This is a genomic window from Blautia sp. OF03-15BH (genome assembly GCF_003463065.1).
Lineage (GTDB): Bacteria > Bacillota > Clostridia > Lachnospirales > Lachnospiraceae > Limivivens.
The window spans coordinates 288358-346028 of record NZ_QSCM01000001.1; the positions used below are offsets into that span (position 1 = coordinate 288358).

Annotated in this window: 57 protein-coding genes and 1 pseudogene (2 of these 58 only partly in view); 9 read left to right on the plus strand and 49 right to left on the minus strand. The window is 49.2% G+C overall.

Annotation, left to right across the window (positions count from 1 at the left end; translation table 11 throughout):
* From DXA57_RS01320 to DXA57_RS01355, 8 genes are all read right to left on the minus strand, one after another.
* Positions 1 to 478 carry the 5' portion of a DUF4097 family beta strand repeat-containing protein gene (locus tag DXA57_RS01320; protein WP_117764102.1) on the minus strand. Its footprint begins 293 nt before the window's first position, so only the first 478 of its 771 coding nucleotides appear in the window; its start codon is at positions 476 to 478; its stop codon lies beyond the left edge, outside the window.
* A complete protein-coding gene (locus DXA57_RS01325) occupies positions 475 to 1158 on the minus strand; it encodes a DUF1700 domain-containing protein (protein WP_117764103.1) in 684 nt (227 codons plus the stop codon). Before DXA57_RS01325 ends, DXA57_RS01320 begins: the two co-directional genes overlap by 4 nt.
* Complete coding sequence (locus DXA57_RS01330) at positions 1155 to 1478, minus strand: PadR family transcriptional regulator (protein ID WP_117764104.1); 324 nt, start codon at positions 1476 to 1478, stop codon at positions 1155 to 1157. Before DXA57_RS01330 ends, DXA57_RS01325 begins: the two co-directional genes overlap by 4 nt.
* Before the next feature lie 381 nt (positions 1479 to 1859).
* Entirely contained in the window at positions 1860 to 3140 is a 1281-nt protein-coding gene (hemL, locus tag DXA57_RS01335; protein ID WP_117764105.1) for a glutamate-1-semialdehyde 2,1-aminomutase, read from the minus strand.
* Positions 3140 to 4123, minus strand: coding sequence for a porphobilinogen synthase (gene hemB, locus DXA57_RS01340; RefSeq protein WP_199612649.1), 984 nt, complete (start codon positions 4121 to 4123; stop codon positions 3140 to 3142). The genes hemL and hemB overlap by 1 nt, the downstream gene beginning before the upstream one ends.
* A gap of 16 nt (positions 4124 to 4139) precedes the next feature.
* A complete protein-coding gene (cobA, locus tag DXA57_RS17660; protein WP_117764106.1) occupies positions 4140 to 6545 on the minus strand; it encodes a uroporphyrinogen-III C-methyltransferase in 2406 nt (801 codons plus the stop codon).
* Positions 6532 to 7773, minus strand: a complete 1242-nt coding sequence (hemA, locus tag DXA57_RS01350; RefSeq protein WP_117764107.1) for a glutamyl-tRNA reductase — start codon at positions 7771 to 7773, stop codon at positions 6532 to 6534. Before hemA ends, cobA begins: the two co-directional genes overlap by 14 nt.
* 150 nt (positions 7774 to 7923) lie before the next feature.
* The gene (locus tag DXA57_RS01355; protein WP_117764108.1) at positions 7924 to 8715 is read right to left on the minus strand and encodes a tRNA threonylcarbamoyladenosine dehydratase; all 792 of its coding nucleotides are present in this window, start codon (positions 8713 to 8715) and stop codon (positions 7924 to 7926) included.
* Positions 8716 to 8944: 229 nt separating this feature from the next.
* On the opposite strand from DXA57_RS01355, the gene DXA57_RS01360 reads away from it, so the two are divergent.
* A complete protein-coding gene (locus DXA57_RS01360; protein ID WP_117764109.1) occupies positions 8945 to 9730 on the plus strand; it encodes a sirohydrochlorin cobaltochelatase in 786 nt (261 codons plus the stop codon).
* Positions 9731 to 9879: 149 nt separating this feature from the next.
* Here DXA57_RS01360 and DXA57_RS17420 read toward each other — a convergent pair whose 3' ends face one another.
* The 14 genes from DXA57_RS17420 to DXA57_RS01425 form a co-directional block, all read right to left on the minus strand.
* Positions 9880 to 9978 carry a putative holin-like toxin gene (locus DXA57_RS17420; protein WP_320877298.1) on the minus strand — a complete coding sequence of 33 codons (99 nt, stop codon included), beginning with the start codon at positions 9976 to 9978 and terminating at the stop codon, positions 9880 to 9882.
* A 127-nt stretch (positions 9979 to 10105) separates the two neighbouring features.
* Entirely contained in the window at positions 10106 to 10747 is a 642-nt protein-coding gene (locus DXA57_RS01365) for a precorrin-8X methylmutase (protein WP_117764110.1), read from the minus strand.
* Positions 10748 to 10750: 3 nt separating this feature from the next.
* Positions 10751 to 12292 carry a cobyric acid synthase gene (locus DXA57_RS01370; RefSeq protein WP_117764391.1) on the minus strand — a complete coding sequence of 514 codons (1542 nt, stop codon included), beginning with the start codon at positions 12290 to 12292 and terminating at the stop codon, positions 10751 to 10753.
* Between the two features lie 53 nt (positions 12293 to 12345).
* Complete coding sequence (gene cobD / locus DXA57_RS01375; protein WP_117764111.1) at positions 12346 to 13386, minus strand: threonine-phosphate decarboxylase CobD; 1041 nt, start codon at positions 13384 to 13386, stop codon at positions 12346 to 12348.
* A gap of 35 nt (positions 13387 to 13421) precedes the next feature.
* Entirely contained in the window at positions 13422 to 14396 is a 975-nt protein-coding gene (gene cbiB, locus DXA57_RS01380; RefSeq protein ID WP_117764112.1) for an adenosylcobinamide-phosphate synthase CbiB, read from the minus strand.
* Positions 14393 to 15844: a cobyrinate a,c-diamide synthase gene (locus DXA57_RS01385; protein ID WP_117764113.1), complete on the minus strand. Its 1452-nt coding sequence runs from the start codon at positions 15842 to 15844 to the stop codon at positions 14393 to 14395. Before DXA57_RS01385 ends, cbiB begins: the two co-directional genes overlap by 4 nt.
* Positions 15837 to 17828, minus strand: a complete 1992-nt coding sequence (gene cobK, locus DXA57_RS01390; protein WP_117764114.1) for a precorrin-6A reductase — start codon at positions 17826 to 17828, stop codon at positions 15837 to 15839. Before cobK ends, DXA57_RS01385 begins: the two co-directional genes overlap by 8 nt.
* Positions 17812 to 18552 carry a precorrin-3B C(17)-methyltransferase gene (cobJ, locus tag DXA57_RS01395; protein WP_117764115.1) on the minus strand — a complete coding sequence of 247 codons (741 nt, stop codon included), beginning with the start codon at positions 18550 to 18552 and terminating at the stop codon, positions 17812 to 17814. The genes cobK and cobJ overlap by 17 nt, the downstream gene beginning before the upstream one ends.
* Positions 18545 to 19600 (minus strand): cobalt-precorrin 5A hydrolase, encoded by a 1056-nt coding sequence (locus tag DXA57_RS01400; RefSeq protein ID WP_117764116.1) that lies wholly within the window; start codon positions 19598 to 19600, stop codon positions 18545 to 18547. The genes cobJ and DXA57_RS01400 overlap by 8 nt, the downstream gene beginning before the upstream one ends.
* Complete coding sequence (gene cobM / locus DXA57_RS01405; protein ID WP_117764117.1) at positions 19597 to 20355, minus strand: precorrin-4 C(11)-methyltransferase; 759 nt, start codon at positions 20353 to 20355, stop codon at positions 19597 to 19599. Before cobM ends, DXA57_RS01400 begins: the two co-directional genes overlap by 4 nt.
* A complete protein-coding gene (cobI, locus tag DXA57_RS01410) occupies positions 20352 to 21044 on the minus strand; it encodes a precorrin-2 C(20)-methyltransferase (RefSeq protein ID WP_117764118.1) in 693 nt (230 codons plus the stop codon). The genes cobM and cobI overlap by 4 nt, the downstream gene beginning before the upstream one ends.
* Positions 21045 to 21060: 16 nt before the next feature.
* Positions 21061 to 22218, minus strand: a complete 1158-nt coding sequence (gene cbiD / locus DXA57_RS01415; RefSeq protein ID WP_117764119.1) for a cobalt-precorrin-5B (C(1))-methyltransferase CbiD — start codon at positions 22216 to 22218, stop codon at positions 21061 to 21063.
* Positions 22219 to 22373: 155 nt separating this feature from the next.
* Positions 22374 to 22892, minus strand: coding sequence for a EutP/PduV family microcompartment system protein (locus DXA57_RS01420; protein ID WP_117764120.1), 519 nt, complete (start codon positions 22890 to 22892; stop codon positions 22374 to 22376).
* Positions 22892 to 23272, minus strand: coding sequence for a BMC domain-containing protein (locus tag DXA57_RS01425; protein ID WP_117764392.1), 381 nt, complete (start codon positions 23270 to 23272; stop codon positions 22892 to 22894). The genes DXA57_RS01420 and DXA57_RS01425 overlap by 1 nt, the downstream gene beginning before the upstream one ends.
* 224 nt (positions 23273 to 23496) lie before the next feature.
* Here DXA57_RS01425 and DXA57_RS01430 point away from each other — a divergent pair, with 224 nt between their 5' ends.
* The gene (locus DXA57_RS01430) at positions 23497 to 24519 is read left to right on the plus strand and encodes an asparaginase (protein WP_117764121.1); all 1023 of its coding nucleotides are present in this window, start codon (positions 23497 to 23499) and stop codon (positions 24517 to 24519) included.
* Positions 24520 to 24616: 97 nt separating this feature from the next.
* Here the strand turns inward: DXA57_RS01430 and DXA57_RS01435 are convergent, their stop codons facing one another.
* Together DXA57_RS01435 and DXA57_RS17885 are read right to left on the minus strand one after the other, a co-directional pair.
* A complete protein-coding gene (locus DXA57_RS01435) occupies positions 24617 to 25873 on the minus strand; it encodes an RNA-guided endonuclease InsQ/TnpB family protein (protein WP_243005677.1) in 1257 nt (418 codons plus the stop codon).
* Between the two features lie 93 nt (positions 25874 to 25966).
* Positions 25967 to 26053, minus strand: a pseudogene (locus DXA57_RS17885) (IS200/IS605 family transposase); the annotation flags it as partial.
* A 438-nt stretch (positions 26054 to 26491) separates the two neighbouring features.
* On the opposite strand from DXA57_RS17885, the gene tnpC reads away from it, so the two are divergent.
* A complete protein-coding gene (gene tnpC / locus DXA57_RS01445) occupies positions 26492 to 27967 on the plus strand; it encodes an IS66 family transposase (protein WP_117764122.1) in 1476 nt (491 codons plus the stop codon).
* 142 nt (positions 27968 to 28109) lie between these two features.
* Here tnpC and DXA57_RS01450 read toward each other — a convergent pair whose 3' ends face one another.
* From DXA57_RS01450 to DXA57_RS01515, 15 genes are all read right to left on the minus strand, one after another.
* A complete protein-coding gene (locus DXA57_RS01450; protein WP_117764123.1) occupies positions 28110 to 28583 on the minus strand; it encodes an NUDIX hydrolase in 474 nt (157 codons plus the stop codon).
* A gap of 70 nt (positions 28584 to 28653) precedes the next feature.
* Positions 28654 to 29556, minus strand: coding sequence for an RluA family pseudouridine synthase (locus DXA57_RS01455; protein ID WP_117764124.1), 903 nt, complete (start codon positions 29554 to 29556; stop codon positions 28654 to 28656).
* Positions 29557 to 29704: 148 nt separating this feature from the next.
* A complete protein-coding gene (locus DXA57_RS01460; RefSeq protein WP_117764125.1) occupies positions 29705 to 30784 on the minus strand; it encodes an NAD(P)H-dependent flavin oxidoreductase in 1080 nt (359 codons plus the stop codon).
* 272 nt (positions 30785 to 31056) lie between these two features.
* The gene (locus tag DXA57_RS01465; RefSeq protein ID WP_117764126.1) at positions 31057 to 31713 is read right to left on the minus strand and encodes a hypothetical protein; all 657 of its coding nucleotides are present in this window, start codon (positions 31711 to 31713) and stop codon (positions 31057 to 31059) included.
* A complete protein-coding gene (locus tag DXA57_RS01470; protein WP_117764127.1) occupies positions 31710 to 33656 on the minus strand; it encodes a hypothetical protein in 1947 nt (648 codons plus the stop codon). Before DXA57_RS01470 ends, DXA57_RS01465 begins: the two co-directional genes overlap by 4 nt.
* A 39-nt stretch (positions 33657 to 33695) precedes the next feature.
* Positions 33696 to 34343 carry an ABC transporter ATP-binding protein gene (locus DXA57_RS01475; RefSeq protein WP_117764128.1) on the minus strand — a complete coding sequence of 216 codons (648 nt, stop codon included), beginning with the start codon at positions 34341 to 34343 and terminating at the stop codon, positions 33696 to 33698.
* 24 nt (positions 34344 to 34367) lie between these two features.
* A complete protein-coding gene (locus DXA57_RS01480; protein ID WP_117764129.1) occupies positions 34368 to 35099 on the minus strand; it encodes an ABC transporter permease in 732 nt (243 codons plus the stop codon).
* A complete protein-coding gene (locus DXA57_RS01485; protein WP_117764130.1) occupies positions 35096 to 35983 on the minus strand; it encodes a hypothetical protein in 888 nt (295 codons plus the stop codon). Before DXA57_RS01485 ends, DXA57_RS01480 begins: the two co-directional genes overlap by 4 nt.
* Before the next feature lie 2 nt (positions 35984 to 35985).
* Complete coding sequence (locus DXA57_RS01490; RefSeq protein WP_117764131.1) at positions 35986 to 37611, minus strand: DUF6034 family protein; 1626 nt, start codon at positions 37609 to 37611, stop codon at positions 35986 to 35988.
* A 204-nt stretch (positions 37612 to 37815) separates the two neighbouring features.
* Positions 37816 to 39207, minus strand: coding sequence for a sensor histidine kinase (locus tag DXA57_RS01495; protein ID WP_117764132.1), 1392 nt, complete (start codon positions 39205 to 39207; stop codon positions 37816 to 37818).
* Complete coding sequence (locus DXA57_RS01500; protein ID WP_117764133.1) at positions 39204 to 39869, minus strand: response regulator transcription factor; 666 nt, start codon at positions 39867 to 39869, stop codon at positions 39204 to 39206. Before DXA57_RS01500 ends, DXA57_RS01495 begins: the two co-directional genes overlap by 4 nt.
* A 98-nt stretch (positions 39870 to 39967) precedes the next feature.
* The gene (locus DXA57_RS17665; protein ID WP_330423179.1) at positions 39968 to 40591 is read right to left on the minus strand and encodes an MATE family efflux transporter; all 624 of its coding nucleotides are present in this window, start codon (positions 40589 to 40591) and stop codon (positions 39968 to 39970) included.
* 5 nt (positions 40592 to 40596) lie between these two features.
* The gene (locus DXA57_RS17670) at positions 40597 to 41115 is read right to left on the minus strand and encodes an MATE family efflux transporter (protein ID WP_330423169.1); all 519 of its coding nucleotides are present in this window, start codon (positions 41113 to 41115) and stop codon (positions 40597 to 40599) included.
* A gap of 147 nt (positions 41116 to 41262) precedes the next feature.
* Complete coding sequence (locus tag DXA57_RS01510) at positions 41263 to 41598, minus strand: cupin domain-containing protein (protein ID WP_117764134.1); 336 nt, start codon at positions 41596 to 41598, stop codon at positions 41263 to 41265.
* Positions 41599 to 41614: 16 nt separating this feature from the next.
* Positions 41615 to 42856 carry an aminopeptidase P N-terminal domain-containing protein gene (locus tag DXA57_RS01515; RefSeq protein WP_117764135.1) on the minus strand — a complete coding sequence of 414 codons (1242 nt, stop codon included), beginning with the start codon at positions 42854 to 42856 and terminating at the stop codon, positions 41615 to 41617.
* 361 nt (positions 42857 to 43217) lie between these two features.
* Between DXA57_RS01515 and thiW the strand changes: the two genes are divergently transcribed.
* From thiW to DXA57_RS01540, 5 genes are all read left to right on the plus strand, one after another.
* On the plus strand, positions 43218 to 43727 hold the full coding sequence (gene thiW, locus DXA57_RS01520; protein WP_117764136.1) for an energy coupling factor transporter S component ThiW: 510 nt from the start codon (positions 43218 to 43220) through the stop codon (positions 43725 to 43727).
* A 246-nt stretch (positions 43728 to 43973) separates the two neighbouring features.
* Entirely contained in the window at positions 43974 to 45284 is a 1311-nt protein-coding gene (gene thiC / locus DXA57_RS01525) for a phosphomethylpyrimidine synthase ThiC (RefSeq protein WP_117764137.1), read from the plus strand.
* Positions 45285 to 45436: 152 nt separating this feature from the next.
* Positions 45437 to 46573: a glycoside hydrolase family 27 protein gene (locus DXA57_RS01530; protein WP_117764138.1), complete on the plus strand. Its 1137-nt coding sequence runs from the start codon at positions 45437 to 45439 to the stop codon at positions 46571 to 46573.
* Positions 46573 to 46767 (plus strand): hypothetical protein, encoded by a 195-nt coding sequence (locus DXA57_RS01535; RefSeq protein WP_117764139.1) that lies wholly within the window; start codon positions 46573 to 46575, stop codon positions 46765 to 46767. The genes DXA57_RS01530 and DXA57_RS01535 overlap by 1 nt, the downstream gene beginning before the upstream one ends.
* A gap of 181 nt (positions 46768 to 46948) precedes the next feature.
* Positions 46949 to 47464, plus strand: coding sequence for an NUDIX hydrolase (locus DXA57_RS01540; protein ID WP_117764140.1), 516 nt, complete (start codon positions 46949 to 46951; stop codon positions 47462 to 47464).
* Between the two features lie 656 nt (positions 47465 to 48120).
* Here the strand turns inward: DXA57_RS01540 and DXA57_RS01545 are convergent.
* The 10 genes from DXA57_RS01545 to greA form a co-directional block, all read right to left on the minus strand.
* Positions 48121 to 48435 carry a DUF3784 domain-containing protein gene (locus DXA57_RS01545; RefSeq protein ID WP_117764141.1) on the minus strand — a complete coding sequence of 105 codons (315 nt, stop codon included), beginning with the start codon at positions 48433 to 48435 and terminating at the stop codon, positions 48121 to 48123.
* A 37-nt stretch (positions 48436 to 48472) separates the two neighbouring features.
* Complete coding sequence (locus DXA57_RS01550; protein ID WP_117764142.1) at positions 48473 to 48661, minus strand: DUF6019 family protein; 189 nt, start codon at positions 48659 to 48661, stop codon at positions 48473 to 48475.
* Positions 48662 to 48710: 49 nt separating this feature from the next.
* Complete coding sequence (locus tag DXA57_RS01555) at positions 48711 to 49076, minus strand: SdpI family protein (RefSeq protein WP_117764143.1); 366 nt, start codon at positions 49074 to 49076, stop codon at positions 48711 to 48713.
* Positions 49077 to 49435: 359 nt separating this feature from the next.
* Positions 49436 to 50005 carry a chromate transporter gene (locus tag DXA57_RS01565; RefSeq protein ID WP_117764145.1) on the minus strand — a complete coding sequence of 190 codons (570 nt, stop codon included), beginning with the start codon at positions 50003 to 50005 and terminating at the stop codon, positions 49436 to 49438.
* Positions 50002 to 50565 carry a chromate transporter gene (locus DXA57_RS01570; RefSeq protein WP_330423170.1) on the minus strand — a complete coding sequence of 188 codons (564 nt, stop codon included), beginning with the start codon at positions 50563 to 50565 and terminating at the stop codon, positions 50002 to 50004. Before DXA57_RS01570 ends, DXA57_RS01565 begins: the two co-directional genes overlap by 4 nt.
* Positions 50566 to 50598: 33 nt before the next feature.
* The gene (locus tag DXA57_RS01575; protein ID WP_117764147.1) at positions 50599 to 52086 is read right to left on the minus strand and encodes an AAA family ATPase; all 1488 of its coding nucleotides are present in this window, start codon (positions 52084 to 52086) and stop codon (positions 50599 to 50601) included.
* A 140-nt stretch (positions 52087 to 52226) separates the two neighbouring features.
* Positions 52227 to 53192 carry a GTP-binding protein gene (locus tag DXA57_RS01580; protein WP_117764148.1) on the minus strand — a complete coding sequence of 322 codons (966 nt, stop codon included), beginning with the start codon at positions 53190 to 53192 and terminating at the stop codon, positions 52227 to 52229.
* Between the two features lie 34 nt (positions 53193 to 53226).
* Positions 53227 to 54621, minus strand: coding sequence for an NAD(P)/FAD-dependent oxidoreductase (locus tag DXA57_RS01585; protein WP_117764149.1), 1395 nt, complete (start codon positions 54619 to 54621; stop codon positions 53227 to 53229).
* A gap of 83 nt (positions 54622 to 54704) precedes the next feature.
* On the minus strand, positions 54705 to 56195 hold the full coding sequence (locus tag DXA57_RS01590) for an LTA synthase family protein (RefSeq protein WP_158571207.1): 1491 nt from the start codon (positions 56193 to 56195) through the stop codon (positions 54705 to 54707).
* Between the two features lie 25 nt (positions 56196 to 56220).
* On the minus strand, positions 56221 to 56727 hold the full coding sequence (gene greA / locus DXA57_RS01595) for a transcription elongation factor GreA (RefSeq protein ID WP_117764151.1): 507 nt from the start codon (positions 56725 to 56727) through the stop codon (positions 56221 to 56223).
* A 195-nt stretch (positions 56728 to 56922) separates the two neighbouring features.
* On the opposite strand from greA, the gene DXA57_RS01600 reads away from it, so the two are divergent.
* A protein-coding gene (locus DXA57_RS01600; protein ID WP_117764152.1) for an endonuclease/exonuclease/phosphatase family protein crosses the window boundary here: on the plus strand, positions 56923 to 57671 show its 5' portion. Its footprint extends 385 nt past the window's final position; only the first 749 of its 1134 coding nucleotides appear in the window; it begins with the start codon at positions 56923 to 56925; the stop codon falls past the right edge of the window.

Consider the following 57671-nt stretch of genomic DNA (forward strand, 5'->3'; position numbering starts at 1 on the left):
GACCGTTCACTGTGAGCGTTCCGACGCCGACCTGGGCTTTCAGCTTCCTGATGTCCGTTCCTTTCGGCACCTCCAGCACAATGGCCACATCCTTGCTTCTGTCAAAGCTGGAAATATTGATGCCAAAGAAATACTGAGCCTTTTTCGAATTGACTTTCAAGGTCGTTCCATTCTGCTCGCAGAAGAATTTGCCGGTTCCGACGGAGCGGAGCACGAAATCCTTACCGGATCCATAGCAGACCGTGAGCTCGCCCACGCCCATATTGAGATCCAGATTTTCTATGTTCTGAAAATGCTGTTCCTCTCCTTCGGTCACCTTTATCTGATCGCCGGTGACAAACGAATGTTTCTCCGAATCATAGCTCACAGAAAGGTCGCCGACTCTTCCTCCCATGGTGTAAGCGGTCAGGCAGAGCACAATTCCAAGAAGCAGAAAGCCTCCTGACAAAATAAGAGAAATCTTCGTAAATCTTTTCATGCCCTTGCTCCTCCTCTTCTATGAAAAATCTTTCTGCAAAGCCATTTGATCCCCCGCCAGCAGGCCGGAACGCCTCTTCCGATCACCCACATGAGGAGAAGCAACAGCAAAATTCCTACTGCCAGGCAGATAAAGCCGCTGCCGCAGAACATCAGAGCCACGCCGGGTGCCAGAGCAAGCCTCGCAACACCCACAACCAGAAATACGATTCCTGCAAAAAAGCCCGCCGCCATCACCATAGCCACAGACACAGCCAGAAGTGCCACACAGACCAGGGCCGACAGGGCCAGGGCAAACACCGTAACCAGCACCGGAATGCCAATCGGGATTCCGATAAACAGCACCAGACAGACGATTCCGAAGGTCCGCCAGCCGCTGGATTTTTTCGGCTGCTTCTCATAGCTTCCGTAATTTTCCGGAACCGGGCGACTGGAGGTGTTTTTATCGTAAGGGCTGCCGGCATTCTCGTAGCTGTCCGTTCCAAGACCGGTCTTCAGGCCGTTTTTGATCTGCTCGGCGACCTTCTCCGGGCTTTCCAGCTCCCGGATTACCTCCGCTTCCCGGCCTTCGCCCGCATCGTCAAAATATCCCCTGTAAAACTCCAGAGCCGCCTCCCTCTCCTCTGCCGGAATGTCCTGCAAAAGAGCGGCGAGCTTCTCCAGAAACTCCTGTTTTGTCATGGTTTTTTCCTCCCTGTAAAGATACTGGTAATTCTCTCGGAATATTCTTTCCACTCGGTAATATAAAGATTGAGCTGGCGGCGGCCGCTCTCCGTGATCTTATAATACCGGCGGTTCCTTCCTCCGTATTCCATGTCATAGACTTCCAGGCAGCCGTCCTTTAAAAGCCGCCGCAGGACCGGATAAAGGGTAGACTCGGAAACGTCCAGGACTGCCCGGACTTCCTGGGTGATCTTGTACCCGTAGGTTCCTTCCTTCTCCTCCGACACCACAGCCAGGACAATGGCATCCAGAAGTGCTGCACCTGTGTTAAATACCATTTGATCAACTCCTGTGTGATTACTATTTCATGAGCAATACTATATATTATATAATATTGTTTGTCAAGTATGTTTGAAATAAAAAAATACACAGAGCATATAACCCTGTGTATCTTTTGTTATTTCTATTATTTTGATATGAGTGTCAAAAGGTCTTTTGACACTCATTTGATACCCGGATTGCTACGCAGCTTCCGCAATCCTCCAAATATTCGAAATCCGCTGATTTACTGCGTAAATCGCTACTGTCTACGCTCCGCTTCGGTCGGTGCAAAACGAACATCCACTGGATGTTCTGCACCTCATATTTGGCGTGTCCCAAGTTCAAAAGCCTTATCGTGCAAGCACGAACAGTTTTTTGACCTTTTGACACTGGTATCATTATTTTCTCATCATATATGCATGAAACATATCCAGCACACCCGACAATTCTTCTTTCGTCTGAATCGCAGACAGGAAGATTGCCTCGAACTGGGACGGTGCGAAGTGACAGCCGTTTTCCAGCATGTACTTGAAGTACTCCGCGAAGGCTTTCGTATCAGAAGTCTTTGCTGTTGCATAGTTGACTACCGGAGTCTCTGTAAAGAAGAGGGAACCGATGGAACCCACATGGTTGATCTGGTAGTTCTTGCCGCACTCTTCCAGAATATTCTTCATCTCACCGAAGAACCAGTCACTCTTGGCGTTGAGCCCAGTGTAAACCTCCGGATGGTCTTTGAGGTAATTAAGTTGGGCAAGGCCTGCGGACATGGCTACCGGGTTTCCGCTTAAGGTTCCTGCCTGGTAAACCGGACCTGCCGGTGAGATCAGGCTCATGATCTCTCGTTTTCCGCCGTATGCACCCACGGGCATGCCTGCACCGATGATTTTTCCAAAGGTGGTCATATCCGGCTGGATTCCGTAAAAGCCCTGGGCTCCGTCCAGCTGGAGACGAAAACCGGTGATGACCTCATCAAAGATCAGCACCGCACCGTACTTCGTGCAAAGGTCTCTTAAGCCCTGAAGGAACTCTCTTTTCGGCTCCACCACACCCATATTGGCAGCCACGGGCTCCACGATGACAGCGGCGATCTCCTCGGGGAAGGTCTCGAAAAGGGTCTTTACGCTGTCCGCATCGTTATAAACGGCAGACAACGTATCCTTCGTGCAGCCTCCCGGCACGCCTGCGCTGTCCGGAATACCGGCCGTCATGACGCCGGAACCGGCCTGCACCAGCATGGCGTCAGAGTGGCCATGGTAGCAGCCCATGAATTTCACAATCTTGTTTCTTCCGGTGTAGCCTCTGGCCGCCCGGACTGCGCTCATGACAGCCTCGGTTCCGGAGTTTACCATGCGGACCATATCGATGGATGGCACGATGCCGGTGATGAGCTCTGCCATCTCCACCTCTTTTTCCGTGGCGGCGCCGTAGCTTAAGCCTTTCTCGCAGGCCTTGATCACGGCTTCCCGGATCAGAGGATTGTTGTGGCCCAGGATCATCGGTCCCCAGGAATTGATAAAGTCAAGATATTTGTTTCCGTCCACATCGTACATATAAGCGCCGTCGGCGTGGTCGATGAAACGGGGGCAGCCGCCGATGGAGCCAAAAGCCCGGACCGGACTGTTGACGCCGCCGGGAATGAGCTTCACCGCTTTTTCAAAAAGTTCTTCTGATCTTGTCATTATCCAATTCTCCCTTCATCCATGAGACGTGCGATCTCCGGTGCAAAATAGGTCAGATAAATATCTGCTCCGGAACGGTAAACACCGACTGCCATTTCAGAAATGATCCGGTCTTCCTCTATATAGCCAAGGGAAACACCTGCCTTTACCATGGCATACTCACCGCTGACGCTGTAAGCTGCTACCGGGACATTGACGGCATCCCGTACCCGGGTAATCATATCCTGGTAAGCCATGGCCGGTTTTACCATGATGATATCAGCGCCCTCTTCCACATCCATCAGGGCTTCCTTAATGCCCTCACGGCTGTTGTGGAAATCCATCTGGTAGCTCTTCCGGTCGCCGAAGGACGGAGCAGAACCGGCCGCATCACGGAAGGGACCGTAGAAACCGGACGCATATTTTACCGCATAGGACATGATCGGCGCGGTGTAGTGGCCGTTGGCATCCAGCATCTCACGGATGGCACGGACACGACCGTCCATCATATCAGAAGGAGCTACCATATCGGCTCCGGCTTCTACATGGGAAAGGGCTGTTTTTGCCAGAAGCTCCAGTGTCCGGTCATTGTCCACGTCGTGGCCGCAAAGCACACCGCAGTGACCGTGGGAGGTGTATTCACACATGCACACATCGGTGATGAGATACATCTCCGGGAAATCTTTTTTTGCCTGACGAAGGGCTTTCTGGACGATACCTTCCGGATCGTAGGCTCCGCTTCCCACCTCATCCTTGTGATCGGGAATCCCGAAAAACATCACATTTTTTACACCTGCGTCCTGAAGTCTGGAAAGGATCTCTCCCTGAGTGTCCACACTGTAGCGAAACTGACCGGGCATCGTAGGGATCTCCTCGATAATTCCGCTTCCTTCTTTTACAAACATCGGATAGATCAGAGATGCCTTATCCATTCTGGTCTCCCGGACCATTTTTCTTAAAACCTCACTGCCCCGCAGTCTTCTGGGGCGCTTCAACATTTCCATTTTTGCTTCCTCCTTCTTATCTCTCACGGCAGAGCTTTTCCACACAGGCTACCACACTGTCCATAGTTGCCTTCTCTGCCATATAAGTCTCCATGCCAAGGGCATCGGCTGCCGCTTTTGTCTGACGGCCGATGCAGACGGCTTTCACCTTTGAAAAATCGATTCCTTTTACTGCCTGTTCAAAGCCACGCACAGTGGATGCGCTGGTAAATACCGCATAGTCTACGGTCCCGGCATCAAATTCCGCTTTTTCATCCACAGCTCCCGGTGTCTCATACAGCGTGTCATAGGTGGGAATATCATCCACAACAACACCTTTTTTCTGCAGTTCTTCGATCAGCTCCCTGCCTCCGAGAGCTGCCCGCGGGATCAGGAGCTTCTCTGTACCGGAAAGCTTTTCCGCCAGTGCTTTTCCGAGCGCTTCGCCATCAAAGATCTCCGGTATCAGCTCCGGATAAAGACCGTGGCTTTCCAGAACCTTCGCCGTTCCGGAACCAAGAGCCGCGATCTGAAGGTCAGCCAGAGCACGGATATCTTTCTTCTCCGCCCTCAGCTCATCAAAGAAAATACGGACTCCCGAAGGACTGGTAAATACCAGCCACTGGTAGGTATCCAGTTCTTTGATGGCCTTTTGAAGAAGCGCATTATCCGGGATCGGCACCGTACAGATAGCCGGAAGCTCCAGAACCTCTGCGCCTTTTTCCCTGAGTTTCCGGCTCATGGCTGAGACAAGCTCTCTCGGACGGGTGACCAGGATCTTTTTACCTGCCAGCGGAAGCTCCTCATACCAGGCGAATTCCTGTGCAAGATCGCAGACTTTGCCCACAACGATGATAGCCGGCGTTTCTACCCCCTGACGCTCCACCTCTTCTTCCAGCGTAGAGACCGTAGCAACGATCCGTTTCTGACCTGCCAGTGTTCCTTTCTGAAGAATGGCCGCAGGCATAAACGGATCACAGCCATTTTCCAGAAGTCCCTTCATGATATCCGGCAGTGCTTTCACTCCCATAAGAAAGACCAGCGTTCCCTTTGTCCGCACCAGCGCCTCAAAATCGATGTCATATTTTTCATCCTTTTTCTTATGACCGGTGATGATATGTACCGAAGAGCAGAAATCCCGGTGCGTCACAGGGATCCCGTTATAGGCAGGAACCGCAATGGCACTCGTCACACCAGGCACTACTTCACAGGGGATCTTTTCCAGCTTTAAAAGCTCCATTTCTTCGCCACCCCGGCCAAAAAGGAAGGGATCTCCGCCTTTTAAGCGGACCACACGTTTGCCTTTTTTCGCCTCTTCCACCAGGATCCGGTTAATGGTTTCCTGCGGCGCCAGATGATTGCTGGAACGCTTGCCTACATTGATAAGCTCTGCGTCCTTCGGGATCATGGTCAGAACTCCGGAGCCTACCAGTGCATCATAGACCACTACCTCTGCCCTGGAAAGCACTTCCTTGCCTTTCAGGGTAAAAAGCCCCGGATCACCGGGACCTGCTCCGACCAGCCAGACTTTTCCGACAGGCACCTGCTCTTGTTCTTTCCGGTAATCCTGACGAAGCTTGATGGCAAGATCTCTTCCAAGCGCTTCCGCCCGCTCCGGATTTCCTTTTACCGTTCCTTTTTTATAACCGCCGGTTTCCTCATCATAGTAAAGTCCCATAAGGAACAGTTTGCCATTCTGCACCCTTGCATGGGCCGCTACCGGTGAAGAACAGCCGCCGTTTAATGTCCGGACAAAAGCTCGTTCGCAAAGTGCTTCGTAACGGGAGGTCCGGTCATCGTAGCCACTCAGATAGCCATAGCCTTCCTCCTGTCGGCCCTGAACAGCCAGAATTCCCTGTCCTGCCGCCGGGATCACCTCTTCCGGCTCAAAATAACGGGAGATCCGGTTCTCCAGGCCAAGTCTTTTCAGTCCTGCTGCTGCCAGCACCAGTGCTCCATATTCTCCGCTGTCCAGCTTCTGCAGTCTGGTCAGTACATTTCCCCGGACAGATCGAAACTCCGCCTTTGGAAACAGTTCTTTCAGCTGAAGAATCCTTCTTAAACTGGAACAGCCGATCGGTTTTGAAAAATCCGGTTCCCGGACTCCTTCCGGCAGCACCAGTACATCCCTCGGATCCTCTCTTCTTGAGAAAGCCACCAGTGGAAGTGCTTCCGGTACTTCCATCGGCATATCTTTCAGGCTGTGAACCGAAAGATCACTCCGTCCCTCGGAAAGTGCCCGGTCCAGTTCTTTTACAAAAAGTCCTTTTCCGCCCACCTTGTCCAGTGTCCGGTCCAGAATGATATCCCCGGTCGTCTTCATGGTCAGAAGTTCCACCTCCAGATCCGGATGATGGGACTTGATAAAATCCTGCACCATCTGAGACTGGATCACTGCCAGGCGGCTTTCCCGGCTTCCGATGATAATTTTATTCCCCTTCATATGTCTTTTCCAACCCTTCTATACATTCTTCAAACGTCTCCGGACAGACCGTATCCCTTAGACCGAACAACATTTTGTTCACCGATTTTTCCGCCGCCTGTTCCACATTCTTCAAAAGCTCCTCCTGGTGCTCCTTTTCCAGTGGAAGCGTATGAACGATCTTAAGCAGTCTTGCCAGCATATCTTCTGCTGCTTCTTTTTTCAGCTTCTGGATCCTCGGCACCATATCCCGGCATTCATACCAGCTGTCAAATTCTTTCCGTTGCTCTTCAAGGATGACCTCTGCCTTTTTCAAGTTCTCGATGACCTGTTCGCTGCGGACGTCCACATGGAAATCATCAATGTCGTAGAGACGGATATGACGGAGTTTTCCCACCTCCGGATCCACGTCACGAGGTACCGCAAGATCCACCACAACGAGGTCATGCTCCAGATCCACCGGACGGACATTCTCTTCTTTCAGGGTGAAATTGGGGCTCGCTGTGGCACTGACCACCAGATCGCAGGCCGGGAAATACCCCATACGCTCGCTGTAGTCGATCCTGCGGCAGCCTAAGGGAATGTCCACAATACCACTCCGGTACTGACGCACGGTAACGGTCACATCCGCCCCTTCTGACAACAGCGTGGAGGCCGTCAGTTTTCCCATTGCACCGTTTCCGATGACCATACACTTCCTGCCCTTGACAGAAAATCCCTGTTCTTTCAGAGTAGCCAGTGCCTGATGGATCACGGAATGGCTGGCTCCTGTAAGGACCACCTCCGTTTTTACCCGCTTTGCCGCTGTCACTGCCATGCGGAAAAGAACCTCCAGCACATTGTCTGCCGCATAGTTTTCCCTCGCAAGAGCCAGAGCATCCTTTACCTGGGTAATGATCTGATCCTCGCCGAGGATCCGTGATTCCAGACCTGCTGCCAGACGGAACAAGTGGGCAGCTGCCTCTTTTTCTTCCCGGAAACTGAAATATTCCCGGTATTCCGGCCATATTTCTTCCGGAAGCTCCCGCACCCGGCAAAGCAGTTCATAAAGATCTCCTTCGTATCCCTCTTCGGTACTCACATAGAGTTCCATCCGGTTGCAGGTGGAGATCAGAACGCAGCCCCGGATTCCTTTTTCTTCTTTTATAGAAATCAGTGCTTCTGCACTTTTTTTCTTGGTAAATGAAAATACCGTACGGATATCGATCACCGCTTTGGTATGATCGATCCCTATCATCTGTATCGCCATGAGTCTTTTGATTTCCTCATTTCTTATGGATTTCCCGACGGTTTTCCGCCGGTCGGGCAAAATAGCCCGATTTTCGTTCCTATCATACCACAACACTTCCGGAAATTCAAGAAAGCCTGTGCATCTGGCACAGGCTCTCAAAGTACACGATTACTGCTGATTTTCCACGCTTTCTGCTGTCACCCGCACATCTTTGGTCAGATCCCTGATGACCTCTCCGGCAATGATAAGACCTGCTACAGAGGGAACAAAAGCCGTGCTTCCGGGAATGTCCCGGCGCTCCGTACATTTATGTTCGGCTCCCGGCGGGCAGATACAGTTCGTCCGGCAGCTGCTGGCCATATCATTGATAGGTCTCGTGGGAAGCTCATCGGAATAAACGACTTTCAGCTTCCGGACACCTCTTTTTTTCAGTTCCCGGCGCATGACCTTTGCCAGTGGGCAGACCTTGGTCTTGTAAATATCCGCTACCTGAAAACGGCTGGGATCCAGCTTGTTTCCGGCTCCCATAGAGCTGATGACGGGAGTTCCCGCCTCCTGGGCTTTCATGACCAGGGAAATTTTTGCCGTTACCGTATCTACGGCATCCACCACATAATCATACTGTTCAAAATGAAATTCCTCTGCGTTTTCCGGCAGGAAAAAGCATTTATGAACGGTGACATCCACCTTTGGATTGATATCCAGCATTCGTTCTTTCATCACATCCGTCTTATACTGACCCACGGTCTTTCTCGTGGCAATGATCTGACGGTTCAGGTTCGTCAGGCAGACCTTGTCGTCGTCAATGAGATCAAAATGACCCACGCCGCTTCTCACCAGGGCTTCGCAGACATAACCGCCCACTCCTCCGATGCCGAATACTGCCACTCTGGAATTTTCCAGTTTTTCCATAGCTGCTTTCCCGAACAGAAGCTCGGTCCTTGAAAACTGATTTAACATAAAACCTCCGATCGCTCTCTTTTTACAATGGGAACTCAATAATGCAAGGGGTGAAAAGTCAAAAAGCCGTTCATGCCTGCATGATAAGGCTTTTGCCCCCGAATGGTTCTTATCATACATCAGTATCCCTGGATTTTCAATAGAAAATCCCGATACCATCAGAAGCGTTTGACTTTTTCCCATGACGATGATACACTGACAAAAGATTAACAAAGGAGGTTTTCCACTTATGGAGAAACATACGAAAAAAGCGATCCTGGTCGTGAGCTTCGGCACCAGCGTCAACGAAACCCGTGAAAAGACCATTGACCGCATTGAGGCCGATATCCGGAACGCCAATCCGGATGCTGCCATCTACCGTGCCTGGACCAGCAAGATGATCATCCGCAAGTTAAAAGAGCGGGACGGGGTTACGATTCACACGGTAAAAGAAGCGATGGAAGCCATGATCCAGGATGGCATCCGAGAACTGATCGTTCAGCCGACCCATATCATCAACGGTATCGAAAACGATCTGATGAAGGAGGATGTGCTCGCTTACGCCGGTCATTTTGATTCGATCCGTTTCGGCACGCCGCTTCTGACCAGTACCGACGATATCGAGAACGCCATCCATGCTTTCATGGAAGACTGGAAAGGACTCCCGGAAAATGAGGTTCTGGTCCTTATGGGCCACGGCACCACACACTATGCCAACACAGCTTATGCAGCTCTTGATTATACCTTTAAGGATCTTGGCTATTCCAATGTCGTGATCGGTACCGTGGAGGCTTATCCGTCTGTTCCTTCCATTCTCCGAAGCCTCGACGCACTCCACCCGGAAAAGGTCCATCTGGCCCCCTTCATGATCGTAGCCGGTGACCATGCCACCAACGATATGGCCGGCGAAGAAGAAGACTCCTGGAAAAACCAGTTTGAGGCCGCCGGTTATCCCGTGGAATGTCATCTGAAAGGTCTGGGCGAATATCCGGGGATCCGGAAAATCTTTCTGAAGCATATTGAAGAAAGCAAATAAGCATTCTGTAAATTTTACTTGCGTCCTGGTGCAAAATGTGCTATAGTAAATACAAAGTTAAGGGAAGCCAGAGACATACGGCCTACCCTAACGATGAACAATCAAATGCTTTTCAGCATCAGCCGTTCACTATTGGTGGTAGTGGGCGGCTATTTTTTTCTCCCGAAGATTGTATAACACAATCCTATGAGAGCGACAATGAAGATACCTATTTGGATCAGATCCGAATATGTAACGTACATTGGCATCCCTCCTTTCTTTCATCTGGAGGGTTGCCCCTCCGAAGAGGGCAGGCCGCCTTGGGTTGTTCTGACTTCCCATGAATTCAGTATAACATGTACTTTTAATGATTGCAATCCATTAGTTTATTTTTTTTCATCCTCTGTCATCATTGATCATATACAGCAGTGCATTGACGATGCAGGCTGCAATGTTGCTTCCGCCTTTCCGTCCGGCTGCAACGATATAAGGAACGTCAGCGTGCATGATCAGTTCTTTGGACTGGACCACGTTGACGAAGCCTACCGGAACACCGATGATGAGTTCCGGATCCAGTTTCTGATTCTCGATGAGTTCATAAAGACGCACCAGAGCCGTGGGGGCATTTCCGATGGCAAAGATCAACGGTTTCTGAAGAGTCAGTGCCTTGTCCATGCTGGCCGTGGCTCTGGTCGTCCCTTCTGCTTTGGCTTTGGCTGCCACATCCTCATCCGACATGAAACAGCAGACCTCTCCGCCATAGCGGGCCAGTGCCCGTTTATTGATGCCCGCTTTTGCCATCTGGGTATCCGTCACGATCCAGGCACCGTTCCGGATCGCATCTAGGGCTTTTTCCACTGCACCGTCGGAAAAGCGGAGGTTTTTCGCATAATCAAAGTCTGCGCTGGTGTGGATGCAGCGTTTTACGATAAGCTCCGTTCCCGGGATCAGCTGGGTATCGCCAAGCTCCTCGGTGATGATCTCAAAACTTCTTCTTTCAATGTCTCTTGGAAGGACATTTTCCAGTTCTACCTTCATCTCTTATTCCTCCAGTCCCTTTTCCAGAATCTCATAGATCTTATCCATATCCAGATGCGCTCTCAGACCTTCTGCCAGCTTGTCATACTGACTTTCCTTAAAGGCGGTAAAATCAATGGCTGCCACAGAAGACATATCAATGCCTTTCCGCTCGCCCAGAGCCATCACGATGGTCTTCACCACACCCTCTTTATCAAACACACCATGCACATAGGTGCCGTAAATATGATCCTTGCAGGCTCCGTCCAGCTTTACGGCTTCTTCTTTTTCTGCATGCTTATGACTGTCTGCCGCATGGTTCCGGATCTTTGTGGACGCATGACAGCCTTCTTTTCGCGTGGTGGCTCCCATATGGATCTCATAACCTTCGATGGCAACGCCGTTCAGTGACCGCAGCACTCCGGAAAGCCCTTCAAAGCAGCCGCTGACCCGTGTTCTTGTCTTTTCTCCTTCGAAAACCGTATCAATGGGCAACAGTCCCATGCCACGGATCTCGCCTCCGGCTTCCACACCCATGGGATCCTTTAAGCTCTCTCCCAGCATCTGGTATCCGCCGCAGACACCGAAGATCACCGTACCGGCTCCCGCTTTTTTCAGGATCGCTGCCTCCAGGCCGTTCTGACGCATCCAGAGCAGATCCTCCATGGTGTTTTTCGTTCCCGGAAGGATGATCATATCCGGATTTTTCAGTTCCGCCGCATTCTGCACATAGCGCAGAGATACGCCTTCAATTCCCTCAAACGGATTAAAATCCGTAAAATTCGAGATCCTTGGAACCCGGATCACTGCGATGTCAACAAGAGCCGCCTCCTGGCTTCCGTGGAACCGCTCCGTCAGGCTGTCCTCGTCATCCAGCTCCAGCTGCATATAAGGAGCCACACCCACAACGGGAATATGCGCCAGCTCCTCCAGCATCTCAATACCGGGATCCAGAATGGTCTTATCTCCACGGAATTTATTGATGACGAGACCTTTTACCATTTTCTTTTCTTCTTCGGTAAGAAGCATCACCGTCCCTACCAGCTGGGCAAAAACGCCGCCCCGGTCGATGTCGCCCACCAGAAGCACCGGAGCCTTTGCCATTTTGGCCATCCCCATATTGACCAGATCGTCTTTCTTGAGATTGATCTCCGCCGGACTGCCCGCTCCCTCGATAACGATGATATCGTACTCTGCCGCCAGATGATCAAAGGCTTCCTGCACCTTCGGGATCAGCTGCTTTTTAAAAGCGAAATATTCTCTCGCCGGCATATTTCCAAGAACTTCTCCGTTTACGATAACCTGAGAGCCCACATCGTTGGTTGGTTTTAACAGGATGGGATTCATATAGACGCTTGGTTTAATGCCGGCTGCCTCCGCCTGCATCACCTGCGCTCTTCCCATCTCCAGTCCTTCTTCCGTGATAAAGGAATTTAAGGCCATATTCTGGGACTTAAAAGGTGCCACTTTATAGCCGTCCTGTTTAAAGATCCTGCACAAGCCGGCTGCCAGAAGACTTTTCCCGGCATTGGACATGGTGCCCTGGATCATGATTGTCTTTGCCATATTGATTTCCTTTCTGTATCCGTACATCCGCATCTTTGCCGCTTCGGAAGCGCTCAGCGCAGCACCTCTTCGAAGGCCTGCATCAGTGCTTCATTTTCCCGGTGTCCCCGCACGGCAATGCGGAAATAACCCTTTTTCAATCCCCGGTAATTGCTGCAGTCGCGGATCAGGATCGCCCTCTCCAGCAGTCTTTCCGCCAGGTCTTCCGGTCCTTTAAAAAAGATAAAATTGGCTCTTGCCGGAAATACCGTAAGTCCCATTTTCCTCATCTCATGCTCCAGAAAACCTCGTTCCTCACGGATCATGGTCCGTACCTCATCCACATAAAACTCCTCTTCCAGAGCCGCCTCACCTGCCACCTGTGCCAGCGTGGAAACGCTCCAGGGCTGCATGACAGAGCGCATGTTTTTCCGGATGCTTTCGCTTGCCGTCATACAGTATCCAAGCCGCAGTCCCGGCATCGCATAGATCTTGGTAAAGGCATCCAGGATCACCAGATCCGGGTATTGTTCCAGATAAGGCTTCATGGTAAAACATTCCGCCTGATCCAGAAATTGATTGAAACATTCATCAACCACCAGAATGCAGCCGCACGCCTGACACCGTTCTGCCACCGCCAGAAGAAACGGACGATCCACCGTTCCCCCGGTGGGATTGTTCGGATTGCAGAGAAAAACCATATCCAGTTCTTCCGTGATCTTCTGAAGATAATCCTCCTGATAGGCAAAACCGTTTTCTTCCTTCAATTCATAAAAGAATACCTCACAGCCGCAGCCGGAAAGTGCCTGTTCGTACTCTGCAAAGCCGGGTGCCGCCACCAGAGCCTTCTTCGGTCTGCATCCGTTTGCCAGTGCGAAGATCAGCTCTGCCGCTCCGTTTCCGCAGAGGATAAAATCTGCAGGAATCCCTGCTTTTTCAGAGAGCATTGCCCGCAGAGAACGACATTCCACATCCGGATAATGCACCAGCCGTTCCAGAGAAGCACGAATGGCTTCCACGGAACGCCTGGGAAGCCCCAGTGGGCTGATATTGGCAGAATAATCCATCGCGATCTCCCGCGAATAAATATCTCCGCCATGCTTGTGTTTTTCCATTTTTGTCTCCTTTTTTCTGCCCGCTTATTCTGCATTTACATTCTGCCGGACAGTGCCAGTATCAGGATTTTCACCAGTGAAAATATAAGAAGAGACAGGAGCGCCGTTGCATACAGAAGCCGGTTGGCTCTTCTGATATCTTCATATTCCACCGGTCTTAGATCATCTCCGATGGTCGGTTTCTGATAAAGCTTTCCAAAATACCAGGCATCACCTGCCAGCTGGATCCGCAGCGCACCTGCCATAACGGCTTCCGTCTGGGCAGAGTTGGGGCTGGCATGATTCTTTCTGTCACGTCTGAAGATCTTCCAGGCGTTTGCCCGGTCAAAACCGGAAAGGCCGGAGGCCAGGACCATCAGCACACCGGAAAGTCTGGCCGGAAGGAAATTCACCACATCGTCCAGCTTCGCTGCAAAACGGCCGAAATACAGGTATTTGTCATTTTTATATCCCACCATGGAATCCATGGTATTGATGGATTTATAAAACCAGCCAAATACCGGTCCTCCGACAGCCATAAAAAGCATCGGCGCAATGATGCCGTCCGAGGTGTTCTCCGCCACGGTTTCCACAGCAGCTTTTGTCACACCTTTTTCATCCAGAGCTGCCGTATCGCGTCCTACGATCATGGAAACAGCCTGACGGCTCCCCGGAAGATCACCGGCTGCCAGTTTGTCATAAACCTTCATGCTCTCATCCTTCAGGGATTTGGTCGCCAGAAGCCAGTAGCAGAGGATCGTCTCCACCACAAATCTGGCCTGTACACACCAAAAGCTCGCCCCGAAAACAAGCAGAGCCGGAACAGCCGTTGTCACCGCTATCACCAGGACCGCCATCAGGATGCCGCCAAAAAACTCCCCTCTTTCCGTTTTTGGAAAGAGCTTCCGGATCCATTTTTCCAGAAAAGAAATCAGTGCCCCCACCAGCCGGACCGGATGGTAGAGAAAATGCGGATCTCCGATCAGAAGATCCAGTAAAAAGCCCGCCAGAAGGGCTAATAAAGATATCATTGTTTCGTCACTCCCTTCTGTTTTTCTTTCCCCTTCCTCCTCCGGTCAACACAGGCTGACAAAAATTCTGCCGCCAGTGCCGGATTGCTGTAATAATAAAGATGCGGGAAACCAAAAAGCTGGGATTCCGTTCCGTGGATACAGTCCCAGGAACGCTTGCGCAGAGGTTTTTTCGCATGGAAATCCGTTCCGCAGGAGGTGCTGTCAAAATAGTGGAATTCATGCGCCTTCAAAATCCCGGCCTTTTTCCCCAGGAACTCCCTGTCTTCTGTGTTTCCGCTAAGCTCGATGTAACCGAAACGCCCCAGCTTCTCCGTTTTATATGCTTTTCCGTCGATGACATCTGCCATCTTCCAGGCTTTTCCATCCATATCCTCCATGGTCGTATGAAGATACATAAAACCACCGCATTCCGCCAGACAGGGAAAGCCATTTTTTAGAAGTGTCCGGATTTCCTGACGCATGGACACATTGCCGGAAAGCTCCCCGGCATAAAGTTCCGGGTATCCTCCATAAAGAAGCAGCCCGTCGATTCCTTCCGGAAGTGCCGGATCGTGGAGCGGTGAAAAAAAGGTGATTTCTGCTCCCAGTTCCTTCAAAAGGCCAAGATTGTCCTCATAGATAAAGCAAAAAGCTTCATCCTTTGCCACAGCGATCCGCGGTTTTTCCTCATGGAACCCTGCCGCCTGTCCAAAAGCCAGAACTTTTTTCAAAGCCTCCGGAACTCCTTCCTCACTGCACTCCAGTGCTTCCGCCTCTTTCGCCAGTCCGATCAGGCCATCGATGTCCAGAGACTTTTCCAGAATTTCCGCCAGATGATCGAATTTTTCGGACAGCTCCTTCACTTCATCCGGAAGCACCAGCCCCAGATGACGGCTTTCCAGATTCAGTTCCGTGATCTTCGGCACATAACCAAAGACGCGGATACCAAGCTCCTCCTCGATCTGTTTTTTTATCTCCGGATAGAGCATGGGAGACATCCGGTTGAGGATCACCCCTTCGATATGGCTTTCCTTTTTATAAGAGAGAAAGCCTTTGATCTCCGCAAGGGCAGAAAGGCTCATGCCACGGGTATCCACGACGAGCACTGCCGGTGTTCCGGTCACAGCTGCCAGATCATAGGCACTGGCCTTCGTATCGATCCCGCCCAGTCCGTCATAATAACCCATAACGCCTTCTACCACAGAAATATCCGTATCCTCGGCTCCCCGTTTCATCAGATAACGGGTGGTCTCTTCATCCGTAAAAAAGGTATCCAGATTTCTGGATTTTGCTCCCAGCACACGGGAATGAAACATGGGATCGATGTAATCCGGCCCGCATTTAAAAGAAGAAACACGAAGTCCTCTCTTTCTTAATGCCGCCAGGAGCCCGCAGGTGACAAGCGTTTTTCCGCTGCCGCTTTTCGGCGCTGTCAGAAGGAAACGGGGTGTCTGCTTCTCAGTCATCTGTCTCCCCCTTTCCGGTACAGGAGATCACGTAAACAGGGTTCTGCCCCATCATCATATGATATCTTCCGATCTCCTTTGCTTCTCCGATCATGGCTGTTACAATGTCACTGTCTGTCACCGGAAGAACCTTTAACGCTTCCAGTGCTTCTGCCACGGTTTCAAGTGCAATGGCATTAATGACAAAACGTACCGCCGGATTTTTCTCCAGAGCAGTCCTCATGATGGAAAGGAGATTTCCGGAAGAACCACCGATAAATACATGTGTGGGTGCCGGAAGGTCCCTTAAGGCTTCCGGTGCCAGCCCCGGTACAATGGTCAGATTGTCCAATGCAAACTTTCTCCTGTTTTCCTCCAGAAGTTCCACTGCTTCTTCCTTTTTTTCAATCGCCCAGACGGCTCCTTTGAGACACTGTCTTGCCATTTCGATGGAAACGGAACCCGTTCCGGCTCCCACATCCCAGCAGAGAGAGTCCTCCTGAAGACTCAGTTTAGAGAGAGAAATGCTCCGGATCCCCTGCTTTGTCATGGGGACTTTGGCACGAAGAAACATTTCATCGGAAAGACCATGGGTCGTCAGCTTCTCCGGCTCTTCATTTACCAGCAGCACCACAGAGAGCGCATCAAATTCCCGGTCTTTCAGGCTTTCTGCCGTGCCCTCCGTGATCCGCTCTTCCGGATAGGAAAGACGTTCTCCCACATAAAGCTTTATCTGATCCATTCCATAGGAAAGAAGCCTGTCACAGATCTTTGCAATACCGTCTTTTTCCCCTACCAAAGCAAAGACCTTCCGATTCCGTCTGACCGCTCCAATGAGATTCTGCTGCCTTCCATGAACACTCATGAGACAGACATCCTCCCAAGCCATATGCAGCTTTCCAAGGAAATAGACCACAGAGGAAATACCGGAAGAAACCTCGATTGTTTCACCGGCAAAGGCTTCGTAAAGCCGTTTCGCCCCACTGTAAAAACCCACATCTCCGGAAAGAAGGATGGCAACCCTTTCATACTCCGGATGCGCATAGACATAAGAACGGATCTCCTCCGGCCGGTAGGAAGCAAATTTCGGCTTGCCATAACTGTCCGTTTCCTGAAGCATACGCCCGGCACCAATGAGTACATCTGCCTGTCGGATGGCACGCTCCGCCTCCAGGGTCCGGTTCTCCGGATTTCCCATACCGATGCCGATGAGATAGATGGTCCTTCTGGCCGGAATGGAATAACGTTCCATGAGAAGCTTTTTCACTTCCGAAAATGATCTTCCTTCTGTTCCCGGTTCCTTCGGCCGACCGATCAGGATGACTTTGGCTCCCGCTTCCCGTGCAGAAAGAAGTTTTTCCTCAAAGCCTCCCACTTTTCCGGAATCCTTTGTCACCAGATAAGCCGCCTCAAACTGCCGAAGCATAGCCGTATTCAGTTCCCGGCTGAACGGTCCCTGCATACAGATCAGATGTTTTCCCACAAAGCCAAGCGAAGCCGCCATAGCTGCAACCTCCGGCGTGGAAAGCACCCGTGCATAAAGCCTTTTTTCAAAATCCGGAAGGGCCGTAAATGCTTTCAGTTCCTTGCTGCCGGTCGTCAGAAGTACGTTTCCTTCCGTCTGTTTCAGATACTCCACGGCTCCTGCCGTATCTTCCACAAAAATACAGTCCGCCGTATCACTGCTCTCTTCTCTTAACAGGCGGATGTACTCGGTTTCCGTATGCTCACAGGCCTGACGGATATTTTCGGAGACCACCACTGCATACGGATGCGTGGCATCCACCACGGTTCTGATCTCTTCTTCCCGGAAAAAAGCTTCCATCTCAGCCTCTTCCATCCGACCCTGATGGATCTTCAGAAAAGGTCCAGGAGAAAGAAGGGTCTCTCCGTATTCCGTCGCTACGGAAACCTCTACAGGAAATTCTCTTCCGCTTAAAAATTCGGCCAGCTCCCTGCCTTCCGTCGTTCCTGCAAAAATCAGGATCTTACTCTTCTTTTCCATGTCTGTACCCTCTCGGAGTAACCATCTTTCCGTTGATCTCTTTTGTCATGGAATTACCCACAAAAACAGTCGTAAACATATCCACCTGGGTATCCTTAAGTTCCTTCAGCGTCAGGACGCGGTAACACTCTTCCTCCCGGCCGATGTTCCGTACAAGACCGCAGACGGTTTCCGGGGCTTTGTGCTGCAGCATAAGGTCACAGGCCTTCTGAAGATAATCCTTTCTCTTATGGCTGGAAGGATTATAAAGGCAGATCACAAAATCTGCCTCACTTGCCAGAAGCAGTCTTTTTTCAATCTTTTCCCAGGGGGTCAGAAGGTCACTCAGGCTGATAAGGGCAAAATCATGGATCAGGGGTGCTCCCAGGACTGCTGCTCCGCCTGTAGCCGCCGTCACGCCGGGGATCACTTCCACTTCTACCTCCGGATAATCCACACCGATCTCCAGCATCAGGCCGGACATCCCGTAAACACCGGCATCTCCGCTGCAGATCATGGCTACTGTTTTTCCTTTTCGAGCCTCCTCAAAGGCAAGAATGCAACGGTCTACTTCCTTTCTCATAGGAGTGGTGAGGAATTCCTTTCCTGCAAAATGCTCCTTCACCAGATCCACATAAACGGTGTATCCCACAATGGTATCACAGGATGACAGGGCATTGGCCGCCCGCATCGTCATCTGTTCGTATTCTCCCGGGCCGATGCCCACCACATAAATCTTACTCAAATTCAACGCTCCAATCTTTCACAGCCAGGGCAACGGTGACACCGTTTCCTGCTGTTTTTTTCTGTATCAGTTTACCGCCGCCGCTGAGAAGAACAGCGCTTCTCTCGCACACATTATCCACTCCCGCCACCTTTTTTACAAAAGCGGACGGGGTGAAATCTCCTTCTGCTTCTAAAAGAGCTTCCGCGGAATACGTCTGAAAATCCAGTCCGTATTTTTCACAAAAGCCAAGGATTCCTTTTTCTTCCGCTTTCAGATCGATGCTCGCCGCTCCCATCAGACTGTGTACAGACAGATGGTTTCTGGAAAGTACCTCCAGGACCGCCTCTTCAATGGCTGTTTCTTCTTTTTCCTTCCGGCAGCCGATCCCGAGAGCCACACGCTTCGGGATCAGATGCAGCGTACAGGGAAACGGCCGGAACTCTTCGTTCCATGCGATAACGATCCCTGTCTTTCCATCGAAAGGCTCCGTTCCTTTTAAAAGCTCCAGTTCCTCCGGAATTTCACCCAGGATCGGGAAATCCGTCACCAGACCGATCTTTTTCTCATCCAGGATATCGGCAGAAACCTGTTTCGCTGCCTTCATGTCTGAGATCCAAAGCTTTTGCTTTTTGGCAAACACATCCACGGCAAAACGCCCGTTGACGTCCGTGGCCGTAGTAATGACCGGAATGGCGCCCGTCAGATTGGCAAGCGTTCCAGCCAGTTCGTTTGCGCCCCCGATATGACCGGACAGAAGGGAAATGGCAAAGATCCCTTTTTCATCCATGACCACCACGGCAGGATCCTTTCGCTTATCCGCTACAAAAGGGGCAATGCTCCGGACAGCGATCCCTGTGGCTCCGATAAAAAGCAGGGCATCCCGGCTTTCAAACATCCGGCCCGTCCAGTCATGAAGAGAACAGGAAAGAGGCGGAAGGCCACTGCTTTCCGCATATTTTGCCAAAGCTGTACTTTCCACATCGATGCCTTCCCTACGCAAAAGCTCACTCACCGACCGGTTCAGTCTGCTTCCCCGTTCGGTGAAGCTGATGACTGCCAGTTTCATTTACTTGCCTCCCTAAATTCCGTCGTAAAGGCCGGATTGTAAAGCTCGGAACGGTTGTAATGACTGTGTGTCACCACATCACCGATGATCATCAGGGCTGTTTTTGTGATGTTGTTCTTTTTCGCTGTCTCTGCCAGGGTTCCCACCGTGCATACAAAAGCTTTTTCATCCTCCCAGGTAGCCTTGTATACAATAGCCGCCGGTGTGTCCTTTGTATATCCGCCTGCGATCAGGCGCTCGGAAAGCTTCTCCAGCATTCCGGTACTCAAAAATACTACCATGGTCGCATGGTGTGCCGCCAGAGAAGCGATCTCCTCTTTTTCCGGCACCGGTGTCCTTCCTGCCATCCGGGTGATGATCACGCTCTGAGACACATCCGGAAGCGTATACTCCAGATTCAGGGCACTGGCCGCTCCGCAGAAAGAGCTGACGCCCGGACAGTAATCGTATGCGATGCCTTTTTCATCCAGTACATCCATCTGCTCCCGGATCGCACCGTAAAGACAGGGATCTCCGGTGTGAAGACGCACCGTCATAAGACCTTCCTTTTCCGCCTCAAACATCACATCCAGCACTTCCTCCAGCGTCATGACCGCACTGTTATATACCTTGCAGCCTTCCTTTTTTTCGTCCAGAAGCTGCGGATTGACCAGAGAACCGGCGTAAATGATCACATCGGCTTCCTGAAGAAATTTCTGTCCCCGGACAGTGATAAGATCCGGTGCTCCGGAACCTGCTCCTACAAAATGTATCATAAGTTATGCTCCTCCTTTATCACGATCAGTGAATAGTAACCTGCGTTCTCCGGGATTTCATCTGCGGAGGCGTAAATTTTTTCATCCGGCATACCGCAGTTTTCAATCATCACGGCATTTTTTCCGAACCCTTTCACCTGCTCTTTTACGTACTTCATCTGTTTTCCTGCTTTCATCAGCACCTTGGTCCCGGGAAGCTTTAACGCCTCCTCAATCTGATAGGAAGCCGGGATCACATGAAGCGGTTCGCTTCTCTCCACCAGACTCATGTTCATTCTGGCTGCCACCGCACAGAAAGAAGTGATCCCGCTGATGATCTCCACCCGGTAGCCTTTTTCTTCCAGGCGCTGATGGACATACATATACGTAGAATAAACGGTAGGATCTCCCAGCGTAAGGAAGACCACGTTTTTCCCCTGATCCAGCTGATCGGCAATCTTCTCTGCCGCACGGTCATAGTTTTCATTTAAAAGCGCTTTATCCTTTGTCATAGGCATGGTCAGTGCCAGAAGCGTCTTGTCCGCAAGCTCCGGTACTGCCTGCACGGAAATCTGATATGCTACCGTTTCCTCCGGTTTTTCTCCAGGAAGTGCGATCACCTCATTTTCCCGGATCAGCCGCACTGCTTTTAAAGTCAGAAGTTCCGGATCTCCCGGTCCGATCCCCACACCATATAAAGTACCTTTCATTGTATCTCTCCTTCTTTTACTGTTTTTCTTTGTCTTTCCGGAAATGCTTCAGCATTTCCTGTGCTCCGGCCGTTTCTCCCAGAAACCCGTATTCATTGGAGAAAAGAATGGCCTCCGTCGGAAACGCCTCTCCGATCCGATGCTGGAGATAATAGTGGATCCTTGGCAGGATCTCAGCCATCGTTTTTTCCAGAAGTCCTTTTTCCTTTAAAATACCAATAGCTTCCACGGTCGTAATCGTCTCAAGGAGCTGCTTTGCCGTCTCAAGATCCGCCCCGGCCCGGATGGCAGCCGCCGTCATAAGCTCTGCCCTGGAATCCGCACAGCGGGAATGGGTATTCATGATTCCGCCGGAGACTTTGATAAATTTTCCGATATCTGCCACAAAGAGGATTCCACGGATGCCGAGATTCACTGCATAATCCAGTGTTTCTCCCACATAATTGCTGCACTTGACGGAATTTTCCACATCCACATCCGGGTAGCTGCTCACAAAAGCGGCTCCATAGTTTCCCGGTGTGATGAGAAGATAATCCCCGCCGTTTTCTTTTCTCAGACGCATCTCCGCGTGAATGCTGGCGATCAGTGCATCTTCACTCATAGGTACCACAATGCCGCTGGTTCCCAGCACAGAGATCCCTCCCAGGATCCCAAGTCTCGGATTAAAGGTCTTTTTAGCCACCTCTTCCCCGCCGGGGATCGAGATAACTACGTTAAAGCCCTCTGTGTAGCCGAAGGCATCCGCAATGTCCTCCACTGCCTCTGTGATCATGGCTCTTGGTGTCCGGTTGATGGCTGCTGCTCCAACCGGCTGTTCCAGGCCTCTTTTTGTCACACGGCCGACTCCCCTGCCTCCGTCAATGGTCACACCGCTTTCTTTTTTCTTCCGCACAGCAGCGTATACCAGAAGACCATGAGTCGCATCCGGATCATCCCCTCCATCCTTTCGGACGGCACAGGAGACTTCCTCCTCACCCTTATGGATATCCAGAATCTCCAGATGGAGCAGGATCCCTTTGGGCGTCATCAGATCGATGTTTTCTACTGTTTCTCCGGTCAGGAGCATCCGCGCAGCTGCCTTTGCCGCCGCAGCTGCACAGGAACCGGTGGTGTAACCATACCGGAGTTTTTTGTTGTTTTTGATCACATAGTAATCTTCCAGTCCGTTCTTCATAGAACACTCCTGCCTTTCCTTTTGCCGACCTCCGCATTTTGTCTGCAAAAACCGTTTTCATTATATTATGCGGGGGTTTTGCTGTCAACAAGCGGGGCATAAGAAAAAGACCGCCGCAGGGATTTTCCGTCTCCCGCAGCAGCCTTGTCCAGTACTTATTTTTCCATCGCTTCTTTCTTTCCGAACTTGGTGGAGGTCACCTTTCTCGGCTTCTCCGCTTCCTTTTTATCCCAGGGCAGAACATCTCCCGGTTCCTTCAGATATTCCAGGATCTGCCAGATCCCTTCTCCTGTATAAGAGCTTACCCGAAACACGGTCTCACAGCCGCAAAGGCGAAGCCAGCGTTCTGCCTGATCCGGGTCTGCCATCGGTGCATCGATCTGGGTCACGATACCAATGACCGGCCGCATGGATTGGGCCACGATATTGGGTGGAAACAGGGAATAGGGCTCCTCCGCATTGATGACCAGTCCCACCACATCTGCCTCATAAGAGTAAAGAGCCAGTGCATAGCCGAGCCGGTTGGTCTCTGCATATTCTCCCGGCGTATCGATCACCACATCAAAATGATTGACGTACTGTGTCTTGTGGTAATGGAGCGTATCTCCTTTCAGTGCCTGGCGAAGGGTGGTCTTTCCACATTCACTGCGCCCCATAAGAATGATCTTTTTCATCAGGTTCTCGTTACTTCACAGATCGTAAAGCCCAGCTTTTCCTTCAGGTACTGATTGATCTCAATGATGGCGTTCTCCACCTCCGCCACTTTTCCTGTAAAGAGCAGGGTTCCGCTGAAACGGTCAATAAAGCCCATATCGATGTTTGCTTTCTTCATGGCAATGTCGGCTGCGATCACGGAGATCTCTGCCGGACTTAAGCTTAAGATCCCGATGGCCGCCCGGTTGTAGTCCAGTTTGGGGTCCAGTCCCAGTTTCCGGTAAATAACAGGATCAGGACTTGCGATCACATGGGCCAGTGTCACCTGCTTGCCGGGAACCAGTTCCTGAACGATTCTCATCTTCTGTTCACCCTGTGGGATGAAATCTTCTATATTCATCTTTTTTTCTCCCTTCGCTTCCTGCTTTTTCCTTCTGTCATAACGGTTCCGCAGCTTTCCCGGACCGTTATCTTCTGGCATCATAATACCACACAAATCAACGAAAGACAACAGTGTTTTCTTTTTATAATAACTGTGTTATGATGATAACAAGTGCGTGACAAACGCGGATCGTAAACGTCCGTTTCCCGCGATTGTACACATAAACAGGAGGATTTACCACCATGAAAAAGATTCTTTTGATCGCCACCGGCGGAACCATCGCTTCCAAATATACCAGCGAGGGGCTCTGTCCTCAGATTTCTTCGGAAGAACTCCTTTCCTACGTTCCGACCGCCCGGGATTTCTGTGAGATCGACGCAGTCCAGCCTTTCAATCTGGACAGTACCAACATCAATGCTTCCCAGTGGCTGGCACTGGCTTCTCTGATTCAGAAGAAATACGAGTATTACGACGGCTTCGTCATCTGTCATGGCACAGACACGATGGCTTATACCGCCGCGGCTTTATCCTATCTCATCCAGAATAACCGGAAACCGGTGGTCATCACCGGAGCCCAGAAGCCCATCGACCTTCCCATCACCGATGCCCGGGCCAATCTTCTGGACAGCCTTCGTTTTGCCTCTCACGACAGGGCGCACGGAGTCAACATCGTGTTCGGCGGAGAAGTCATTGCCGGAACCAGAGCCAAAAAGGAGCGTTCCAAGAGCTTCAATGCTTTTTCCAGCATCAATTTCCCGCAGATCGCCATTATCCAGGACTCCCGCATCATCTTTTATATCGATGACAAGGATCAGAGCACCACACCGTTGAAATTCTGCCATACCTTGAATGACCGGGTTTTTCTCCTAAAGCTGATCCCGGGCATCAGCGGCAGGATCCTGGAAGCACTCTATGACACCTATGACGCAGTCATCATTGAGGCCTTCGGTGTCGGCGGACTTCCCAATTACGGGGACGACAGTTTTTATGAAATGATCCAGAAGTTTATTTCTTCCGGCAAGATCGTCATCATGGCTACCCAGGTCACCCACGAAGGAAGTGATATGGAGATCTATCAGGTCGGAAAAGTAATGAAGGATCAGTTCAATCTGATCGAATCCTACGATATGACACTGGAAGCCACCGTAGCCAAGACCATGTGGGCACTCGGTCAGACCAGTGATTCCACCGCTTTCCAGGAGCTTTTCTACAGCACCATCAATCATGACCTGCTGTTCTGGGACGAGGCCGGAAGCCACCAGTGAACTACTCGGTAACTAAGTTACCAGAGCATCTGAAATCTGGCGGGATACCGCCTTTTTTCAGGGTGCGTCCATGACACCAATACTGCTTGCCTTTCGGCTATACAGCTACTTTTATGATTTCTGGATTTTTTAGTCCGGTTACGGACAGTTCCTTTTCCTTTCCGGATATGGAAAGATATTTCCGCAGGATATTAAATGCACCCACTGCATCTGCGTTAAATCTTACTCCGCCAGTTATATACATGCCCCGTTCTTTTCGATTGAATGCTTCTGCATATCTTTTTGATACTTCTGGTGATAATGGACTGCACTGGCTGGTATAGCTTTCTTCCTGTTTTATCAATGGAATCCCATACAGTTTCAGTTTATATTCCAGCATGATATACATCTTGTTATAAGGCAGTCCGTGAAGCTTCTGGTTGGTCTTGTGTCCCAGATCTTTTCCTCTACGGATATTCCGGATATCTCCCACAACCACACAGCGGATATCTTCCTTTCTGCAGTATTCCGCAATCCATCTGGTCACTTTGTGAAGGTAATCCTTCACTACATTCTGCTTTTTCCTGTAAAGTCTCTGGATATGTTTCGATGATTTTGGATATTTTATTCCTCTTTCCGACTTCTGTGCATACCATACAGACTGCACTCTGGCAATCTCTTTATGAAAGTATCTTTCCAGAGAAAGATATTTTCTTCCCAGAATAAAAGTCCTGCCATTTCCGGAATCATAACAGGTCATCAGATTATGAAGTCCAGGATCAACAGATAAATAATGTCCATTCTGGGAGAGCTGCTCTGGTTCTTCCATCTCATAAATAACGATAAGGTCACATGTTCCATTTTCCGGGGGATAGATCCGCAATTGTTTTATGTGATCCATGTCTTTGAAAATCTTATTTTCAAGATATAGAAATTTTTCATGGATCCCGTAGGTTTTTTCCATATAGCTTTTCAGATCCTTTGGCAGAGACAGCCGCAGCTGGTCTGAACCTTTCTCATGCCGGATCCCCATCTGCATGTATGTGACTGGTATATTGTCCTGTTTAAAACGGGGCGGATTTGGATCTTTGATCCCTCCGGTCTTTTTCAGGACATAAAAAGATTTCCACGCCTTATCCAGCTGCTTACAGGTCTCCTGCGCTGTCTGTGACGGAAGCTGTCTGTACCACAGATCTCCTTTATGCGCTTTTTTCTGATAATACCAGTCAGGATACTTTTCCAGTCCCAGTTCTTTATAATGATAACGTTCGTAGTTGCAGACATTCCAGAGTTTGGAAGCTGCATAACACATATGCCCTATGATATTGGAATATTCCGGCCGGATCTTTACCGATGTTCTGTGTGACAGCAGCATTCCTCTTTCCCCCTTCAGACAGTCATGCGAACCAGTATCCACAGTCCGCTTTAAATCAATACGACTTGCTCTGATGTTCAATATAACGGCGGATATTTTCCTCCGGTATTTCACTGACCATACCATATAGTAGTTGATATTACACACGCAAGTCCTATAATGCATAAAATTTTCTTTTATATGCATATATATAGTATAACACAAGAGCCAAAAACACGCAATAATTATACAAACATATTTTCGATTATTTACATGTGGGTTACGGAATTAAGAGAAAACTAGTAACTGTTCAGAACCCCTTCGGGTTCGTTGCTAGGTATTGTGCAAAATAGAGAATCGAAAAATCTTTTCTACTCTGATTTGCTGTTACTCTGTGGATAAAAGTGATGAATTTTTATTTGTATATCAATCTTGTGGATATTCCTCAAGCATCTGTCTTTTATCCGCTTCATTTTTGTCTTTTGAGACGATTTTACATATATTTATAAGCATTTACACCTTCAAATTTAATACTTATCCACCGTCATTTTGCCGAATGGATTTTTCGACAGATTCGCTTTTTTACAGCGTTTCCGCTATAATGAAAACATAAAATCCAGCGGAAAGAAGGTGGTTTGAATGCCCGTTAATATCACAGAAGAATTCGTTCATCAGCTTATGGGACAGATTGATTTTCTGACAAAGCAAAACAGCACATTAACAGCTACTGTTGACAGCATGAACCTGACAATTGCCGAGCTGAATCAAACCATCAAGGAACTGAAAGAACAGCTAAACAAAAACTCCAAAAACAGTTCCAAGCCGCCTTCATCTGACGGACTTAAGAAACCTGCGGTAAAAAAGAACCGAAGCTTTCGAGAATCTTCCGGGAAAAAACAGGGTGCCCAGGAAGGACATGATGGAGTTCATCTCTCTGTCATTTCCAATACGGATCATACCAGGGATCATATGCATTCTGACTGTGCCGGATGCCCTTATCGCACAACATGTCTTGATAAGGCTTGTGTAAAAGAAACCCGTCACGAGATTGATGCAGTTGTAACTGTAGACGTCACTGCGCATAATCTCATTGAAGTGCACAAATGCCCTTTGCATGGTGGTGCGAAAACAGGAACATTTCCCGAAAACATAAAAGCAACTGTCCAGTATGGTAAAAATCTTCAGGCGATGGTTGTAGCTTTCAACACGGTTGGCGCAATCAGCATCAACCGTACTCATGAAATCCTGTCCAGTGTGTTTAACATTCCATTAGCAACGGGAACCATTAAAAACATGGTAACCCGCTGTGCAGAATCGCTGAAAGATACTTATGAACAGATCCGTTTGAAAATGATCGCACTTGGACTGATCCATTGTGATGAGACCGGGAGCCGCGTAGATGGAAAAACCTGCTGGGTTCACGTTGCATCCGACCAGGATTATACATATCTGACCATAAATCAGAAACGTGGACAGACAGGCATGGATGCTGCGGATGTGCTGTCACATGTCCACGGGATCATTGTGCATGACTGCTGGGGTTCTTACTGGAAGTATCAGGATGTGACACATGCCATCTGCTGTGTGCATCTTCTCCGGGAACTAAACGGTGTAATTGAAAATCATCCGGAGCAGACATGGGCAGTCAGGTTTAAGAAACTTCTGCTCGATATGAAAAAGGCGCGTGATAAAGCACTTCTTTCCGCTAAGGATGAGGTCAGCTACTATCACCGTCATAAATTTGATATGGAGTATGATTCCATCATCAAAACTGCATATGAGGAAAATCCCCTTCCTGAAACTCCTGCTAAAAAGCGTGGTCGCAAGAAAAAGGGCAAAGTATTAAATTTAATCTGCAGACTGGATAATTACAAGGCATCAGTCTGCCTGTTTATAAAGAATCTCTGTGTACCCTTTGATAATAATCAGGCGGAACGTGATCTTAGAATGATAAAAATAAAAACCAAGGTCTCTGGATGCTTCCGAAGTGAAGAGGGTGCACAGGAATATCTTACAATCATGAGCTATATCGGATCAGCCCGCAAGCATGGAATAAATGCTTTCACAGCTATCCGTGAAGCACTGAACGGAACCCCTGATATCATTTTCAACTAATGGGGTCCTGAACAGTTACGAAAACTATTAATATCAAGTATGAGGATTATTGTACTATTTGTACTATTTGCACTGTGCAGATATGCACACTCCTGCGCTTTCATCTCGGTAATTGAATTGCCGAGGATTCCCGCTTATTGTCCTAAAGTTCCAGTTTTCTGCCGTCCAGAACGGCTTCGGTCAACTGGTCACCGTTTTCATAAACCAGTTTCAGGGAAAAAACCGGATGATCTTCATTCAAAAGCCGAAAGAAGATCTTATCGCCTTCCCAGAGGTTCAGCTTATAAATCTCATCTTTACGAACCCATTCCAGCGTTCCTTCGGGACAATCCGTAAGTTTTCCTTCATAGCCGGTGGCTGTGTAAAGGAAGATACATTCCGATTCCCAGGGTTCACAGATAAAGGTGAGAATGCCTCTGAGACGGTAATCCGTCAGTGTCAGTCCGGTTTCTTCCCTGGCTTCTCTTAAAAGGCAGTCTTCCGGACTTTCGTCTTTTTCAAATTTTCCTCCGATACCGATCCATTTATCTTTGTTGACGTCATTCTTTTTCCTGATGCGGTGAAGCATGAGGTAACTGTCCGAATTTTCTATATAGCAAAGTGTTGTAAGAAGCATATCTAAAATCCTTTCTTATGTAAAAATCAGAGTTTTCCGGGCGTTGTAAAGCGGATTGCGAATGTCCGCTTTACAATGCCGGATCAGATCGCAGATACTCCGTGAAATCCAGTGGCAGCGGTGACTCGATCACCAGTCGTTCCCCTGTGACCGGATGAACCAGCTGCAGGACATGGGCATGCAAAGCTGCCCGCGAAAAATCTTTGCAGTCCTTTCCGTACAGGGGGTCTCCCAGCAACGGATGACCGATCCCTGCCATATGCACCCGGATCTGGTGTGTTCGTCCGGTGGTGATATGGATCCTGAGTAATGCAGCCTCCGGAAATTGTTTTTCCAGTTTCCAGTATGTATGGGCTTCCTTTCCGTTTTCCGGATCCGTTTTCATCCGGATCGGATGACTCCCCGGCACCTGGCTTACAGGGATATGGATCTCCCCTGCGTTTTCCCCGAAGCATCCTTCCGCCAATGCCAGATATTCCTTCTCATACCTTCCCTGTTCCCGCTCTTTGGAAAGACGGGCTGCCGAAAGCTTTGTTTTTGCAAAAAGTACTGCACCGGAGGTGTCCTTATCCAGCCGCCCGATGGATCGCAGAACCGGAGTTTCTCCTCTCTTCTGAAAATATCCCATAAGCTGATTGGCCAGTGTATCCTGATAATGCCCGCCGGAAGGATGCACCAGGATCCCCGCCGGTTTATCTACCACCATGAGATCCTCGTCCTCATAAAGGACGGAAACCATTCCTTCTGCCGGGATCAGCTGGCTGGAGCTTTCTCCCTCCTCTTCCACAAGAATTTCCAGAAGATCTCCCGGTTGAAGTTTCTCCGTCACTCTTCTGCGGCTTCCATTCACCCGGATTCCATTTTCCCGAAACTTCAAAGCACTGATCTGCTTTTTGGAAAACCCAAGCTTCTTCCTCAGAAAATTTTCTATGTCTGTATTTTCTTCAATCCGATAAGTAAGTATACGTTTCATAAAGCTGTGACCAATCCTGCCGCCTCTCGTAAAATATGTCTCCTCTATCGTATCACATTTTCTTTTTCTATCAAAGCCCCTCTGTAAAACAAAAGCGCCCCGCCTGCTGTTTTCCAAAGCAGGTGGAGCGCCTGTGAATCGTATGCGTTTACCATGTTTCTGTCAGTTCTGCCATCAGTTCTTTCACCGTCGTCATTTCCCGGATTCTTCCGGTATTGGCTCCGCAGAAGACCAGTCCGTTTTCCACATCACCCTTTACCGCATCGATCAAAGCCTTTGTGATGCAATAAGGTACCTTCGCCGGATTGCACTTTTCCAGACAATTATAACATTTTTTTACAGGGATCCGTCCTTCCGCCACGGTCTCTGTCAAGTGGTTTCGAAGGGCCCGGCCCGGCATTCCGACCGGACTCTGGATCAGCTGGATTTCTTCCTCTTTTGCCTGAATATAAGCATCTTTATAGAGCTGGGAGGCATCACATTCCTCCGTTGCCACAAAACGGCTGGCGATCTGCACTCCGTCTGCACCAAGAGAAATTGCATGGTCGATATCCTTCCGGTCAAAAATCCCTCCTGCCACAACGACCGGGATTTTCTTTGAGAACTTTTCTTCATATTCTTTCTTACAGCTGATGATCTCCCGGATCTCCCGATCAAAGTCCATTTCTTCCCGATGCTCCAGCTGCTCTCTGGAAAAGCCCAGGTGGCCTCCGGCCTCCGGTCCCTCAATGACCAGAAAATCCGCTGTGCGCTGATAATGATGATCCCACATTTTCAGGATCAGCGCTGCTGCTCTTTTCGATGAAACGATCGGTGCGATCTTTGTCCCGCACTCCTCCGGCACCAGTCCCGGAAGATCCATTGGAAGCCCCGCGCCGCTGATGATCACATCCGCTCCTGCTTCGACTGCTTCCCGCACATGTTCTTTATAGTGTTTCAATGCCACCATGATATTTACGCCCACCAGGCCGTTTCCTTGTGCAAGCTCTTTCGCTTTCCGGATATGTTTTCGGATGGCTCTTAAATTACAGGCTGCCTGATCGCTCTCAAAGCCTTCCTCATCATAACCGATCTGGGCTGTGGAAATAATCCCAATCCCGCCTTCCTTTGCCACTGCTCCAGCGAGGCGGCTGCGGCTTACACCGACCCCCATGCCTCCCTGAATGATCGGAACTGCTGCCGTCCGTTCACCGATCTGTAACCCTTTCAAACCACTTTGCTTCTCCATACTTCTATACCTCCATAACCATCGCGTTTATAGTAAAGCGGATATTTGCGATCCGCTCCCTCTGTCTGCTCATGAACACAGTTGCTTTCTGACTTGCGTTCAAACGATTTCAGTATAGAACAATATTGTTTTCATGTCAACTTTTTCTTTTCTTTATAACTCTTTTATATAGTTTTTATTACTATATTCGTGATATGATGCCAGGGTCCAAAAGTCAAAAAGCCGTTCATGCTTGCATGATAAGGCTTTTGACCTTGGGCCCCACAGCGGAGCTATTCCCTGACCTCTGCTGCCGAAAAGCTTTCTTTTGCCTTCCGGAAATTCGTCTCACCTTTCACTGTGAGAAGAATCTCTTTTATGGAAAATGGCTGGCTGTACTGTTCGGCCAGAGTTTTTGCCTGATCAATAGAAAAACAGATCCGGTCTGCCGGTTCCTTTAAGATCGCTGCCACGCGGCAGGAAAAAGTCTGCTCCGGCCGTTCCGGGAAGGAAGCAGTCAGTATAAGATCCTGATAGCCTTCGAGGAGCTGATTCAATCGCTTTTCTGAGATCCGATGACCATTGCTGTCTGAAAATGCAGAAAGTGCTTCTTTTCCTATAAGAAGCACCGGTGTCCGCCCCAAAGCAGTAGCAGAGACCTGCTCCGCCTGATACTGAAAATCCGCAAGTTCCACGCCAAAAAGCTCCGTGTCCATAGCATACTCTTCCATGCTCAGATGGACAGTCAGCAGGGCAACCGGCGTAACAGACTGAATTCCGGGAAGTTTTTCCGCTTCTTTTAAGAAATCCTCATCATAAGTGATCCCGTTCAGAGGTATCTGCTCCTGAAAGATCTTCTCCTCCCTTGAAAACTTCATGAAAAGAACAACCAGCAGAAACAGTGCGATCGTTCCCAGAAAAACCGGCAAGATCAGCCATACCTTTTTCATCGGCCGGCCTCCTTCAGAAGCTGTATTTTCCGGCGGAGGCTCCTGACAAGTGCCAGAACCAGAAGGAGAAGAAAGGCTGTCACCACAGCAAAGACCGAATACCACCAGGAATTGCCCGTTTCTTTTTCTTCTGAGACATGCAAGGAAAGGATCTGCGCTTTTTTGATCTCTGTCTGATATTCCTTCGTTTCTTCATGAACATTTCCAAGCCCGTCCTCATAAGTCAGCGTCAGCGTTCCACTCACCGGACCATATTTTTCTGCGTCACTGTTTCCCGGATCGTTTCCGATCTCTTCCATGGTCCGGGTGCCCACATAGACTTTCATGACTCCTTCTTCCTCCGTTCCGGCCTCCAGATTTCCCAGAAAAACCTCTTCCGTTGGAAAAAGTCCGGTTCCGGAAAGACAGATTCTGGCGTTGTAGACCTTGGTCCGGCTCAGATTCAGTGCTTTTACCGAAAGTTCTTCCGTATCGGAAGCATAAACAACGGTCGGAAAATCCATGCTCTCCAGTTCCATCCGCACCGGCTGGGTAACGGTAAGCGCCAACGTTTCAGTACCTGTGGAAGCGGTCCCTTTGGAATCCTCATATTCAAATGTAAACGTCAGCGTGTTTTCCGCACTCTCCGCATCTTTTGCCACGGTGAGAAGACTTTCCAGGACAGCATTTTCCCCCGGAGAAACTTTTGTAAAATACCAGGAATTTTTCCCGAGTTTCACACCGTTCCCTGAGGAAGCCGCCGTGATCTTCAGGTTGTACATCTCCTCGGAAGCACTCCTGTTCTGAAAGGAAGCGATCAGATTCTCACTGCTCCCGGCCTCCAACATTTTTCCGGACAGATTGCAGGTATCCAGAAGCATCTTGGGCTGATGGATGATTTTTTCTGTCTCCGGAATTCCGCCTCCACCGCCCTGCTCACCGCCTCCGCCAGCGGGTTCGTCTCCACCGATGACCACCACATCGCTGTCGTCTTTTTCCGGAATTCTGACAAACAGACGATATTCCAGAGTGACCTTTTCTCCTTTTTCTGTATAACCCAGAGCTTTTACTGTGACAGGATACTGTCCCGGCTCCGCTGTGGAAAGGAACTGAAGCTTCACGCGGTAAACATAGGCTTCCGTGCTTTCCGCTGCTCCTTCTTTTTTCTTGAGTGCCTTTCCATCCCGGTCAAAACAGACGGTCTTTTTGTCCACATCCTTCTGGTAATTCTTCATCTCGAAGGGAACCGTGCCCGTGGAGGCAAATTCCAGGCTCACCGTGAGACGATCATTTTTCAGAGGACCATCCGCCGTGAAGGGAACCACCAGAGTGGCAGAACTTACTGTCGTCGTTGGTGCATATCCCTGGGAATAGGTGGCTGTCATGCCGGAGTAGAGATGACGATTATCGATGCCGAGATGGATTTCGCCGGAAGCAGCAGCGGAAGGATTTGTGGATGGTTGTTCCGTAACAGGTTCTGATGATGCTGGTGACGCCGGTTCCGTTGCCGGCTCGGACGGTGCAGGGGCCGGAGATTCCGTTGCCGGTTCTGATGATGCAGGGGCTGGAGGCTCCGTTGCCGGCTCGGACGGTGCAGGGGCCGGAGATTCCGTTGCCGGTTCTGATGATGCAGGGGCCGGAGGCTCCGTTGCCGGCTCGGAAGGTACTGAGACCGGTGGTTCGGTCACCGGCTCCGACGGCACAGGGGACGCTGATTCCGCTGTCGGCTCTGAAGATGCAGGAGCAGATGGTCCGGCATGTGGTTCTGACGCTGTGGAAGCCGCTGCTTCGGCCGCCGGTTCTGTCGGTTCAGCTCCAGAAAGTCCGCCAGCAGAGTCCTCCGCCGCCTGCACGTTCCGATTTTCCCAGCCATTTATGGAATTTCCTCCTGTTCCTTGTATAAGCAGGACTGCCAGCATAGCCGCCAGCACCTTTCTTCCTCTCCGGTTTTTCATCTTTTCCATCGTCCTTTCTTGTCCGTCGGATATTTGCAATCCGCTTCATTACTTGCCTGATTCCGTTAAAATCCCGCCATCCATCTCATAGACCCGGTCACAGAGGAGCCGGATATCCTCCTCATTATGACTGGCCAGAAGAATGGTCTTTCCTTCTTTTTTCAGTTCCAGAAGAAGGGAACGGATTTCTGCCACGCCGTTTTTGTCCAGACCGTTAAATGGTTCATCCAGAATCAGAAATTTCGGATCTTCCATAATGGCCTGCGCAATGCCCAACCGCTGCCGCATCCCCAGAGAATATTTTCCCACGGGCTTTTTCATATCCGGATCCAACCCTACCTTTTTCAGAACCTGACGGATTTCTGTCTCTCCGATCTTTCGGTTTAAATCTGCCAGAATTTTCAGATTTTGGATGCCGGTCTGGTTCGTGAGAAAGCCCGGTGTCTCAATGATCACACCAAGCGATTCCGGGAAATCTCTGTCCACACCGATCCTTTTTCCAAATACCCGGATCATACCGGAAGTAGGCGGCAGAAAACCGCAGATACACTTCATAAGAACCGTCTTTCCTGAGCCGTTGTTTCCTGCAATACCGTAAACCTTCCCTCTCTCCAGAATAAGATCCACCTTTTTCAGTACCAGATCCTCCCCGAAACGTTTCGTCACACCTTCTATCTCTACGCAAGGTTCTGCCATATGTGCCTCCTGTTTTCCTGCTTATCAGATTTCCTCTGTCCTTCGATACAGCACCACCCCATGAGCTGCCATACTCCCCAGTAAAAGAAGCAGCAGAAACAGCCACAATCCCATGTTTTCTTCTCCCCAGTCACCGCTTCCCTCGATCCACCCGGGAGGATAAAGCCAGAAAGCCTGTTCAAAATACCGGTCATGGAGAATCATGCAGAAATAGTAGGCCACAAAGGGCAGCCCCCAGGCCATATATACCGACCTGCACACAACTGCTGCCGTTCCGCCAAGCGTACTTAAGATTCCACCCAAAAGCCCAAGCCGGAGCAGAACACAGAAAAATGAAATACCTTCTTCCAACGGAAAATCCCCCTTTTTTTCCAGTGGAAAAAAAAACACAAAATAACCGAAAAGCACCAGTATGCCGGCAAGAAACCAGGCAAGAAAACCGCTGACCATGACAGTCACAACTTTATTCCCCACATAATCCAGACGTCCGGTCCGTGGAAGAACCGCCTTCAGAAAACCACCTTTCCACTCTCCCAGAAAAGAATCACTCCAGGGAAGTACCGCTGCCAGTGGCACAAAAAAACAAACCGTTTCCGAATAAAAGGCTTCTTTTTCCATAGAAAGAAAACTCCAGGCTGAAAGAAGTCCATCTTCAAGCTTCGGATAAGCCGCTCCCAAAGCGATCCCCAGTGCTCCCAAAAGCACCGCCGCCCAGAAATTTTTTCCGGATAGCATCCGTTTGTTTTCGCTCCTCATTCTTTTTCCCCCAGAAAAGTAAAGGGATACCGCTTCAAGGCTTTCATGGAAAGCAGTACCAGCAGAATTAGCAGCCCGTCAAAGACCGCCAGTGACTGCACCACTGTAGGCAGCCGGTCATAGCCGAAATTATGACGGGCATAGACCGCATGACTCAAAGGGCTGATCCAGCCTGTCAGCACGTTGACCTTATACATCTCATAACTTTCCATTCCCAATAGGCTGCCGATCGTCTGCGGATCCAGAAGGAACCCAAAGCCACTGAAGAAAAGCCCTGCAATCATTCCTTTGTTTCCTTTAAAGATCAGATTTCCTGCCAGGATCACAAAGCTCAGGCAGAGGGAATAAAGAAAAATCAGGGCAGCCACCTGAAGCGCACAGCGGTAAGGCGGCATACTCTCCATGACTTTTACCGTAGAAGGAACGCTCAGGTCTTCCCCCAGTTTGGAATACGCCAGCATGGCTGCCGTCTCGCTCCAGACATCTCCCGCATAGCTGTTTTTCATGCAGAGAAGCACGGTGGAAAGAAGCATGAAGCCCGTATAGAGAAGGGTCGCAGCCGCTACATAGAGCAGCTCTCCGGCAAGCCACTTTTTCCGCGTCATCCGGATCAGGTAGTAAGGAGAAACCGGTGTCAGCCCCGGAAGATCAGCAAAAAGCAGCAGAAGCAAAAGGGAGCTTAAAAGGATCGCCGTACTGTCTCCGAAGGTCCAGAGAAAGGGTTCCACCGCCTGCACAGGTGTATGATAGGCTTCCATAACCACCATGATCCTGGTACTCAAAAGATAGGAAAGTACAAACCCCAGAAGGAACGTCAGAACCACCCTGGGATTTTTCCAGAAACCCCTAAAGGAAAATTTTGCTGCTGCCAGTACCTGCCTCATAATCAGTACCCCAGGTTCCTGTCGATGATACTTCCGTCGATCGCATTGATCGTAAGATAGCTCTGATAAGTCATATTATTTGTGCTGGTAACGCCCTCATAGGTACTCTCAAAGCCGCCAAAGAAATCCCAGGCGGGAACCAGAATACCGTTTTTTGGATCACTGGCCGGTTCATAGATCCTGGTATAGCCAAAGGTGATCCGGTTGATATGGTAGATCCGTTCCTGCTCATAATTCAGAGTATCCGCATTCTGAACCAGCATCATTTTCTCATAGATCTTCATGATCTCATCAAAGGACAGCAGCTTCAGATTCTCTGTCTTCACTTCCCCTTCGTCATAACGGTTATCAAACTCCAGATATTCCACTCCATCCGCATTCACTACAAGATCCAGCACCTCATAGCACCAGGTTTCCATCTCGCTCTCCATGCTCTCAAGACCGCCGCCATATTCCATGGTATAAGTGATGGGAATCTTGTTGATCTTCCGCACATAGTGGAACTGATAACCGGCAGCGATCTGTTTTTCCCGTGTGTATCCCCCTGTTTCCGTATCCGAATTCCAGAGAAGCGCATATTCCCACTCTCCCATCACCATGTCCGGAATATTGAGTTTTGCCACTTTTTCATCCGCCAGTTTTTTTGCTTCCTCGAAGCTGATCCCGATATCATTTTTTATGGTCTCTTCATCCGGAACCTCTGTCGTATCTTTTAATCCTCCATAGCCTGCCCAGAAACTGGTATCCAGATTGGAAAATTCTTCATAGAGCCTGGAGATTCTTATGTTCACAGGCATGCTGGAATAGCCAAAAACCGCATAATCATACCATTTCCCGTCTTCCGTCTTTGCTGTTCCCATAAAGCGGTTTTCATCTATGTAAGTGCCGCCCTGGCCATCTTCTTTTTCCAGATTCAGTTTCGCCGGGACTTCCTGCAGCTGCTTTTCTTCAGGCGCTTCCTCATAGGCATTCTCTGCGTTTTCAATGGCGTTGTAGATATCATAAACCAGACTCCCGTCTTCATCCGTCCCGTAGCCGTAGGGATCCAGATTGCCTTCTGCCAGATACCCTTTCAGTTCTTCCAGCTTTTTCTGCAATTCCGGCTTTGTTGGCTGATAATAACTCTCCTGTGAATAAAACACCGCATCCGGCAGGAACGCTTCCGTCACCTGATCCATCAGCGCCTGATCCAGAGGATGCTGGCTCACTGAAATCGCCGACACCTTCGAGGCCTCCGGAATCTCCACATCGGCATCTGTCAGGATCTGAAGTTTTCCTGTCTCATCTTTCACCTCGCTGCTATAATGCTCCGGAGCTCCGAGGGCGCTGCGAAGCACAGAGGAAGAAGTCTCACTGGACTGGGGCGTCTCAGCTGTTTCTGTGCCGCCCTCGTCACCAGGCGCAGTTGTGCTGTTCTCCGTCTCGGTGCTGTCTGCCTCCAGATCATCAGGGTTCTCCGTCCCGGCCGCACTCTCCTGCGCCGCCAGAGTCTCGCCTTCTTCATAATTTTTCAGGCTGGCCGCGCCTTTCTGGCGCACCAGAGAGCTCTCTGGAGTCTTCGCGCAGCCTGCCAGCATTCCGGCTATTATCAAAATGCCAGCTATATTCAAAACTCTTCTATTCTTCATTTCAAATCCTCCTGACCTTTTTTCTGCTCTTAGCCTATCACAGCTCCCTTGTCAAAATCCTCGCTGAGTTGTAACCGTTCTGTAACCGCAGTTCGGCTTTGGAAAGCCGTTGGAAAACATATGCGAGGGGGACGGCTCCTGGGCCGCCCTCCCCCTCAGCCTCCCCCTCGTGGCCCTTTAAGGTCAAAAAATATGGGGCTTACGTCAACAGTTTTCCCCCTTACTGATGCGAACGCAAGTCCCTTTCCCTTCCTCACTTTCCAGGGAAAGCCGCGCCCCGTGCAACATCGCAATCTCCTCACAGATCGCCAGCCCCAGTCCCACGCTTCCCGCGCTCCGTGCTCGGGCTTTATCTACCATGTAGAAGGCTTCCGTCACCCGCGCCAGGTCTTCCAGCGGAATCCCTTTTCCCTCATCTTTCACTGAAAGCTCCCTCTCATCCGCCCGAATCCATATCTTCCCGCCTTCTTTAGAAGCCTTCACAGCATTATCCACCAGATTCATAACAAGGCTCATCATCAGATCCTGGTCCATGGTCTTCGTAAGATCCTCTGGAGTGCAAGAAATCTCCAGGGAAAGCTTTTTCTCCTGCAATCTCCAGAACGTAAGCTCCTTCACTTTTTCGATAAAAGGCAGCACCTCCACCTCTTTTTTCTCAATGGTGCTCTCCCCCATCTCATAAAGGCCGGTGAGCTCCAGCATCTTCACCGACAACCGTGAAAGCCGCCGGCACTCGTCCCCAATATATTGAAGGGCCTGCTCCCTCCGCCGTTCGCTCAGCCGCAGCGTCAGGAGCGTATCCGCATAGCCGATGATGGCTGTCATGGGCGTTTTCAGTTCGTGCGCCAGACTTCCCAAAAGCTGTCTCTGCGTCTCATTGACTGCTGAGAGTTTTTCCACATGCTCCTCGATCTTCTCTGCCATCTGGTTAAAACTCTCCGTCAGCTCTGCGATCTCATCCTTTCCCCGGACGGGCAGACGGATCCCATAGTTCCCATCTGCCAGCAAAGCTGCCGTTTTTTTCAGTTCCACCAATGGCCGGATCGTCCGGTATATTCCATGAAAAAGAAAAGCCCCGATAAAAAGCAGGGCTCCTACGGTAAAAAGAAGCCCTTCCAGAAAAAGCTTATCAAAGCGCTGATAGATATCCGTTATATCCTTATAGTAAAGAACGCGGTAATTTTTTCCAAAAGTCAGCATATCCCAAAAAAGTAAAAGCCTTCTCTCTCCGTTCTTTAAGAGAAGCCCGTTCTCCCTGTCATCCGTCCGTTTAAAAACATCTTCCACCTCATACTCGTAGGCACTGATGTTAAAAAGCTCCTTCGTCCCCCGGTAAAGGATTCCCTGGCTTCCCACATACTGGCGGAAAGCGCTGGCCACGATCCGGTCCTGTATTTCCTGTTCTTCCGTTTCATACATGCCTCTGAGCTTCTGGTCCAGTTCTCCTGTTTTTCCCCGAAAACTGAGTTTCTCATAGTACTGGATACTCTCCACCGCCTGCCGCCTTGACTCATAGATCAGGTAAAAAAACACTGCCTGGGACAAGACCAGAAACGCCAGAAAAATCTGCAGAAACAACTTTTTAAAAAGCTTCACTCATCCACCTCCAGCCGGTACCCGATCCGGGGAATGGTCCGGATCACGTCCTGGAAACCAAGTTTTTTCCGGATCCTGCCCACATGGGCGTCCACCGTTCTGGTCTCTCCCTCAAAGTCCACGCCCCAGAGAGCCTTCAGGAGCTGCTCCCTCGTGAGGGCCTTATTTTTGTGCCGGACAAACATCAGAAGGCAGTCGTACTCCATAGGCTTTAAATAGACCTCCTCTCCCGCCTTCGTGACGCTCCTTTTCTCCGTATCAATCTCCACATCCTGAATTTTCAGGATCTCTCTTCCTTTCTGATGACGCTCCAGTACTTTTTCCACACGGACCAGAAGTTCCAGCATCTCAAAAGGCTTTACAATATAATCCTCCGCCCCTTCTTTCAGTCCCCGGACCTTACTCTGGACATCCGCTTTCGCCGTCAGGAAAATCACCGGAATCCCTGCCGCCTTCAGCTCCGGCAAAAGCGCAAAGCCATCCTTTCCCGGAAGCATGATATCCACCAAGGCCAGATCAAAATCCGCCTCTTTTTTCAGAGTTTCCTCCGCCTCCAGCCCATCCAGACAGGAAACGACCTCATAGCCCGTCACCTCCAGATTCATGGAAATCAGGTCGTTGATGGCCATTTCATCCTCTATCACTAAAATTTTTCCTCGCATATTTTCACCTCAGTTCCATTTTAGCATAAACCCACTGTGGAAGGTTGTAACCGTTTTGTAAAAAAAGAAAGGCGCGACCGAAGTCACGCCCAAACTCTTTATTTTTCTTTTTTCCGTATGTAGACCATGCAGAGGAGACAGAGGATCGTCTGCACCGCTGAAGACATCGGAGTCGCAAGTCCGATCCTGAATAGCGATGCCCCCGCCTGGCGGCTCATGATAAAGGACACCGGCACTCTCACGAAGAAAGCGCCCACGATTCCCTGAACCATGACAAATTTTGTGAGGCCAATGCCGTTATAGAAGCCCACATAGCAGAAGAAAATCGCCGTCAGCAGACAATCGATGGCATAAGCTTTCAGATAATCGGCTCCCGCGGTCACCACCGCCGGATCCGAAGAGAAAATACCGGCCAGAACGATTCCATGATAAAAGGAAATGTAAAACATCACCACGCCGATGGCAAAGGAAAGCGCCACGCCGTAATGCAGAGCTTTTTTCGCCCGATCCATCCGGCCGGCTCCGTAATTCTGTGCCACAAAGGCGGACATGGACTGCATGAAAGCCGAAGAAATCAGCATAATGAAGCTACAGACTTTTTCTGCCACTCCCACACCGGCCGAGGCCGTCACGCCCATGGAGTTGACGATGGCCAATATAATGAGGAAAGAAATGCCCACGAGAAGATCCTGCATGGCGATCGGAATCCCAAGACCCGTCATTTTCTTCACCAGGACGCCGTGATGAGCGGCGTGTTGGAATCTCCTAAGCCCCGGAAAATGCAGCCGATCAGGTTGTAAGCTACTATGATGAGGGTACCGCCTCCGCAGATCCGGACATAGGCCACAGTCTTATTGAAGGCCTCCTCCGGCGCGTTCATAATCCGGCAGAGCTGCGGCGCAAAAATGAGGATCAGCACGGTCATCGTCAGAGCGATGATACCAAAAAGCACCATGGCCGTTCCGATCGTCTCGCCGCCTTCTTTTCGCTTGCCGCTTCCGATCTGCTGCCCCAGAAGAATTGTCGTTCCCATAGCGAAGCTGCTGATCAGGTTTGTGATGGTCGCCATCAGCTGAGAGCCGGTGGACACCGCCGATACATCCACAGAAGAAGCAAATTTTCCCACAACCAGAAGATCCACTGCGCCGTACATGGCCTGCAGAAACAAGGCCAGCAGCACCGGCAACACAAATAAAACCAGCGGTTTTAAGATTTTTCCTTCCGTAAAAGTTTTCGTCTCTTTCATATTTTCCTCCTTAAACATAAAAAAAGCTGAACAAGATGCAGGCATCTCAGCCTGCCACCTTATCCAGCTATTGTTTCTTACGAACAAATTACCCTCCGATGAACCACTGTCATTCTATCCTGTTCTTCTCGCAAAGTCAAGAGATTCTTACTGCGGGAATACCACGGTGAGGAGCATTTTGAAAGCCTCCACTGCGTATACGGCATGGGGGATTTTAGCGGGCATTACGAGAGCCTCGCCTGCTTTTACCTGATGTTTTATGCCGCCTACGGTGAACTCGCCGGTTCCCTCGAGAACCGTTACCATAGCGTCGCCCTCGGAATCATGAGTGCTGATCTCCTCGCCCTTTGCGAAAGCGAAAAGGGTAATGCTCACGGCGCTGTTCTGTGCCAGAGTACGGCTTACAACCTGTCCGTCCATATACTGAACCAGTCCACCTAAATTTACTACTTTTTCAGGCTCGATATTTTTAATGTATGCCATTTTTAAAATCTCCTCTTTATTTGTTTTTTGCCATAAATGCTTCGATCTCGTCCGGATCGCGGATGATCGCATCAGAAAGAACAACGCAGCCATCCTCGGTGATCAGGATATCGTCCTCGATACGGATGCCTATCTCCCACTCGTCGATGTAAAGGCCCGGCTCGTCGGTGATGATGGCTCCCGGCTGAAGCTTTTCGCTGCCTGCTGCTGTCACGTCATGAACGTCAATGCCCAGATGATGGGAAACGCCATGCATATAGTAGGTGCCGATCTCGTCCTTGTTCTCGATGAGACCTAAGCGGATGCAGCCCTCAGCCAGCACATCTTTGGTGATCTCGTTGAGTTCGCGCAAGGTCATGCCCGGTTTTGCCACCTCAGCCACCTTTCGGTTTGCTGCCAGAACAACCTCGTAAACCTGTCTCTGGCGCTCAGAATATTTTCCGTTCACCGGATAAGTTCTGGTGATGTCGGCGCAGTAGCCGTTAAATTTGGCTCCCAGATCCATGAGAAGAAGGGTTCCGTCCTCGCAGACGTCCTGGTTGGTCTCATAGTGAAGCATGGTTCCGTTGGCTCCGCTCCCGGCAATCGTCGGGAAGGAAGTGCCGTCCGCACCCTGATGGTGAACCATATACTCGAAATCAGCCTGTGCCTGATATTCAGTATTGCCCGGTTTCAGATTTTTCATGACAAACTGGAGAGACTTGTCCGTGATGTCGATGGCCTTTTTCACCAGCTCGATCTCGTCCTCATCCTTCCACATACGAAGAGCAGCGACAGTCGGAGCGATGTTTTTGATCCTGCGGCCCGGATATTTGTCGGCAAACTCCTTCGCTTTTACAGCGTTGTAGTCCGGAAGATCCTCGTATTGGTAGCGGAAGCAGTCGAAATACAGGGTGGAAATGTCCTCTCTGTCCATCATGCTGCTTACCATTCCTTCAAAGGAATCCAGGAAACGAACATCCTCGATGCCGGAGATCTCCTGTGCCTCGGAGACAGTGACTTTTCTTCCGAACCAGCGCTCCTGGGTCGGGTCCGCCTCCTCGATGAAAAGGATGCTCTTCTCTTCTTTTTCCGTCTTTTTCATCAGCAGGATCATATGGTCTCTGCGGAGTCCGGTCAGATAGAAAAAGTTCCGGTTTGCCTCAAAAGGCAGGTACTCGTCCGCACTTACATGAAGCTCGATTCCTGAAAAAAGGATCAGTGCAGAATCCATCTCCATGGTATCAAAAATTTTTGTTCTTCTTTCTGTAAAATTCATTTTTCTTTTCCTCCGTCTGTTTCTTTCGAAAACACTGTACCCTTAGGATAACACGTTCTCTCCTTCTTGCCTACCCTGTTTTTTCCGTCAGAAAAACAGCTTGCAAACTTTTTCTGTCTGCGTTATAATGTTTCCGGACAATTTCATGAAAAGAGGGGAGCTGGCGAAAGCCGGCTGAGAGGAAACGTGATTCCGTTTCGACCCGGAACCTGATTTGGATAATGCCAACGGAGGGAATACATACCAAGATTATTTAGAGGTGCCCCCGCATCTCTTTTTTATTCTGGACAGCGCAGGATCTCCATTCAGGTGGGGATCCTTTCTTATTGAACATCTGACGACTGAAAGGAGAAAATTGTCCATGAAAACCAATCTCTCAACAAAAAAAATTGCACTTGCAGGCGTATTCACCGCTCTTGCTGTTGTAGGAAGCTTTATCAGCTTTCCGGTAGCCGGCAGTAAATGTGCCCCGGTACAGCATATGGTCAACATTCTGGCTGCTGTCACCTTAGGCCCCTTCTGGGGGATCGGCATTGCTTTTATCGCAAGCCTTCTCCGCAATCTTCTGGCTCTTGGAAGCCTCATGGCTTTCCCGGGAAGTATGGTTGGCGCACTCTGCTGCGGTCTTGTTTACCACTTCTCACATAAACTGAGCCTTACCTGTGCTGCGGAAGCACTGGGAACCGGAATCCTTGGCGGCATCGCTGCTTATCCGGTAGCTGTTTATCTGATGGGCCTTACACCTGCCGGTATCTTTGTTTACGTTGTACCTTTCCTGATCTCTACCGTAGCAGGAAGCATCCTTGCGTTCCTCCTGATCACGGTGCTGGAAAAAGGCGGCGTCATGAGAGAGCTCTCTTCTGCTCATTAAACAGAAAATAGGTTATCTGCAGATACAGACCCTTGAAGGACAGATAAAATCAGACTTTACCTGTCCGGCGGTACATTGGGGACACCACCTTGTGCCGCTTTAAAAAAGCCGGTTTCATCCGGCAAGAAACCATCACTTGAAAAGATGAAGTTTCAGGCGTCAGTATTCCGGGCTGCTCATGCGTGCTGTCCGTGTTTTGCTGACGCTAGGATTCCAGACTCAAATCATGAAGGAGGCAAAACAAGCATGAGAAATTACACAACCCAGATGGATGCTGCCAGAAAAGGCATCCTGACACCGGAACTTGAAATTGTCGCAAAGAAAGAAAACATGACGACAGAAGCTCTTATGAAGCTTGTCGCCGAAGGAAAAGTTGCCATCTGTGCAAACAAAAATCATGTCGGCCTGAACCCGGAAGGCGTGGGAAGCATGCTCCGCACCAAGATCAATGTAAACCTTGGCGTTTCCCGTGACTGTAAAGATTACGACATCGAAATGCAAAAGGTCATGAGTGCTGTAAAGCTTGGTGCAGAGGCCATCATGGATCTTTCCAGCCATGGAAACACCCAGCCTTTCCGTCAGAAGCTGACACATGAATGTCCTGCCATGATCGGAACCGTTCCCGTCTATGACAGTGTGATCCACTATCAGCGCGATCTGGCTACTCTGACCGCCCAGGATTTTATCGATGTGGTCCGTCTTCATGCGCAGGATGGCGTGGATTTTGTTACCCTGCACTGTGGCATCACACGCAAAACCATTGAACAGATCAAGAAACACAAAAGAAAAATGAACATTGTCAGCCGTGGCGGAAGCCTTGTCTTCGCCTGGATGAGCATGACCGGTGAGGAAAATCCCTTCTATGAACATTTCGACGAGATTCTGGACATCTGTGAGGAATACGATGTCACCATCTCTCTCGGTGATGCCTGCCGTCCGGGCTGTCTGGCCGATGCAACGGATGTATGTCAGATCGAGGAGCTTGTCCGTCTGGGCGAACTGACCAAACGTGCCTGGGATCATAATGTACAGGTCATGGTGGAAGGTCCCGGTCATGTTCCCCTGGATCAGGTAGCCGCAAACATGAAGGTACAGCAGAGCATCTGTATGGGCGCTCCTTTCTATGTCCTCGGTCCTCTGGTAACCGACATTGCTCCTGGCTATGATCACATCACAGCTGCCATCGGCGGAGCTGTAGCTGCCATGAACGGAGCAGCCTTCCTTTGCTATGTGACTCCTGCCGAGCATCTGGCTCTTCCCAATGTAGAAGACGTAAAACAGGGCATCATTGCCTCCAAGATCGCCGCTCACGCAGCAGACATTGCCAAAGGGATCCCGGGAGCCCGGGACCAGGATGACCGTATGGCAGATGCCCGTCAGAAACTGGACTGGGAAAAACAGTATGCCTGTGCACTGGATCCTGAAACTGCCAAGGCAATCCGTGACAGCCGCAGTCCTGAAGATGACCACAGTGACACCTGCAGTATGTGCGGAAAATTCTGTGCTGTCCGCAGCATGAACAAGGCTCTGGCCGGCGAATACATCGATATCCTGTAACAGATAAAGTCCCCTGCTTTTTGTAATGGAAGCAGGGGACTTATTTTTTTGAACATAATTCGGTCAATCAGACATTCCTTTTTCCCGCAAAAATGATACAATAAAATCACCATAAAACTTAGGCAGAAATATCTGCCGGAAAAGAGGTCCTAATGACTGCAAAGAAACCGCCTATGGGCTGGAACTCCTGGAATACGTTCGGGGAGAACATCAATGAAAAGCTGATCATGGAGATGGCAGATCAGCTGGTGAACGACGGATATAAGGACGCCGGTTATGAGTACGTGATCATCGACGACTGCTGGTCCTTAAAAGAGCGTGTGGACGGAAAGCTCGTTCCGGATCCAAAGCTTTTCCCCAGCGGAATGAAAGCACTTTCCGATTATATTCATTCCAAAGGGCTGAAATTTGGCATGTATTCCTGTGCCGGAACAAAGACCTGTGCCGGCTATCCCAGCAGCTACGGTCACGAATTCGAGGATGCCCGCCAGTTCGCCGAATGGGGTGTGGACTACCTGAAATATGATTTCTGTAACTTCCCGGTAAGCGGCGATGCGAAAAACGCCTATCTTACGATGGCTATGGCCCTTCGCCACACCGGCCGCGACATCCTTTTTGCCGCCTGCAACTGGGGTAAATACGATCCCTCTGGCTGGATGCGCTCCAGAGGCGCTCACACCTACCGTTCCACCGGAGACATTTTCGACGTGCCGAGAAGCTATCAGGATATCTTCAAACAGCAGGTGGAAAACATCGAGGGCAACGCTCCCGGCTGCTACAATGATCTGGACATGCTTATCGTTGGCATGCACGGAAAAGGAAACGTCGGCATCGGCGGTTGCAGCGATGAGCAGTATCTCCAGCACTTTGCCATGTGGGCATTCCTTACTTCCCCGCTGATCATCGGCGCCGATATCCGGAGCATTGACGGGTCCAACAAAGCAACTCTTCTGAACAAAGGCCTCATCGCCATCAACCAGGACGGGGAGTGCTGCCCTGCTTTTCTCATTGAGAATGTCGGTGACAAACACTATACCTTAGGCAAAATCCTCTCCGGGAACCGCGTGGCCATCGGCTTTTTCAACATCGGCGAGCCGACCGAAGGCCCCTGCCATATGAGCATCTGCTTTGACGATCTCGGCATCCATTCCGAGTCCGGTCTTTTCCTGAAGATCACCGATGCCATCACCGGCGAAGAGCTTGGTACCTTCCAGGATGCCTACACCGCCGTCCTTCGCGGCTGCCAGTCTCAGGTTGTCATCGCAGAGCTGGTAAAACCGGAGAAATAATGGCACACTGTAAAGAATGTGGGCGCTCTCTCACCAAAGACGAGATCGCCCTCCACAAAAAGATCTACAACCGTGACGCCGAAGAATTTTTCTGTATCGACTGCAGTAGCCGGTATCTGGATGTATCTGTTGATCTGCTTCGCCAGAAAATCGTAGAATTTAAAAAAATGGGCTGTACGTTGTTTGAAGCGTGATATTCCGCTCTGCAGGAGCGTAGCCGATTTCTCTGAAATCGTTCAGGGATTTGGGGTGTTTTCCAAAAGCAAAACGGACAGGCGCTGTCAATGGTGACGCAGCCGTTCCTCTTGACCATTGACAGCGGTCGGCTGTTTTGCTTTTTATCTCAGAAATGAAGCACATTCTATTGGAGGTTATATGAGGTTACTATTTGAAATGGATAAACGCGATTATGACAATTGCACTCATGGGTTTGTGCGAAATTCGGCAAGAAGCATCATAATCCGCGGAAAAAAGATTGCTATGATCCATAGCTTAAAATATGACTATTACAAGTTTCCAGGCGGTGGAATGGAAGGAGAGGAATCTCCTGTCCGTGCGATGATACGTGAAACTCGTGAAGAAGCAGGTTTGGTGGTCAGACCTGATACGATAAAAGAATACGGCTATGTGCATCGTATTCAAAAAAGTGATAAAGATGCAACGGAATGCTTTGTACAGGATAACTATTACTACCTCTGCGATGCTGAAAACGAAACTGTTGCACAGTGCTTAGACAATTATGAAGCAATGGAAAGTTTTACATTGGAATTTGTCGAACCACACATTGCAATTCAAAAGAATCGTAATGTGTGGAACAGTCCCCATAACTCTATGATGTTCGAGCGTGAAGCCCGGGTTATAGAATTGCTGATCGAGGAGGGACTGCTGTAATCGCAAATTTCATGTAAATGCTATAACTACAGTACGTCCACCTTCACGTTTGTGAGGTTCTTAGAATCTCATTATTTTCTGTGATTTTCGTGTCTTTATTGTCCTGTGTTATAGGATTTCTACGCTATATTTCTGTTCTCTTCATTTTTTAGTATCAAAATGGTATCACAGCCAGATTTTCATGAGCTGTCAACTTTCCGGTTGCAGATTCCCACCTTGACTGTTATAATCGAAACATGGGTGCTACCATAACGGTAGGCGGTTAGTCCTTCTCCAGAGGGTTGCAGAGTGCTAGTAGCACTCGTTTTGCAACGACCGAGGTGAAACGGAGACCTGTGACCCTCTGATTACATAGAAACTCGCAAGAGAATCCAGTGGAAAGGAGGGCTAAGCCAATGAGTATTGTTGACTTCATAACAGTAGTGAGCTTCGGCTTAACCTGCTTTAGTATCGGATATACATTAGGCAAAGATAATCATAAACCACAAAAATAACCGCCCTGTCTGCAAACTAAGCGGTTATCTTTGTAATCAATAAGTATGTGGACTAACCGTCTATCGGTAGCACTCTTTTTCTATAATCATATTAGCACGCATTTGTGAGAATGTCAAAATTTTTTTATTCTACATAGTGTAACGTCTCGACCCGCCGAAAATTTAATTTTCTCTTTTATGTCTATCTATAAGCAACAGAATAAACATAACAAACCATATCGCCCATGCAATTAAACAACCAGTTCCTATATACCAAATATCTATAATCATTCCAGCAATAAAAGGAAGTGACATAAACATCACTCTCTTCCCATATGCCTTACACATAGCATTTTCATCATATTTTTTTCGTTCTTCTGCCGATTTCATATTATAACCAGACAAGAATTTAGATGCTTGTCCTTTTGACCTATAAAACCATATTCCAAATAAAAGCATAATCACTGCCATTGCAAAGTCAAAAACAATATAGAACATCTAATGCCTCCTTTCAGTCGTTTCCACAAGCTTGGAGTTACTTATCTTCTGCATCCAAACCAAATTCTTTTTCGTTTTGGATATCTTCATCTTCATCAGTTTTCTTTCCAGTGATAGCACTGTAGGCTTCTTGGATGCCATTTTTCACTGCCCATTTGATAACAAAATACAGCGCAATCAAAATAACAATTGCGGTTCCTCCACTTATACCTAATTCATTCCACATAATTCAATCCTCCAAATTCCAATTTTCATTTCCGCCAATCGTAAGTTAGCTATTTTTTCATTCCTTGCTCTGTAAAATGCTTATGCAGAAAAAATTCTGTCGGAATAATTGTAAGCACCATAATTCCTAATTGTGAAAACACCAAATAAACAGAAATCATTTCAAAGTTTGTATCATCTTTCGTTAAGATCAAAATAAAAATAGATAGTATCAGCAGAATAATTCCTAAAACAAAGTTTATGCCGCCCCAACATCTGTGTGCATATCTCCATGTTTCATCATTCATCCTTGACATAGTAGTTCGATATCCTGAATTCCCCTGCCGATCTTTAGGAGGCTTATCTTTCCACGTATATCCCAATATAATCATGGATAACGGTACTAAAAGTGAACACACGGATAAAAATATAAACATTACAGAGATCTCCTTCGGTAATTTTCAAAATTTTATTTAAAAATTTTCGTTTTATCTTTGCTTTATTCTACCATGGTTCATTTTAAAATACTATTCCAATATACACAAGCAGAAAAAAAGAGAGCTTTTCCACCTTCACGGTTGGTGAACCTGCCTTTATTATATCACGGGAGTTTTTTCACACAACGCTAAAGCTATTTTGACCTGACAATAAGAAAAAGGACCGTTTTCTGCGACGGTCCTTTTTCTTTTCCGAAATCTTTTCATCTGGTCTGCTGTCCGCTGAACCAGAGACGCCGCTGCTGCAGTCAGAAGCGCCCGGTTCTTGATCTGCGGGATCAGCAGAGCCATCCGGCAGATCATAGCACCTTTTCCATGCAGGCCCACACAGTTTTCAGAACGCCTGCCAGCACCATGACGAAAATCGGATTTTTCTTAAATTTCTGGAGAAGTACCATGGAGATCACAAAGATCACCACCAGACTCCAGTTCGTATCCGGAAGGGAAACAGACGCCCGTCCTCCCCAGAAAGCCGTGATCAGAATGGCAATTCCTGCGGAAGCGATCATAGCTACCACTGCCGGTCTTAAGGAACCCAGGATTCCCTGGAGCATTCCCATGTTCCGGTATTTCAGATACAGCTTTGCCAACAGAGTAACGATCACACAGGATGGAAGAATACAGCCAAATGTCGCCACGACCGCCCCCGGGATCCCGGCAATCTTGATGCCCACAAAGGTAGCCGAGTTCACGGCAATGGGACCGGGAGTCATCTGAGAGATCGTGATAAGATCTGTAAATTCCTCCATGGAAAGCCACTGATGAAGCGTCACCACCTGCCCCTGGATCAGAGGCATGGCCGCATACCCGCCGCCGAAGCTGAACATTCCAATCTGAAGAAAGCTGATAAACAGCTGCAGATAAATCATGCCTTTTTCCTCCTTCCACGGATCCAGGTCCGCAATGCACCGATCAGTCCGCTTGCGATAACCACATAGATCACATTGACTTCAAAGACACAGGCTGCCAGAAACGCGCCTGCCATGATCACCAGGGAAAAAGGATCTTTTTCCTTCACAATCCCGCTTCCCATATCAAAAACCACAGAAGCGATCACAGCTCCCACGCCGGCCTGCATACCGTTCAGCATCTGACTCACAAAGAAATTACTCTGAAAGACGCTGTAAAAAACAGACAGGATCGAAAGGATCAGAAACGGCGGCAAAATAGTCCCTGCGATTGCTGTCAGTGCACCGACAAGCCCCGCCAGTTTATAACCAACCACAATGGCCCCGTTCACGGCGATCGCCCCCGGTGAAGACTGTGCGATCGCGATCAGATCGAGCATCTCCGGCTCTTCGATCCAGTGATAATCATCCACAAATTTCTTTTTCATCAGTGTTACGATGACGTAACCGCCGCCAAAGGTAAAAGTACTGAGATAAAGTGTGGATACAAACAATTTCCATAACAACTTTTTCTTTTTCAAAACCGCCCCTGCTTTCATTTCTTATATAATCAATCAACCCAGAAGATTTTTTACCATATCCGCATGGAAGACGACTTCAGAAACATGATCCACCTCGATCTGATACAGGGCATTCGCTGCGAGATGCTCTGCCGCCTGCTCCAGATCACGGATTCCTGTGGTATCTCTGTATTTTTCAATGACCGCATCCAGTCCGTCCGGTGCTACCTGACACTCATTTTCCTTAAGGCTCATCCGTTTCAATACCTTGGGAAGAGCGAATCTTGAGAAAATGACCTTCTTCTCCTCATCCGTATAATCCGGAATGTCAATCACTGCAAAACGGGACATCAGCGGTGCGCTGATCTGATCCTTCTCATTGGCCGTGGCAATGGGATAAACGCCGACCGTCGGGATCATACACTCCATGTAGTTGTCCGTGAAGCCCAGGTTATCGAGAAGCGTCAAAAGCACATCTGCCGGATTTCCGTTTCCTTTTCCGGAAGCAGCTTTATCCAGTTCATTGATGATAAAGACCAGGTTAGACTCTCCTGCTGCTGAAAAAGCCTCCATGATGATACCTGGTTTTGCATTTGCATAAATACGGGAGCTTCCGGTGAGCTGCTCCGGATCGTTGATGGAACTCATATCCAGAGTTGTCCATGGCAGCCGGAGGATCCGCGCCACCGCGTAGGCGATCTGGGATTTACCGGTTCCTGCCGGTCCAACCAGAAGAAGACCATATGCAGGAAGCGTATGTGTCCGGTTAATCTGGATGATGGTCTCGATGATTCTCTGTTTCACCTTCTCCATGCCGTAGAGTTCTTCATCCAGGATCCGGCGTGCCTCCACAGGATCAATAGCTTCAAAATAATTATTTTTCCACTGCACATTCATCATAATGGAAAGAGCTCTCTGCGCATGACGGCGCTCCTCCGGGGAAACCTCATGGGAACGGGCGACTGCCAGGTTTCTTCTGGCCCAGAGGCGGATGTTATCAGGAAGGGTTCTTCCTGCACAGGTCATAAAATCCGTGATGCTCTGGATGCTGGTGAGCTTCATCTCATCACCGGTCTCGTCCTGTTCCTCATCCTCGGTTTCCTCTTCCGGTGCATTACTGGAGAGAAGTCTTTCTATCATAAACTGCAGGAAACCGTCTTCGGCTGAAAGTTTGGTTCCGCCTCCGAAGGCTGTTTCCCTGATCTTATAGACTGCATAGCCCTCCGGAGTATTCTGACCAGAAAGGCGTACATGGATGTGATTGTCTCCCAGCCAGCGGATCAGGCTTACAAAACGGGCATCCACCTTCCGGATATCCGCGCTCATAACGCCATCTTCTTCCTGAAATTCAAAAGCAGTCTTTTTCTCCGGATTGGAAAAAACACCACAGGAATGATGTTTCCACTGTCTCTCGGAATTGGAAAGCACAAGGATCGGCTGTTCCGGTGAAGTCGTGTTCTCGTTGGAAGCAAAAGTGGTATATGTACAAACGGAATCTTCTGTTTTTTCTGTTGATGCATTGCTGAAATCGAATACTGGCATAATCATTCTCCTTTACTTATCTTCCTGCCTGCGGATTGCCTGGCTGCTCCGCAGCTTCCGCAAACCCACAACCATCGTAACTGTCCAGTACCTTCAAAGGGATAGTGGTTCCTGCACAATTACCAAACATCCATAGTCTATCATGAATTTTTATGCACAACAACCGCATTTTCAAAAAAAGAACGGATCTTCTCTTTGTCCAGCTTTTCACCGATGACGATGATCACATCCTGTCCGGCAGCTACCGGTTTTACCGTCAGCTCACGGGCGGTGGCATTGAGTTCCAGCCACTGTCCCCTTTCATCCAGCAGGAAGCCCTTGACCCGGTGGACTTTTCCACAGGAAGGATCCTTCAGAAGATTTTCTGCGATCGTCTTCGCCCGCTCCACCTCTGTCTTCTGATCCATAAAATAAAGAGACTGAAAGACTTCCTCCTCACTCAGATCCAGCTTTCTCCAACTCTCTGCATGAAAACCACTCTCGGAAATGCCCTTCCATTCTTCATCGGTCAGGTCTTCCCACTTTTTCCCGAAAATATCCTTCTCCGGATCCAGTCTCCGGCTGCACTGAACACCTTCCAGTGCCCGGTTTAAGTGAACCTTCGTATCCGCGATTTCCTCCGGTGATGCATCCTCCGTCTTACTTAAGAGGATTTTTCCCGCATTTGCCACCTCGGAAGCCAGAATATAATCTGCTTCTTCGGAAAGCTCCGGAGAAAGATGTGCATCCACAACGGTAAGAACGCTTCCTACCTGGTACCAGCGGTCCAGCGGCTCTTCCCTTAAAGCATCGAAAAATTCATCCACATCAAACACACCGGAGGGCTCCACCAGCACCCGGTCGTAACCGCACATGCCCATGGCGATAAGCTTCGTCTTGAAACGTCTCCGGTGGCAGTCCTTATCACAGCCCCCGGAAACCATCTCCAGCTCACAATGCTCCCCTTCCAGATCCTGCAGAAGCATCATATCTACATTAACTGCACCGAAATCATTTTCCAGAATCCCGATATTTTCTCCTTTTCCCATGAGATATTCCGCATAGTTCCGGATAAATGTCGTCTTTCCGGCTCCCAGGAAACCGGTGATCAGATCGATCTTTACCATTTTTGTGTCCTTTCTGTTCCGTCAGCACACAGATTCATGCTTCTCCTTCACTTCCATCCATCCGCTCTGCGATGGTTCTCGCCACATAGACGCCGCTGGCGGAGGCATGGGACAGGGAATGGGTCACGCCGCTTCCGTCACCGATGATGTACAGACCCGGATAGATGCTCTCCAGATGTTCGTCCAGAGAAACCTCCATATTGTAGAACTTGACTTCCACGCCATAAAGCAGGGTATCGTCATTGGCTGTTCCCGGAGCGATCTTATCCAGTGCATAGATCATCTCCACGATACCGTCCAGGATCCGTTTCGGCAGTACCAGGCTTAAATCTCCCGGCGTAGCTGCCAGGGTCGGCGTTACAAGCCCCTCCGCGATCCGTTTCTCATTGCTTCGTCTTCCTCGCTCCAGATCACCGAAACGCTGTACGATAACGCCGCCGCCCAGCATGTTGGAAAGGCTGGCAATGCTCTCACCGTAGCCGTTGCTGTCCTTGAAGGGCTCAGAGAAATGCTTTGCTACCAGAAGAGCAAAGTTGGTATTCTCTGTCTGCTTGTCCAGTCCCTCATAGCTGTGACCGTTTACAGTGACAATGCCGTTGGTATTCTCGCTTACCACGATGCCGTGGGGGTTCATACAGAAGGTACGGACATTGTCCTCAAACTGATGGGTACGGTAGACGATCTTGCTCTCATAAAGTTCATCGGTCAGGTCAGAGAAAATGACAGCCGGAAGCTCGACACGAACACCAAGATCCACACGGTTGGATTTGGTCGGAATCTCCATTTCCCTGCAGACGTTTTCCATCCATTTGCTTCCGCTTCTTCCAACGGAAACAATACATTGATCACAGTCGAAAGCTTCATCCGCACAGTGGATCCGGTACCCGCTTGCCAGTTTTTCCATTCTCTGCACCGGTTTGTCAAAATAAAATTCCACTTTATCTTTCAGTTCATTGAAAAGATTCTCCAGAACCACATAGTTGATATCGGTTCCCAAATGGCGTACCGAGGCATTCAGAAGATTCAGACCGTTCTGCATACAGATCTTTTTAAATCTGGTTCCTGCCGTAGAATAAAGCTTTGTTCCCTCTCCGCCATGGAGCAGATTGATCTCATCCACGTACTTCATCAGTTCGATAGCCGGCTGTTTACCGATATGTTCGTACAGAGTGCCGCCGAAATCATTGGTGATGTTGTATTTTCCGTCAGAAAATGCACCAGCTCCCCCAAAACCGCTCATGATGGAACAGCTCTTACAGTGGATACAGGACTTGATCTTCACACCGTCGATCGGACATTTTCTCTGGTTCAGCATGTGACCGGCCTCGAAGACAGCCACCTTCAGTTCCGGTTTCTTTTTCATCAGTTCATAAGCCGCAAAAATTCCTCCGGGACCTGCACCGATGATGATAATATCATAAGCTTTCATAGGCTTCCTCCTCTTTTTGTGTACTCTTTTTCTCTTTTGATTATACGAAAATTTCCCCTTGCAAACAAGGGGAAATCCGGCTTTTACGATTTGTTTTTTCCATACAGGAAATGCTTGTTATAGTAGTTATTTGTCTGTTTGATCTGCTCCGCCAGTTCTTCCGTTCCCATGGATTCACAAAGCGTTGCTTCTTCTGAAAAAAGATTGGTTCCCAGCCCCAGCCGGTTGCCCGGAATCTCCACACCAAGAGCTGCCAGTGTCGTCGGGAACAGATCCAGTGCACAGAAGATCCGGTCGTGCGGATCCGCAGCCTCTGCTGCCGGATGGACGATAACGTTGTAATCGGTCCGGTGAAAATCTTCCTCTACAGAATCCGAGTAAGCCGCATCCATCGTCAGATGATCCCCGCAGAGAACGACCGTGGTATTGTCCGCAAAGGGCTGCTCCTTAATCCATTTCACAAAATCAGAAAGCTGTCTGTCCGAGCAGGAAATTACGTTATAATAGGGATTTTCATACGTATCCTCACAGAGTTCACAGGTATAGCCCTCCACACAATGAGTGTCCATGGTTGCCATGGTCAGATTGAAGGGTTCCCCTGTCTCATACAGCCGGTTCAGTTCTTCCTTTGCAAACGCAAAAAGCTTTTCATCCTCAAACCCCCACCACTCATAATAATCCTCCGGTATCCAGCCGTTTTCTTTTGCATAGGTATAATCCCGGATCGCATAATCTCCATGCTGCTGAAAGTAGTGATCTGTTCCTGCAAAAGCCGCCTCCGAACCGATCAGAAGTTCCTGTTGATAGCCTTCTTTTTCCAGAATCTGTCCAAGCGTCGTAACTCCCGGAAGAAAGGTCTCATACATATTATAATCATTGCGGGCCAGAGGGATGGAAAGCGGGATCCCACTGGTCTGTGCTACCATGGAAGCCATCGTCCAGCTGCAGTTCGCCATCTCGGTCATCCCGTAACCTTCCGGCTCTGAAAAATACGTACTTCCCTTTTCCCGCTGAAGCGTTGTCAGATTCGGAAGCAGATTTTCCTCCTGAAATCCGCCGTACTCTCTGGAAGCAAAGGTCTGCTCAAAGGATTCCAGGAAAATATAGACCAGATTCCTTTTTTTCTCCGGAAAAGTCAGTTCTACCGTGTTGGGATCAACGTAATACGTTTCATAAAGCTTTGATGCATGCGTCTGTGCATAAAGATAAGACGGAATGTCAAACCGCCAGATTCCATATCCGGCAGAAGCCAGAAGACAAAGGGCGGAAAACACCAGAAGATGTTTCCGAAGTCCCGTCAGAATCCGAAATTTAAAAATCCTCTCCGGTTTTCTTAAAAGAAGCCAGAGCAGAAGTCCCGTCACTGCACAGGGCGGAACTGCATACAAGAGATAATTCCAGACGATATCCGAATTGGTTCCGGTCATGGGAACCCGCATCTGGAAGATCAGTTTATCCATTGTCAGGTCGGCAAAGTAATTTTCCATCCAGACAAAAGAAGCACTCATCCATACGGCCAGTAAAAGCAGAATGACTGCCGCTTTTTTCGTATTTTTATGTTTTTGTCTTTTCAATGTTATCTTCCCCCTGAATCCCGGATCAGAATCCGCGGATCGCATCGGAACCGTCATCCTCTGTATTTTCGATGGAGCGGATTACTACATAATACGTATAAGAATCACTGACCTTCACAGCTACCCGATCTCCTACTTTATGCCCAAGAATGGCTTTTCCAAGCGGAGATTCCGTACTGATCCTGCCGGAAAGGGAATTTCCCCTGATAGAAGTGACCAGCTTATAGGTCTCTGTTTCATCATCCTCTTCCATATAGAGCTGAACGGTATTATTCAGTCCCACCTCATCTTCCCTGGAGTTATCCGTAATGATCTCTGCATTTTTGATCATCCTTTCCAGGTAACGGATACGGCTCTCATTCTTATTTTTGTCCCTTTTTGCTGCATAATATTCAAAGTTTTCACTCAGATCCCCCTGAGCTCTGGCTTCTTTCACTGCCTCAATGGCTTCTTTTCTCACCACAAGTTTTCGATGATCGATCTCTTCCTGAAGGCGTTCCACATCTTTCTTCGTCAATTTTTCGTGATACATGCTATTTCTCCTCTCACATGCTTGCAGATATCGTACTCCGATATCTGTCCGAAGTCTTATTCTACCACTGGAAACAGAAATTGACAACAAAAGAGGCTGACGGAAAATCTTAAAAATATCTGAACAGGAAGATACTTGCCCGACAACCCAAAATTGATTATACTGTAGACAAGAAAAAATCTGGAGGTTTTATCTATGCATCAAAAGAAAAAGAGCAAAAAACATGGCATCGGCTGGACATTACTGAAGATCTGTGCCGGAATTGCCGGAACTCTGGTCGTTGTACTTGGGATTTATATCATTTACCTTTTTGCAAGCTACCACAGGATTGAAGATAACCTGGAGCTGACAGTGGAAAAGCCCTCCGGAGCAGCTACGGATCATCCGGAAAACACAGAAAAACAGCTGCAGACCGGAAAAGAATATTCCGCACTGACCTACAACATCGGCTTTGGAGCCTATACGCCGGATTTCAGCTTTTTCATGGATGGCGGAAAATCTTCCTGGGCAAAGAGCAAAGAAAGTGTACTGGAAATCATTCAGGGTGCCGGAGCACTGGCTGCTTCCTATGACCCTGATTTTGCCTTGATTCAGGAGGTGGATCTCGATGCCACCAGAAGCTATCATGTGAACGAATACGACCTTTTAAAAGAAAGCTTTCCGGACTATGATTCCGTATTTGCCATGAACTACGATTCCGCTTTTCTTTTTTATCCGTTCACTCAGCCCCACGGACGCAGTCAGGCCGGCTTAAGCCTGTTTTCCCGATATCCGGTCACTTCCTCTCTCCGGCGAAGCTTTCCGGTATCCACTTCCTTCAGCAAATTTTTTGATCTGGACCGCTGCTACAGCATTTCCCGGATCCCGGTGGAGAACGGCAGGGAGCTGGTGATTTTTGAGCTCCACATGTCCGCTTACGGAAACAGTGATGCCATCCGTGAAGG

Bases quoted from the DNA above. Each gene is read 5' to 3' on its own strand.
- DXA57_RS01325 (WP_117764103.1), bottom strand. From the start codon at position 1,158: ATGACAAAACAGGAGTTTCTGGAGAAGCTCGCCGCTCTTTTGCAGGAC.
- DXA57_RS01330 (WP_117764104.1), bottom strand. From the start codon at position 1,478: ATGGTATTTAACACAGGTGCAGCACTTCTGGATGCCATTGTCCTGGCT.
- hemL (WP_117764105.1), bottom strand. From the start codon at position 3,140: ATGACAAGATCAGAAGAACTTTTTGAAAAAGCGGTGAAGCTCATTCCC.
- hemB (WP_199612649.1), bottom strand. From the start codon at position 4,123: ATGGAAATGTTGAAGCGCCCCAGAAGACTGCGGGGCAGTGAGGTTTTA.
- cobA (WP_117764106.1), bottom strand. From the start codon at position 6,545: ATGAAGGGGAATAAAATTATCATCGGAAGCCGGGAAAGCCGCCTGGCA.
- hemA (WP_117764107.1), bottom strand. From the start codon at position 7,773: ATGGCGATACAGATGATAGGGATCGATCATACCAAAGCGGTGATCGAT.
- DXA57_RS01355 (WP_117764108.1), bottom strand. From the start codon at position 8,715: ATGTTAAATCAGTTTTCAAGGACCGAGCTTCTGTTCGGGAAAGCAGCT.
- DXA57_RS01360 (WP_117764109.1), top strand. From the start codon at position 8,945: ATGGAGAAACATACGAAAAAAGCGATCCTGGTCGTGAGCTTCGGCACC.
- DXA57_RS17420 (WP_320877298.1), bottom strand. From the start codon at position 9,978: ATGCCAATGTACGTTACATATTCGGATCTGATCCAAATAGGTATCTTC.
- DXA57_RS01365 (WP_117764110.1), bottom strand. From the start codon at position 10,747: ATGAAGGTAGAACTGGAAAATGTCCTTCCAAGAGACATTGAAAGAAGA.
- DXA57_RS01370 (WP_117764391.1), bottom strand. From the start codon at position 12,292: ATGGCAAAGACAATCATGATCCAGGGCACCATGTCCAATGCCGGGAAA.
- cobD (WP_117764111.1), bottom strand. From the start codon at position 13,386: ATGGAAAAACACAAGCATGGCGGAGATATTTATTCGCGGGAGATCGCG.
- cbiB (WP_117764112.1), bottom strand. From the start codon at position 14,396: ATGATATCTTTATTAGCCCTTCTGGCGGGCTTTTTACTGGATCTTCTG.
- DXA57_RS01385 (WP_117764113.1), bottom strand. From the start codon at position 15,844: ATGACTGAGAAGCAGACACCCCGTTTCCTTCTGACAGCGCCGAAAAGC.
- cobK (WP_117764114.1), bottom strand. From the start codon at position 17,828: ATGGAAAAGAAGAGTAAGATCCTGATTTTTGCAGGAACGACGGAAGGC.
- DXA57_RS01400 (WP_117764116.1), bottom strand. From the start codon at position 19,600: ATGAAACTGGCAGTCATCAGCTTCACCGAACGGGGAAGCAGACTGAAC.
- cobM (WP_117764117.1), bottom strand. From the start codon at position 20,355: ATGATACATTTTGTAGGAGCAGGTTCCGGAGCACCGGATCTTATCACT.
- cobI (WP_117764118.1), bottom strand. From the start codon at position 21,044: ATGAAAGGTACTTTATATGGTGTGGGGATCGGACCGGGAGATCCGGAA.
- cbiD (WP_117764119.1), bottom strand. From the start codon at position 22,218: ATGAAGAACGGACTGGAAGATTACTATGTGATCAAAAACAACAAAAAA.
- DXA57_RS01420 (WP_117764120.1), bottom strand. From the start codon at position 22,892: ATGAAAAAGATCATTCTTATGGGGCGCAGTGAATGTGGAAAGACCACC.
- DXA57_RS01425 (WP_117764392.1), bottom strand. From the start codon at position 23,272: ATGAATATAGAAGATTTCATCCCACAGGGTGAACAGAAGATGAGAATC.
- DXA57_RS01430 (WP_117764121.1), top strand. From the start codon at position 23,497: ATGAAAAAGATTCTTTTGATCGCCACCGGCGGAACCATCGCTTCCAAA.
- DXA57_RS01435 (WP_243005677.1), bottom strand. From the start codon at position 25,873: ATGCTGCTGTCACACAGAACATCGGTAAAGATCCGGCCGGAATATTCC.
- tnpC (WP_117764122.1), top strand. From the start codon at position 26,492: ATGCCCGTTAATATCACAGAAGAATTCGTTCATCAGCTTATGGGACAG.
- DXA57_RS01450 (WP_117764123.1), bottom strand. From the start codon at position 28,583: ATGCTTCTTACAACACTTTGCTATATAGAAAATTCGGACAGTTACCTC.
- DXA57_RS01455 (WP_117764124.1), bottom strand. From the start codon at position 29,556: ATGAAACGTATACTTACTTATCGGATTGAAGAAAATACAGACATAGAA.
- DXA57_RS01460 (WP_117764125.1), bottom strand. From the start codon at position 30,784: ATGGAGAAGCAAAGTGGTTTGAAAGGGTTACAGATCGGTGAACGGACG.
- DXA57_RS01465 (WP_117764126.1), bottom strand. From the start codon at position 31,713: ATGAAAAAGGTATGGCTGATCTTGCCGGTTTTTCTGGGAACGATCGCA.
- DXA57_RS01470 (WP_117764127.1), bottom strand. From the start codon at position 33,656: ATGGAAAAGATGAAAAACCGGAGAGGAAGAAAGGTGCTGGCGGCTATG.
- DXA57_RS01475 (WP_117764128.1), bottom strand. From the start codon at position 34,343: ATGGCAGAACCTTGCGTAGAGATAGAAGGTGTGACGAAACGTTTCGGG.
- DXA57_RS01480 (WP_117764129.1), bottom strand. From the start codon at position 35,099: ATGAGGAGCGAAAACAAACGGATGCTATCCGGAAAAAATTTCTGGGCG.
- DXA57_RS01485 (WP_117764130.1), bottom strand. From the start codon at position 35,983: ATGAGGCAGGTACTGGCAGCAGCAAAATTTTCCTTTAGGGGTTTCTGG.
- DXA57_RS01490 (WP_117764131.1), bottom strand. From the start codon at position 37,611: ATGAAGAATAGAAGAGTTTTGAATATAGCTGGCATTTTGATAATAGCC.
- DXA57_RS01500 (WP_117764133.1), bottom strand. From the start codon at position 39,869: ATGCGAGGAAAAATTTTAGTGATAGAGGATGAAATGGCCATCAACGAC.
- DXA57_RS17665 (WP_330423179.1), bottom strand. From the start codon at position 40,591: ATGACGGGTCTTGGGATTCCGATCGCCATGCAGGATCTTCTCGTGGGC.
- DXA57_RS17670 (WP_330423169.1), bottom strand. From the start codon at position 41,115: ATGAAAGAGACGAAAACTTTTACGGAAGGAAAAATCTTAAAACCGCTG.
- DXA57_RS01510 (WP_117764134.1), bottom strand. From the start codon at position 41,598: ATGGCATACATTAAAAATATCGAGCCTGAAAAAGTAGTAAATTTAGGT.
- DXA57_RS01515 (WP_117764135.1), bottom strand. From the start codon at position 42,856: ATGAATTTTACAGAAAGAAGAACAAAAATTTTTGATACCATGGAGATG.
- thiW (WP_117764136.1), top strand. From the start codon at position 43,218: ATGAAAACCAATCTCTCAACAAAAAAAATTGCACTTGCAGGCGTATTC.
- thiC (WP_117764137.1), top strand. From the start codon at position 43,974: ATGAGAAATTACACAACCCAGATGGATGCTGCCAGAAAAGGCATCCTG.
- DXA57_RS01530 (WP_117764138.1), top strand. From the start codon at position 45,437: ATGACTGCAAAGAAACCGCCTATGGGCTGGAACTCCTGGAATACGTTC.
- DXA57_RS01535 (WP_117764139.1), top strand. From the start codon at position 46,573: ATGGCACACTGTAAAGAATGTGGGCGCTCTCTCACCAAAGACGAGATC.
- DXA57_RS01540 (WP_117764140.1), top strand. From the start codon at position 46,949: ATGAGGTTACTATTTGAAATGGATAAACGCGATTATGACAATTGCACT.
- DXA57_RS01545 (WP_117764141.1), bottom strand. From the start codon at position 48,435: ATGTTCTATATTGTTTTTGACTTTGCAATGGCAGTGATTATGCTTTTA.
- DXA57_RS01550 (WP_117764142.1), bottom strand. From the start codon at position 48,661: ATGTGGAATGAATTAGGTATAAGTGGAGGAACCGCAATTGTTATTTTG.
- DXA57_RS01555 (WP_117764143.1), bottom strand. From the start codon at position 49,076: ATGTTTATATTTTTATCCGTGTGTTCACTTTTAGTACCGTTATCCATG.
- DXA57_RS01565 (WP_117764145.1), bottom strand. From the start codon at position 50,005: ATGATTTATCTGCAGCTGTTTATCAGCTTTCTTCAGATTGGAATGTTC.
- DXA57_RS01575 (WP_117764147.1), bottom strand. From the start codon at position 52,086: ATGCCAGTATTCGATTTCAGCAATGCATCAACAGAAAAAACAGAAGAT.
- DXA57_RS01580 (WP_117764148.1), bottom strand. From the start codon at position 53,192: ATGGTAAAGATCGATCTGATCACCGGTTTCCTGGGAGCCGGAAAGACG.
- DXA57_RS01585 (WP_117764149.1), bottom strand. From the start codon at position 54,621: ATGAAAGCTTATGATATTATCATCATCGGTGCAGGTCCCGGAGGAATT.
- greA (WP_117764151.1), bottom strand. From the start codon at position 56,727: ATGTATCACGAAAAATTGACGAAGAAAGATGTGGAACGCCTTCAGGAA.